The 57,190-nt window shown below is 50.9% G+C and carries 56 protein-coding genes and 1 other RNA gene (2 of these 57 cut by a window edge); 14 read left to right on the top strand and 43 right to left on the bottom strand.

Features of this window, described 5'->3' with window-relative positions:
* The 6 genes from ACFSDB_RS07150 to ACFSDB_RS07125 form a co-directional block, all read right to left on the bottom strand.
* On the bottom strand, positions 1-541 hold the 5' portion of the coding sequence (locus tag ACFSDB_RS07150; protein WP_204892266.1) for a lysophospholipid acyltransferase family protein. The gene continues 185 nt to the left of window position 1, outside the view; only the first 541 of its 726 coding nucleotides appear in the window; the start codon lies at positions 539-541; its stop codon lies off the left edge, out of view.
* Between the two features lie 4 nt (positions 542-545).
* Positions 546-1,031, bottom strand: a complete 486-nt coding sequence (locus ACFSDB_RS07145) for a dihydrofolate reductase (RefSeq protein WP_204892267.1) — start codon at positions 1,029-1,031, stop codon at positions 546-548.
* A gap of 12 nt (positions 1,032-1,043) precedes the next feature.
* On the bottom strand, positions 1,044-1,988 hold the full coding sequence (locus ACFSDB_RS07140) for a thymidylate synthase (protein ID WP_204892268.1): 945 nt from the start codon (positions 1,986-1,988) through the stop codon (positions 1,044-1,046).
* A gap of 71 nt (positions 1,989-2,059) precedes the next feature.
* Positions 2,060-2,653, bottom strand: a complete 594-nt coding sequence (locus tag ACFSDB_RS07135) for a YpjP family protein (protein WP_204892269.1) — start codon at positions 2,651-2,653, stop codon at positions 2,060-2,062.
* 283 nt (positions 2,654-2,936) lie between these two features.
* The gene (locus ACFSDB_RS07130) at positions 2,937-3,716 is read right to left on the bottom strand and encodes a class I SAM-dependent methyltransferase (RefSeq protein ID WP_204892270.1); all 780 of its coding nucleotides are present in this window, start codon (positions 3,714-3,716) and stop codon (positions 2,937-2,939) included.
* Positions 3,713-4,150, bottom strand: coding sequence for a BrxA/BrxB family bacilliredoxin (locus tag ACFSDB_RS07125; protein ID WP_204892271.1), 438 nt, complete (start codon positions 4,148-4,150; stop codon positions 3,713-3,715). Before ACFSDB_RS07125 ends, ACFSDB_RS07130 begins: the two co-directional genes overlap by 4 nt.
* A gap of 263 nt (positions 4,151-4,413) precedes the next feature.
* Between ACFSDB_RS07125 and ACFSDB_RS07120 the strand changes: the two genes are divergently transcribed.
* Complete coding sequence (locus ACFSDB_RS07120; protein WP_204892272.1) at positions 4,414-4,656, top strand: hypothetical protein; 243 nt, start codon at positions 4,414-4,416, stop codon at positions 4,654-4,656.
* A 69-nt stretch (positions 4,657-4,725) separates the two neighbouring features.
* Here the strand turns inward: ACFSDB_RS07120 and ACFSDB_RS07115 are convergent, their stop codons facing one another.
* From ACFSDB_RS07115 to ACFSDB_RS07100, 4 genes are all read right to left on the bottom strand, one after another.
* Positions 4,726-5,043: a hypothetical protein gene (locus tag ACFSDB_RS07115; RefSeq protein ID WP_377339530.1), complete on the bottom strand. Its 318-nt coding sequence runs from the start codon at positions 5,041-5,043 to the stop codon at positions 4,726-4,728.
* Between the two features lie 109 nt (positions 5,044-5,152).
* Positions 5,153-6,283, bottom strand: a complete 1,131-nt coding sequence (locus ACFSDB_RS07110) for a conserved virulence factor C family protein (protein WP_204892273.1) — start codon at positions 6,281-6,283, stop codon at positions 5,153-5,155.
* A 22-nt stretch (positions 6,284-6,305) separates the two neighbouring features.
* The gene (locus ACFSDB_RS07105) at positions 6,306-8,186 is read right to left on the bottom strand and encodes an ABC-F family ATP-binding cassette domain-containing protein (RefSeq protein ID WP_204892274.1); all 1,881 of its coding nucleotides are present in this window, start codon (positions 8,184-8,186) and stop codon (positions 6,306-6,308) included.
* Positions 8,183-8,818, bottom strand: coding sequence for an HD domain-containing protein (locus tag ACFSDB_RS07100; protein ID WP_204892275.1), 636 nt, complete (start codon positions 8,816-8,818; stop codon positions 8,183-8,185). The genes ACFSDB_RS07105 and ACFSDB_RS07100 overlap by 4 nt, the downstream gene beginning before the upstream one ends.
* A gap of 156 nt (positions 8,819-8,974) precedes the next feature.
* On the opposite strand from ACFSDB_RS07100, the gene ACFSDB_RS07095 reads away from it, so the two are divergent.
* Complete coding sequence (locus tag ACFSDB_RS07095) at positions 8,975-9,181, top strand: cold-shock protein (RefSeq protein WP_204892276.1); 207 nt, start codon at positions 8,975-8,977, stop codon at positions 9,179-9,181.
* A 56-nt stretch (positions 9,182-9,237) separates the two neighbouring features.
* On the opposite strand, the gene ACFSDB_RS07090 is transcribed toward ACFSDB_RS07095, so the two are convergent.
* Both ACFSDB_RS07090 and ACFSDB_RS07085 read right to left on the bottom strand, forming a co-directional pair.
* Positions 9,238-11,199: a hypothetical protein gene (locus tag ACFSDB_RS07090; protein ID WP_204892277.1), complete on the bottom strand. Its 1,962-nt coding sequence runs from the start codon at positions 11,197-11,199 to the stop codon at positions 9,238-9,240.
* 17 nt (positions 11,200-11,216) lie between these two features.
* Positions 11,217-12,416 carry an ATP-grasp domain-containing protein gene (locus ACFSDB_RS07085; protein WP_377339526.1) on the bottom strand — a complete coding sequence of 400 codons (1,200 nt, stop codon included), beginning with the start codon at positions 12,414-12,416 and terminating at the stop codon, positions 11,217-11,219.
* A 191-nt stretch (positions 12,417-12,607) separates the two neighbouring features.
* Here ACFSDB_RS07085 and ACFSDB_RS07080 point away from each other — a divergent pair, with 191 nt between their 5' ends.
* A complete protein-coding gene (locus tag ACFSDB_RS07080; protein WP_204892279.1) occupies positions 12,608-13,177 on the top strand; it encodes a GNAT family N-acetyltransferase in 570 nt (189 codons plus the stop codon).
* Positions 13,178-13,214: 37 nt separating this feature from the next.
* Here the strand turns inward: ACFSDB_RS07080 and ACFSDB_RS07075 are convergent, their stop codons facing one another.
* The gene (locus ACFSDB_RS07075) at positions 13,215-13,412 is read right to left on the bottom strand and encodes a zinc-finger domain-containing protein (RefSeq protein WP_204892280.1); all 198 of its coding nucleotides are present in this window, start codon (positions 13,410-13,412) and stop codon (positions 13,215-13,217) included.
* Between the two features lie 143 nt (positions 13,413-13,555).
* Here ACFSDB_RS07075 and ACFSDB_RS07070 point away from each other — a divergent pair, with 143 nt between their 5' ends.
* The 5 genes from ACFSDB_RS07070 to ACFSDB_RS07050 all read left to right on the top strand — a co-directional run bounded on the left by ACFSDB_RS07070 (position 13,556) and on the right by ACFSDB_RS07050 (position 16,536).
* Positions 13,556-14,248 carry a queuosine precursor transporter gene (locus tag ACFSDB_RS07070; RefSeq protein WP_204892281.1) on the top strand — a complete coding sequence of 231 codons (693 nt, stop codon included), beginning with the start codon at positions 13,556-13,558 and terminating at the stop codon, positions 14,246-14,248.
* Entirely contained in the window at positions 14,248-14,637 is a 390-nt protein-coding gene (locus tag ACFSDB_RS07065; protein WP_204892282.1) for a ribonuclease HI family protein, read from the top strand. The genes ACFSDB_RS07070 and ACFSDB_RS07065 overlap by 1 nt, the downstream gene beginning before the upstream one ends.
* Before the next feature lie 121 nt (positions 14,638-14,758).
* On the top strand, positions 14,759-14,968 hold the full coding sequence (locus ACFSDB_RS07060; protein WP_204892283.1) for a hypothetical protein: 210 nt from the start codon (positions 14,759-14,761) through the stop codon (positions 14,966-14,968).
* Between the two features lie 20 nt (positions 14,969-14,988).
* Positions 14,989-15,306 (top strand): hypothetical protein, encoded by a 318-nt coding sequence (locus ACFSDB_RS07055; RefSeq protein WP_204892284.1) that lies wholly within the window; start codon positions 14,989-14,991, stop codon positions 15,304-15,306.
* A 216-nt stretch (positions 15,307-15,522) separates the two neighbouring features.
* Positions 15,523-16,536: a PQQ-dependent sugar dehydrogenase gene (locus ACFSDB_RS07050; RefSeq protein ID WP_204892285.1), complete on the top strand. Its 1,014-nt coding sequence runs from the start codon at positions 15,523-15,525 to the stop codon at positions 16,534-16,536.
* A gap of 544 nt (positions 16,537-17,080) precedes the next feature.
* Here the strand turns inward: ACFSDB_RS07050 and ACFSDB_RS07045 are convergent.
* Together ACFSDB_RS07045 and ACFSDB_RS07040 are read right to left on the bottom strand one after the other, a co-directional pair.
* Positions 17,081-17,578 carry a GNAT family N-acetyltransferase gene (locus tag ACFSDB_RS07045; protein WP_204892286.1) on the bottom strand — a complete coding sequence of 166 codons (498 nt, stop codon included), beginning with the start codon at positions 17,576-17,578 and terminating at the stop codon, positions 17,081-17,083.
* Positions 17,579-17,594: 16 nt separating this feature from the next.
* Positions 17,595-18,605 (bottom strand): S66 family peptidase, encoded by a 1,011-nt coding sequence (locus ACFSDB_RS07040; RefSeq protein WP_204892287.1) that lies wholly within the window; start codon positions 18,603-18,605, stop codon positions 17,595-17,597.
* Between the two features lie 422 nt (positions 18,606-19,027).
* On the opposite strand from ACFSDB_RS07040, the gene ACFSDB_RS07035 reads away from it, so the two are divergent.
* Positions 19,028-19,672: an SDR family oxidoreductase gene (locus tag ACFSDB_RS07035; RefSeq protein WP_204892288.1), complete on the top strand. Its 645-nt coding sequence runs from the start codon at positions 19,028-19,030 to the stop codon at positions 19,670-19,672.
* Positions 19,673-19,770: 98 nt separating this feature from the next.
* On the opposite strand, the gene ACFSDB_RS07030 is transcribed toward ACFSDB_RS07035, so the two are convergent.
* From ACFSDB_RS07030 to ACFSDB_RS07020, 3 genes are all read right to left on the bottom strand, one after another.
* On the bottom strand, positions 19,771-20,028 hold the full coding sequence (locus tag ACFSDB_RS07030; RefSeq protein ID WP_204892289.1) for a hypothetical protein: 258 nt from the start codon (positions 20,026-20,028) through the stop codon (positions 19,771-19,773).
* A 71-nt stretch (positions 20,029-20,099) separates the two neighbouring features.
* Complete coding sequence (locus ACFSDB_RS07025; protein WP_204892290.1) at positions 20,100-20,591, bottom strand: cupin domain-containing protein; 492 nt, start codon at positions 20,589-20,591, stop codon at positions 20,100-20,102.
* Complete coding sequence (locus ACFSDB_RS07020; protein WP_377339518.1) at positions 20,591-21,310, bottom strand: nucleotidyltransferase domain-containing protein; 720 nt, start codon at positions 21,308-21,310, stop codon at positions 20,591-20,593. The genes ACFSDB_RS07025 and ACFSDB_RS07020 overlap by 1 nt, the downstream gene beginning before the upstream one ends.
* 111 nt (positions 21,311-21,421) lie before the next feature.
* Here ACFSDB_RS07020 and ACFSDB_RS07015 point away from each other — a divergent pair, with 111 nt between their 5' ends.
* The gene (locus ACFSDB_RS07015; RefSeq protein WP_204892292.1) at positions 21,422-22,219 is read left to right on the top strand and encodes a TIGR00266 family protein; all 798 of its coding nucleotides are present in this window, start codon (positions 21,422-21,424) and stop codon (positions 22,217-22,219) included.
* Between the two features lie 124 nt (positions 22,220-22,343).
* Positions 22,344-22,811: a DUF2975 domain-containing protein gene (locus ACFSDB_RS07010; RefSeq protein WP_204892293.1), complete on the top strand. Its 468-nt coding sequence runs from the start codon at positions 22,344-22,346 to the stop codon at positions 22,809-22,811.
* Positions 22,812-22,861: 50 nt separating this feature from the next.
* Here ACFSDB_RS07010 and ACFSDB_RS07005 read toward each other — a convergent pair whose 3' ends face one another.
* Together ACFSDB_RS07005 and ACFSDB_RS07000 are read right to left on the bottom strand one after the other, a co-directional pair.
* Positions 22,862-23,080 (bottom strand): hypothetical protein, encoded by a 219-nt coding sequence (locus tag ACFSDB_RS07005; protein WP_204892294.1) that lies wholly within the window; start codon positions 23,078-23,080, stop codon positions 22,862-22,864.
* Between the two features lie 14 nt (positions 23,081-23,094).
* Positions 23,095-24,678, bottom strand: coding sequence for an amidohydrolase (locus ACFSDB_RS07000; RefSeq protein WP_204892295.1), 1,584 nt, complete (start codon positions 24,676-24,678; stop codon positions 23,095-23,097).
* 181 nt (positions 24,679-24,859) lie between these two features.
* Here ACFSDB_RS07000 and ACFSDB_RS06995 point away from each other — a divergent pair, with 181 nt between their 5' ends.
* Positions 24,860-26,197, top strand: coding sequence for a hemolysin family protein (locus tag ACFSDB_RS06995; protein WP_204892296.1), 1,338 nt, complete (start codon positions 24,860-24,862; stop codon positions 26,195-26,197).
* Positions 26,198-26,233: 36 nt separating this feature from the next.
* Here ACFSDB_RS06995 and ACFSDB_RS06990 read toward each other — a convergent pair whose 3' ends face one another.
* The 11 genes from ACFSDB_RS06990 to ACFSDB_RS06940 all read right to left on the bottom strand — a co-directional run bounded on the left by ACFSDB_RS06990 (position 26,234) and on the right by ACFSDB_RS06940 (position 41,563).
* Entirely contained in the window at positions 26,234-27,163 is a 930-nt protein-coding gene (locus tag ACFSDB_RS06990) for a sulfurtransferase (RefSeq protein WP_204892297.1), read from the bottom strand.
* Between the two features lie 3 nt (positions 27,164-27,166).
* Positions 27,167-30,745, bottom strand: coding sequence for a dynamin family protein (locus ACFSDB_RS06985; RefSeq protein ID WP_204892298.1), 3,579 nt, complete (start codon positions 30,743-30,745; stop codon positions 27,167-27,169).
* A 97-nt stretch (positions 30,746-30,842) separates the two neighbouring features.
* The gene (locus ACFSDB_RS06980) at positions 30,843-31,601 is read right to left on the bottom strand and encodes an SDR family NAD(P)-dependent oxidoreductase (RefSeq protein WP_204892299.1); all 759 of its coding nucleotides are present in this window, start codon (positions 31,599-31,601) and stop codon (positions 30,843-30,845) included.
* A gap of 119 nt (positions 31,602-31,720) precedes the next feature.
* The gene (locus ACFSDB_RS06975; protein WP_204892300.1) at positions 31,721-33,223 is read right to left on the bottom strand and encodes a carboxypeptidase M32; all 1,503 of its coding nucleotides are present in this window, start codon (positions 33,221-33,223) and stop codon (positions 31,721-31,723) included.
* Positions 33,224-33,279: 56 nt separating this feature from the next.
* Positions 33,280-35,187 (bottom strand): ATP-dependent DNA helicase, encoded by a 1,908-nt coding sequence (locus ACFSDB_RS06970; RefSeq protein WP_204892301.1) that lies wholly within the window; start codon positions 35,185-35,187, stop codon positions 33,280-33,282.
* 51 nt (positions 35,188-35,238) lie between these two features.
* Entirely contained in the window at positions 35,239-36,375 is a 1,137-nt protein-coding gene (locus ACFSDB_RS06965) for a THUMP domain-containing class I SAM-dependent RNA methyltransferase (RefSeq protein ID WP_204892302.1), read from the bottom strand.
* Positions 36,376-36,853: 478 nt separating this feature from the next.
* Positions 36,854-37,235: RNase P RNA component class B (gene rnpB, locus ACFSDB_RS06960), an RNA gene on the bottom strand.
* Positions 37,236-37,284: 49 nt separating this feature from the next.
* On the bottom strand, positions 37,285-37,578 hold the full coding sequence (gene gpsB, locus ACFSDB_RS06955; protein ID WP_204892303.1) for a cell division regulator GpsB: 294 nt from the start codon (positions 37,576-37,578) through the stop codon (positions 37,285-37,287).
* A gap of 97 nt (positions 37,579-37,675) precedes the next feature.
* Positions 37,676-38,923, bottom strand: coding sequence for a ribonuclease H-like domain-containing protein (locus ACFSDB_RS06950; RefSeq protein WP_204892304.1), 1,248 nt, complete (start codon positions 38,921-38,923; stop codon positions 37,676-37,678).
* Positions 38,924-38,930: 7 nt separating this feature from the next.
* A complete protein-coding gene (locus tag ACFSDB_RS06945; protein ID WP_204892305.1) occupies positions 38,931-41,201 on the bottom strand; it encodes a DEAD/DEAH box helicase in 2,271 nt (756 codons plus the stop codon).
* Complete coding sequence (locus ACFSDB_RS06940; RefSeq protein WP_204892306.1) at positions 41,198-41,563, bottom strand: YppE family protein; 366 nt, start codon at positions 41,561-41,563, stop codon at positions 41,198-41,200. The genes ACFSDB_RS06945 and ACFSDB_RS06940 overlap by 4 nt, the downstream gene beginning before the upstream one ends.
* A 178-nt stretch (positions 41,564-41,741) precedes the next feature.
* On the opposite strand from ACFSDB_RS06940, the gene recU reads away from it, so the two are divergent.
* Entirely contained in the window at positions 41,742-42,353 is a 612-nt protein-coding gene (gene recU, locus ACFSDB_RS06935) for a Holliday junction resolvase RecU (RefSeq protein WP_204892307.1), read from the top strand.
* A gap of 16 nt (positions 42,354-42,369) precedes the next feature.
* Positions 42,370-45,105 carry a PBP1A family penicillin-binding protein gene (locus ACFSDB_RS06930; protein WP_204892308.1) on the top strand — a complete coding sequence of 912 codons (2,736 nt, stop codon included), beginning with the start codon at positions 42,370-42,372 and terminating at the stop codon, positions 45,103-45,105.
* Between the two features lie 359 nt (positions 45,106-45,464).
* On the opposite strand, the gene ACFSDB_RS06925 is transcribed toward ACFSDB_RS06930, so the two are convergent.
* From ACFSDB_RS06925 to ACFSDB_RS06870, 12 genes are all read right to left on the bottom strand, one after another.
* Positions 45,465-45,788, bottom strand: a complete 324-nt coding sequence (locus tag ACFSDB_RS06925) for a YpoC family protein (RefSeq protein ID WP_204892309.1) — start codon at positions 45,786-45,788, stop codon at positions 45,465-45,467.
* Entirely contained in the window at positions 45,763-46,443 is a 681-nt protein-coding gene (gene nth, locus ACFSDB_RS06920; protein WP_204892310.1) for an endonuclease III, read from the bottom strand. The genes ACFSDB_RS06925 and nth overlap by 26 nt, the downstream gene beginning before the upstream one ends.
* A 12-nt stretch (positions 46,444-46,455) precedes the next feature.
* Complete coding sequence (locus tag ACFSDB_RS06915) at positions 46,456-47,157, bottom strand: DnaD domain protein (protein WP_204892311.1); 702 nt, start codon at positions 47,155-47,157, stop codon at positions 46,456-46,458.
* A 55-nt stretch (positions 47,158-47,212) separates the two neighbouring features.
* On the bottom strand, positions 47,213-48,508 hold the full coding sequence (gene asnS, locus ACFSDB_RS06910; RefSeq protein WP_204892312.1) for an asparagine--tRNA ligase: 1,296 nt from the start codon (positions 48,506-48,508) through the stop codon (positions 47,213-47,215).
* Positions 48,509-48,534: 26 nt separating this feature from the next.
* Positions 48,535-49,722, bottom strand: coding sequence for a pyridoxal phosphate-dependent aminotransferase (locus ACFSDB_RS06905; RefSeq protein WP_204892313.1), 1,188 nt, complete (start codon positions 49,720-49,722; stop codon positions 48,535-48,537).
* Positions 49,723-49,739: 17 nt separating this feature from the next.
* Positions 49,740-50,216 carry a cell wall elongation regulator TseB-like domain-containing protein gene (locus ACFSDB_RS06900; protein ID WP_204892314.1) on the bottom strand — a complete coding sequence of 159 codons (477 nt, stop codon included), beginning with the start codon at positions 50,214-50,216 and terminating at the stop codon, positions 49,740-49,742.
* Positions 50,217-50,224: 8 nt separating this feature from the next.
* On the bottom strand, positions 50,225-50,395 hold the full coding sequence (locus ACFSDB_RS06895) for a YpmA family protein (protein ID WP_204892315.1): 171 nt from the start codon (positions 50,393-50,395) through the stop codon (positions 50,225-50,227).
* Positions 50,396-50,421: 26 nt separating this feature from the next.
* Positions 50,422-53,184, bottom strand: coding sequence for an ATP-dependent DNA helicase DinG (dinG, locus tag ACFSDB_RS06890; RefSeq protein ID WP_204892316.1), 2,763 nt, complete (start codon positions 53,182-53,184; stop codon positions 50,422-50,424).
* A 603-nt stretch (positions 53,185-53,787) separates the two neighbouring features.
* On the bottom strand, positions 53,788-54,171 hold the full coding sequence (gene panD / locus ACFSDB_RS06885) for an aspartate 1-decarboxylase (RefSeq protein ID WP_204892317.1): 384 nt from the start codon (positions 54,169-54,171) through the stop codon (positions 53,788-53,790).
* A 2-nt stretch (positions 54,172-54,173) separates the two neighbouring features.
* Positions 54,174-55,013 carry a pantoate--beta-alanine ligase gene (panC, locus tag ACFSDB_RS06880; protein WP_204892318.1) on the bottom strand — a complete coding sequence of 280 codons (840 nt, stop codon included), beginning with the start codon at positions 55,011-55,013 and terminating at the stop codon, positions 54,174-54,176.
* A gap of 230 nt (positions 55,014-55,243) precedes the next feature.
* Positions 55,244-56,227 (bottom strand): biotin--[acetyl-CoA-carboxylase] ligase, encoded by a 984-nt coding sequence (locus tag ACFSDB_RS06875; protein ID WP_204892319.1) that lies wholly within the window; start codon positions 56,225-56,227, stop codon positions 55,244-55,246.
* Positions 56,205-57,190 carry the 3' portion of a CCA tRNA nucleotidyltransferase gene (locus ACFSDB_RS06870; RefSeq protein WP_204892320.1) on the bottom strand. It continues 148 nt past the right edge of the window, so only the last 986 of its 1,134 coding nucleotides appear in the window; its start codon lies beyond the right edge, outside the window; it ends in the stop codon at positions 56,205-56,207. The genes ACFSDB_RS06875 and ACFSDB_RS06870 overlap by 23 nt, the downstream gene beginning before the upstream one ends.

Genomic DNA, 57,190 nt, shown 5'->3' with positions numbered 1-57,190 from the left:
GAACAATCGGAACCCCCGCATCGCGGGCAATCCGCATAAATCCGCTTTTGAATTCCTGAAGCCCTTCACCTTTGCTCCTCGTGCCTTCGGGAAAAATCAGGATCGAATGGCCATCCTTCAGCTTCGCCACCGTATCCTGAATGGATTTATAGGCACTTCGCCGATCGCTCCGGTCCAGGAAGACGCAATTCATCTCTTCCATATAGACAGGGATAACCGGGAATTTCTTTACTTCTTTTTTGGAAATGAATCCGAAGGGTTTCGGAATCGCTGACAGCAGCACCGGAATATCAAAATTCCCTTCGTGGTTGCTGACAAGCAGTGCCGGCCCTTCCGGAAGCCATTGGAGCCCGCTCACTTCGACATGGCTCCTGGTCCGTTTCATGATGCCTCCCGCCCACTTTTGGGGCTCACTATGAATCAGTTTGTCATACTCAGCTTTGTCCATCCCGTCTTTGCGGGCTTTGAACTTCTTCAGATTCATGGCGGCGATAGGCAGGTAGCCGAACAGGTATGAAAATGTCCGCATTGAAGTCAACATTTTCCTATTCGCTCCCTTTTCGCTCAAAGACCAGGTAGGAAAACGGAATGCCGTTGGAAACATGCTTCTCCGATTCGGAAACCAGCTCCCATTCAGCCCCGTATTCCGGGAAAAATGTATCGCCGTCGTACCGCTTGTCGATAAGGGTGATATACAAGCGGTCCGCCTGCGGCAAGATCGAACGGAAAATCTGTTCCCCTCCGATCACCATCACTTCTTCATGCACTTCTTCTGCCAGGCGGATGGCCTCTTCCAAGGTATGGACGACGTCTACCCCTTCTGCAACATAGGAATCGTTGCGCGTCACAACGATGTTCCGCCGTTTCGGCAACGGACGTCCGATGGATTCATACGTATTGCGCCCCATGACCATTCCTTTGCCGACGGTATGCTTTTTAAAATAAGCGAGATCCTCCGGGATATGCCAAGGCAGCTGATTGTTTTTGCCGATCACGCGGTCCGGGTCGTGCGCCACCATTAATGAGATCATTCCTTTTCCTCCTTATACAGCCACCGGCGCTTTGATGCGCGGGTGCGGGTCATAGCCTTCAATGGTGATATCGGACAGTTCCATATCAAAAATGGATGCGACATCTTCATTGATTTTCACAGTCGGCAGCTCCTTCGGCTCCCTTGTCAATTGTTCTTTCACTTGTTCGATATGGTTCGAATAAAGATGGGTGTCGCCGGTCGTATGGACAAAATCGCCCACTTGCAGCCCGCATTCCCGGGCGATGAGATGCGTAAGCAAGGCATACGAAGCGATGTTGAACGGCACGCCAAGGAATACGTCAGCACTCCGCTGGTACAATTGGCACGATAACTTTCCGTCAGCCACATAAAACTGGAACATGATATGGCAAGGCGGCAAGGCCATGTCCCCGATAAATTCCGGGTTCCAGGCAGTCACCAGATGGCGCCGGGAATCGGGATTCGTTTTAATCGATTCAATGACATCCTTTAACTGGTCAATGGTGCCGCCGTCCGTTTTCGCCCATGACCGCCATTGTTTGCCGTACACTGGGCCGAGATCGCCGTACTTTTCGGCAAATTCCGGTTCATTCAGGATTTTGTCCTGGAAAATGCCCAATTGCTCTTTGTATGCCGCTGCAAATTCTTCATCTTTTTGCGACCGGCGTCCAAAATCGGCCATGTCGGGGCCTTGGTATTCGTCGCTATTGACCCATTGTGCAAAGGCCCATTCATCCCAGATATGGTTATTTTCCGCAAGCAGCGCCTTGACGTTGGTGTCCCCTTTTATGAACCAGAGCAATTCCGATACAATCAGGCGGAATGCCGTCTTTTTCGTAGTCATCAACGGAAAGCCTTCGTTAAGGTCATAGCGCATCTGATAGCCGAATACGCTTAATGTCCCAGTTCCTGTACGGTCTTCTTTTTTTGTGCCGTTATGTAGAATATGCTCGCATAAATCCAAATATTGTTTCATCTGTGTTCGCCTCCATTGTTATATTAATCATAACAAAAACACACAAAAAAAACTCCCTAAAAGCTAGGGAGTCACGAAAGCCATTTCGGCGGTGTGTTTTTGGACCAGTAAATGTCGCCAAGCGCGATGTGCTGCTGAAAATCATCATCAGCGACGTGGTAATGGAAATTGAAGAAATAGCCTTCCTGCGGCTTTTTCTCGGTTCTCACGTGAAACCGGATGGCATCCTCGTTTGTTTCCATGTCGTAGATATGGAAAATCTTTTCGGAATGGTCGCCGGAAGGTTTTTCCGATATCGCCAACTTGGCGATTTTGCCGCTGTCGAGGCTTGCCAGGTACAAATCGATCGCGCGCTGCATATTAGGCAGCACGGCCGTCTGGAATTCATCGCGGATCACCGGGCCGATCCGGGAGCCGAATTTCAGGTAAGCTTGCTCTTCAGCCATTTTATGTACGGTATCCAAAATCGTGATAGATTCATAATAATATTCGCTCGGGTCTTGCCAATCATAGATAAACTGTTTATGCTGGTCGTCTTCCGCATGCGAATTGCTGGATGCTTTTTCATCTAGAAGCGATTCCCAAAGCATATGGCTCGGCGGAATGGCGCCTAATGTCAGAACAGCTACTGCGATAATTATGGATTTTTGCCACCAATTTTTCATCGTCATCACCTTCAATTTCGAACATTTTCGCAAATCTTTCTTTTCTGCGTTCTATTAATTATACGATTTTCATGGGTAAAGGTTTCATCTTCTTGAAATTCATTGTACAATAAAGCTAATCATTTAGCTCTGTTTTTTCGAAAAAGGAGGAACTTTTACATGGATGCATCGTTGCTTATCGGAATTGGCCTATTATTCTTGATCGGTTATTTGACTTCATTAAGTTTTACCGACTAATTATTTCAAAAAAACTTCCTGCTGCCGGCAGGAAGTTTTTTTGCGTTTATTCGATTGTGCAATCGATCACACCATAGTGGAATTTTGTATTCGGACGGACGCGGCGGGAAAATCCAAAGCGCTCGAAATCCTCGGACCGGAAATGGGCTTTCAAGACGACGCTTTTTTTGGCTACGCGCTTCGCCTCCTCGACCCACGTCCAATCCAGTTGGCCTGCGTCAGCTGCCGGCCGTAATGGAGAGAAATTCGTAGCTTCTTGAATCGTTTCTGTAAACATCGGATCCATATAGACGACGTCCGCCGATTTTCCGGGCATGTTGCGCAAGATATCCACGGCTTTTCCGGGAATCACTTCGATGCGCCGCATGGATTCCGTCAAATGGGGCATGGCGGAATATTCCTTCAGCCCTTCTGCCACCACATAAGCAAGCACTGCATGGCTTTCACAGCCGATTACACGGCCAGCCGCGCCGGTATGCATCGAAGCCACGATAGCATCCGACGCCATCCCGAGCGTGCAGTCGATAAACGTATCACCGGGCGCCAGACCCGAGACTTCGATCAGCGGGTCCTGGACAATCGGTCGCTTGGTACGGAAAGCGGAGGAGTTCGGATGAAAAAAGAATGGCTCGGTTTTGCCCTGAGGGTAAAACTCGAGCCGTTCTTTTGCTGCAACCAGGACATCCGCGCCTTCTTCAAGATGGATTTTGCCGATTGAACGCTTTCGCCTGCTGACGAAAGGCAACAATAGATCTGCAGCAGCTTTGGCAGCCAGCTCATCGGTCTTTCCATTGGGCCGGTATGCCGTAGTCACAATCGTTTTCATTTTGCGGCTACCTGGCCCAGCACATCTGCCAGATGATTCGTGATTTCTTCCACGTCATGGTCTTCGATTTGTTCGCGCGGAATGAAATATGCCAGCTCTCCGTCTTTCAAGAGTGCAATTGAAGGAGAAGAAGGCGGAACTTCTTCAAAAAAGCTGCGCATCTGGGCAGTCGCTTCCTTGTCCTGCCCGGCAAATACCGTCACCAGATGGTCCGGCTTGGCTGCAGATTCTTTTAACGCTTCAATAACGGCCGGCCGTGCAAGGCCTGCAGCACATCCGCAGACGCTGTTGATGACGACGAGGCTGGTGCCTTGCGCTTCTGCCATATGGCTGTTCACATCTTCTGCTGTCAGCAACTCCTTAAAGCCGTGCGAGGTCAACTCCTGGCGCATCGGCACCACGATGCCCTTCATGTATTCATCATATGCATTCATTTGTTCATCCCCCTTTTTAATATTTCTTCCTTTTCATTCTATCGCACTTGCTAAAGAGATTCACGCTCTTCCACTTTTTCAGGGGTAGATCAGCATTTGTAAAAATGAAATTAGAATATTCTAAAATTAGTGTTACATTTATATTATATTTTCGCAAAAGCGCAGTTTTTTTGATAATTATGTGGTATCTTGAAAGCAACAAGAAGTATGGATTCTTCAGACTTTTCTTAGTCACTTTCCATTTCCGGAAAGGAGAATGTCAAATGACGTTAGACAGCATTAAAGAAATGCTCAAGACCGTCCATTACTACAACACCGTCAACATCACCCAGACTTTCAGCAGAGAGGACGGGGCCAGCATCACCGCAAGATGCCTCAAAAACACTAAAATTCTGGAGGTCACATTTCCGGAAGAACAGAAAATTGAACAATACACTTGCATCGAAAAAGCTGCAGCTGCCATTTACCAAGCGCTTACAGCCAATTCGATGTCTACTAGCTCCTGAGGCTTCAGGGGCTTTTTTTTATTCTTCGTGACATAGATGTATCAATAAAAAACGCCTGAAATGGCGTTCTCAATGGTCGTAATGCTTGTTGATGAAGCCCAGCATGTCTTCGAACGAATCCTGGTCGTACCATTCATAAGGCACCTTTTGATCGGCGATTCCGCTTTTGATCTGTAGGCTCGTTGCTGATAGCTGAACGATGCGCAAATCGTCCACATCCTCTTCTTTTTCCCGGAGTTCATGGCCGGAAAAATGATCTTTGACTTTGCTGAAAAATGCATCGCGTTCTGCTTCATCTTTAAAATCCCATGATTCGTATTTACCCTGATGGAGCAATTCAATCGAATAAATATCTTCTTCCATGGATATATCCCTGTCTTTTGCCATCCCTGTCACCTCTCCTATTTAAATCAACTTACAGCAGTTTACCTTTTTCGCCCCTTGCGGAAACCTTTTTCCAAAAGAAAAACCGGCGGATCGTCCGCCGGTTGCCTGTTTATTCTTCTTTCATCGATTGGCGCGCTTCGGTCATCTGCTTCCAGACCGACCCTTGCGCTTCTTCGCCTTGTTCGATCCGGGCGATCGCCATCTTCACTTGCAGCTTCACTTCAAACTCCGGATCATTTTCTGCCCGTTTCAACGCCGGCAATGCCGCTTCGGTGCCGGTTTCAAACAAGAACATAGCTGCCCGCCAACGGACGAGCTTGTTTTTGTCTTCAAGAGCTTCCATCATGACAGGCTCAAATTCCTCGAATCCGAGATCGCTGATGGCGTCCCCTGCGGTTCTCCGCACAGCCCAGCTCTTATCTTTCATCGCTCGGGCGATGTATGGCACGACTGTCTTGTCTTTGATGTCGCCTAAATAAATGACAGCTTGGCGCCGAATCGACATTTTTTCATCTTCTATCGCTTGTGCAAGCAGCGGCAGGTCGTCCAGACTCCCTTCGCCCATCTGTTCGAGCAATTGGAAGCGGGTCTGCCAATCGGGCACATTGAATTCCTCGATGGCCACTTTTCGTCCGCGCACCACTGCTCCCTGTACCTGTTCCTCAGACGGGGACACAAGCTGCTGCAGCCGTTCATCCGGATATGCTGCATTCAATTCTTCGACGACATGCTGGCCAATTTCCTCTTTATCGCCGTAACGGACGCCATAATCCGCCCATTTGCGTTGAAGCAGGTAATTCTCTTCCGCCGGATCCAAGGCTTTGGCCATGGCAGCTGTGAAGCGCTCCGGCATGCCGAAGCGTTGTTCAGTGGAGCTGTCGAATACTTTTACTTGCAGCGGTATTCCTTTGAATTGCTGGACATGGACATAGACTTCACCAAAATGCTCATCCATCTCCATTTCTGCCCCGGCTGCTCCGTCGCCTTCGCCGAAGACGCGACGGACTTCTGCCAGAATCCCTTCCCAGTCCACTTTCGAAAGGCGTTCCACCGCCAAAAAATCAGCTACATGGTAAACGCCTTTCACGCCTTCGATGTCCATGATTTTCCGGATTTCCTGCGGAGCCCCTTCCAAGTTTGCTTTTGAGTAATTATGGCTCTTGCCGAAAGGCAATTCCTGGTCGATGATGACTTTCATTGTATTCGGGCTTGGTGTCGGTTCGATCGTTTTGATTTTCATGAATGTTCCCCCTGCTGAAATTTTATGATTCTGCAATTTCCTGGAGATACGTCCACCGCTCGATGAGACGGTCGTATTCTTCTGTCAATGCGTCGATTTCCTGAGTGAGTTGGTTCAGTTTTTCAAAATCCGCGCCTGCTCCTGACATATCGCTTTCTTTTTGTTCCATCTGTTGCTCTACTTCGGCAATGACATCAAGGATTGAATGGAACTCCTGCTGTTCCTTGAACGTCAATTTCTTTTTCGGCGCTTCCGGCTTCACGGTTACAGGGGCAGGTTCGAAAATTTCTGCCTCCACCATTTCAGGCACAGCCTTCTCTTTGATGAATTCGGAATACAAGCCTTGGTACTCGACAATTTTGCCCGTACCTGTGGTCCACAATTTCTGGGCGATCCGGTCCAGGAAAAACCGGTCATGGGAAATCGTAATGACGACGCCTGGGAAGTTTTCCAGAAAATCCTCCAAAACAGAAAGCGTCTGGATGTCCAAGTCGTTCGTCGGCTCGTCAAGCAAGAGAATATTGGGCTGCTCCATCAACAGTTTCAGCAAGTACAAACGTTTCCGCTCGCCGCCCGATAGTTTACCGATTTGTGTGCCGTGGCCGTTTGAGGGGAACAGAAAGCGCTCGAGCATTTGGGTTGCCGACAAACGGACGCCTTTGGCCGCCTCATAATCACTTGATATCTCCTGGATATACTCGATCATCCGCTGTGATTCATCCATTTCCGGCAAATGCTGAGTAAAATGGGCAATCTTCACGGTGCTCCCATATTCCAATCGCCCTTCAGTCGGCTGGTACTCGCCTGCCAATATTTTCATGAGCGTGGACTTCCCAGCTCCGTTCGGGCCGACGATGCCGATGCGGTCGCCGCCCTGCAAAAGAAAATCGAAGCCGCTGAAAATGACATTGCTGCCAAAAGCCATGCCGACGCCTTCACCTTCAATGATTTTCTTGCCCAAACGCTGGCTTTGCATGGAAAGCTCCAACGACGTATTGTCGTTTTCCTTTTGGACGTTCTCCTTGATTTCATCAAAGCGCTGGATCCGGGCTTTCTGCTTGGTCGACCGGGCTTTGGCACCCCGGCGGATCCATTTGAGCTCTGAACGGAAGCGGTTTTCCAGCTTTTGCTGGGAAGAAGCAGCCATTTCATCGCGAATCGCTTTGTTTTCCAGGTAGTCGCCGTAGTTTCCTTTATGTGTATACATTGTCTGATCGGCAATTTCAAAGATATGTGTGGAAACGGCATCCAGGAAATAGCGATCGTGCGTCACAAAAAGCATGGCGCTGTTCATGCGAAGCAGTGTTTCCTGAAGCCATTCCGTGGAGACAGCGTCCAGATGGTTTGTCGGTTCATCGAGGAGAATCAAATCCGCCGGCTCGATCAATGCTTTGGCCAGTGCCACCCGCTTTCGCTGACCGCCGGACAATTCGCTGATGTTCTGGTCGAACATGTCGATGCCGAGTTTTGTCAGTGCCGTTTTTGCAAGGGCATTGATGTCCCAGGCATTTTCTTTTTCCATTCCTTCCTGGATTTTCATCAATTCATCCTGCAATTGGGTTGAACTCGAATCGATCATCATGTTTTTCAAGGCTTGCTCATAGGACCGGTTGAGCGCCAGGATCGGCGAATCGCCTGAAAAAACCGTCTCAAGGACGGTGAGTGATTCGTCGAATTCCGGTTCTTGCTTTAAATACGTGATCTGGTATTTTTTCGGATGGTCCATCGTCAAGGAGTCCGCTTCAACTTCACCGGCCACAATGGACATTAAGGTCGACTTCCCCGTACCGTTAACGCCGATCAGACCTGCCCGTTCTCCCGGGTAAAGTGAAAATTCGACTCCTTTGAAAAGCGTTTTTGCTCCAACTGTCTTGGTTAAATTTGTAATATTTAAATGGCTCATTTATTCCCATCCGTTTCTTTTTGTAGTTGCTCTAAAAAGCATAGCATAAAAGCATGCCGCTCTTCAGCAATCCGCCTTCCGGCTTCTGTATTTATGCTGTCCTTCAGCTTCAGCAGCTTCTCATAAAAATGCGTCGTGCTGCTGGTCGGCTTGGACCGGTACTCCTCCTCGGTCATTTCCAAGCGGGGCTCTTCCTGCCAATCATACAATTTGCGGCCTTTTGCCCCGCCGTAGGCGAACGTCCGGGCAATGCCGACTGCCCCGATGGCGTCCAGCCGGTCCGCGTCCTGCACAATTTCAGCCTCGATGGATGCCGGCGCTTTTCCATTGCCTCCTTTGAACGAAACGGCTGCGATAATGTCAGAGATATGCTCCTTCTGTCCGTCATCCAGCCGGAGGCCCGCCAAAATTTCCGCTTCCGGGTCTTCTCCGTGCTTTTTATATTTCGGATCGGAAACGTCATGGAGCAATACGGCCATTTCCACTACAAAAGCATCCGCCTTGTGTGTTTTGAGGATTTCCCTGGCATTTTGCCGAACCCGTTCAATATGCTGCCAATCATGGCTCGCATCAAATGTATCGTATATCGCTTTTGCCGCTTTTTCACATTGCAGCAATTGTTCTTTCTCCATAAAAACAACCCCTTTCCTTCCATTATAACATCCTTCGAAAAACAGCTTCCCCTCCAGGCGTTATTGACGATTGGCGTCCAGTCGGGTATAGTATAGCCAGCCGTTAAACGGAGTTTAATGGCGCCACGACATTACTCAATAATAGGGGGAACGCGCATGCACCAAGGTACAGTGAAATGGTTTAACTCGGAAAAAGGGTACGGCTTTATTGAGCATAATAATGGTGATGACGTATTCGTCCATTTTACAGGCATCCAAGGCGAAGGCTTCAGGACGCTGCAGGAAGGCAAAACCGTGTCGTTTGAGATTATTGATGGAAACCGTGGTCCGCAGGCATCGAATGTTATTGAAACTAATACGTGAAAAAGCGCATATAAAAAAAAGGGAGCCTCGAAAAATTCGAGTCTCCCTTTTGCATTTCATGTCCACGTATAGTTTTTGCCCCAGCTTTCGCGCGACAGCCGTTCAATTTCTTCAACATCGGCGTCTTCCACCATATAGGTGTCGCCTTGTTCATAAGGGTTGTAATGGAACGCATACATCCGCGCTGTGAATTGATGGAACGGCAAGGAAGACTCGCCTTCCTGCTCGCCATGCCCTTGGACGCTCGTTTCGATGCCCTGGCCCCAATTCTGGCCGCTGTCGTTGTTCGGATTGTAGAAATAGACCCGGAATTCCCCCTGCTCATCCTGATCGATGCGCTGGATTGAGACTGCATGCAGACCCAGTAATTTGCCATGGACGTTGGTGATGTAGATGCCCACCGGGTTCGGATAGATCATCTCGTAGCCTTCATTGTATTCCGGGTGATGTGTCGCGTAGAACAGCCGCACAAACGCTTCATAGTCCGTGACAAAACCGGTATACTGATCGATAATGCTGGCAAAGCCACGGGATATCCATTCCCCGTAAAACTCGGGATTGACCCATTTGTGGCCGTCCTCTCCTCTTAATAGCGTCTTTTTCATCATTTCATTATAGATTTTGTCCAAGTGTGGAACAAGGACCACTGAGACCGGATCCAGTTCGCGATGAATTTCGTCTGCCACCCCGCCCTGGATCACATTCGAATGGATTTCTTCCCCTTCAAAGGTCATGTCGATATCATTTTCCCTCACGGCCCGAGCAATATATTCAAGAAGTTGGCCGACGCCATGCTGGGCCCATAAACTGATCGCCCTCGCGGACTGGCATGTAGGATTCAGCCCTTGCCCGATGCCGAGCGGTTGTCCTAGTACATTGACAACCCCGCCCACCAGGACGCCATTTGCCGTGATGCCGCCTTTTCGATGTTCCCGGCGGAGCAAATGCTTTTTGACATCCGGGTGCACATCGATTTCAAACAACCGGCGCAGCGCAGGCAGTAAGGGCTCCTGTGTCAGGACGCCGCGGTCAAGCATGCGGGACAAGCCATAGATCACTTTGCTCGTTTCCGGATGGACCGATATTTGTATGATGTCCCTGACCAATTCGGTATTGGCATTGAAGCTTGCTATGCCCATTTCAGACAGCGCCAATGCTTCCGGAATAATATCGGAATATTTCCGGTTCAGAAAACGGATGAAGATGGCATTTGCCGGTGCCACCAATCCCGTAGCGTTCATCGACTCCGCAAACGCCCGCGCTTCCTCATGAAGAGTTTCTTCGTCGGCTTCCGTCAGTTTTTTCCGGTATTCGCGCAAATTCGGATACTGTTCACTGAGAGGCGTCGGCGAGGTTATCGCTTTGTTGAATGATTTTAATTTGTCTTTCGTATGTTCATCGATTTCCTCGTCAAGCATCTGGTTGGCGGTCTCGATCATCGTCACGATCCGCTCCACCATGATGGGCCGCTGGACAGTCAGGCGCTCAATCTCTTCGACCAGCTTGCCCGCTACCGCTTTATAGGAAAGACGGGCGCCAAGAAAGCGGAAGAGCCGTTCCGCCCGCTCGATATGCTCGCCGCCCTCTACCCGTGCGGCTTCCGTTTCAGCCGGAAACAACAAGTCCATATTCAAAGCCAGCACTTCGTTCAGAAAAGAGGCCGCTTCTTCTTGCGGCACTTCCGGGTGTTCATATTGCCCTTCAGCAATTGACAGCATGCGCAATTCACTCAGCATTTCCACGAGCGAATTGACCCCCCTGATTTTCAAGGAGCCGCCGACAAACGGCGGTTCCAAGTTGGCGGCTTCCGCCCATGGCCCGCCATGGAACACACCGGCTGCATCAAAACGTCCGGCATAGCCGTAAAGGGCTTCCATGCCGTTATCGGTTGCTGCCAGCTCACCGGCCAATTGAAAGACAGCCGTCTGGTACATGCTTTTTGCGAATGGCTTGGCTTCTTCAAGCACCGCAAGGGCTTGTTCAAATTTGTTTTTGGTCAGTGTTGTTTCAGTAGTCATGGCCATTCCCCCAGGTGTTAGATATAAAAATCGAATTTTTCATATTGCTGCAGCAGTTCCTTCATCCGCTCGCTGTCTTTGCCAAAGAAAAACAGCGTGCCGTAATGGTTCCCGAAGCCGACGCGCTCCGCTACTTTCGAAGTGACCGGTATGAACATATCGTGTTTTTCAAAGTAAGGGTCGTTCTTCAATTTATCAGGCACATTCAGCTTTTCGATCAGCCTCACGCGCGGATAAACCATCAGACTTCCGGCATAGCCTTTCGCATCGTCCACTTCTTTCGGGAAAAAAGCCTCCAGTTCTTCTGCCGTCGTGTCCGGATCGCTGCAGAGGATCTGAGCCTGGAACGCACTGAAGCCGTATGCGCGCTCGATCAATTCGAAAATATGTCCGCCGGGCACCCGCGCCGCCACTTCCCCGAAGTTCAAAGTGCCGTCATGGGAAATGAAATATTCCGGATGGATGACGCCGTATTTAATTTCAAAAGCATCCACCAGTTTCTGGATTTCCTTTAATATCGTCGGACGGTAAGATTCAAGTGTCGGTGAAGCAGGCACGAAATTCGAGTGGCCCAGTTTGACGTATTCTGTGATGTTCAGGAACTTCACTTCCCCGTTATGGATAAAAGCTTCACAAGAGAATTCCTGCCCGTCGAGATGGCTTTCCATCAAATAAGGGAATTCCTGTTCTTCCATCTTTTCGATATCTGTCGCGTCCCGAATGACCATGTGCCCAACCGTGCCTGCTTTGTTCAGAGGCTTGATATGTATCGGATCATTCAGGTCGCCCTCGATTTTGATCAACGCATCATTTACCCGCTTTAAAAAGCGGTGGATGTCCTCTTTTGAATGCGCTTCTTCGAAAACTCCCACTTTAATACCTGCCATCTGTGCTTTCCGCTTCATTAGCCCTTTATCCCGCATTAACAGCGAACGGTTGAAGACGCGGGGATCATCGAAGAAGCGGGCATTCAAGGCGCCTGCCCACTCTACAGTTTCTTCATAAATCGGCACCGCTACTTTAGTGTCCATCGCCTGAAGCTTCTCATACAATTCATCCGAGCCTTCATTGAGCCGTTCAAAATCCCATGCAACAAAGTTGATGCCATTCTCTTTTGCGAATCCTTCAAAATCAGGCGGGCCCACTACAACGAACGGCCTGTCCAATTTGTCGATTGCCTCGATCGCCGGCAAACTCCACCCTAAAATTGCTGTCAATCTTCCTTCTCCTGCATTTCCCATCCAGACACTCCCTTTATAAATAATGTAAGCCAGTAAATACCTCTATTATTGCCTATTTTCAGACGATTCAAACCTTAGCTTGCTAATCGGGTTTAAACAATTCGGCAAACGGAAATAATCTTATTAATAAACCGAAGATGCAAAAAGCCAAAACAGGAGGAAATTTTATGGACTCATGGTTTTTGAAGCTGAGGGAATATTTCCCGGCTAAAGAGATGAAATCCCATGCGCATATGAAAGGGTTGTTCACGGACAAAAGCGAAGTTTACAAATTAGACGAAGGCCCGGAATACACATTGGTCTATTTTGAGAAGGAGGATTTCCTGTTCGTCGATTATATCCTCGTCTCCAGTTCGTCACGCGGCAGCGGCCTGGGCTCCAAAGTAATGGAGCGCGTGAAAAAGAAAGGCAAAGCGATCATCCTTGAAGTCGATCCCGTAACACCGGAAGATCCGGAATCAGGCAAGCGCGTGCGTTTTTATGAAAAGCAGAAATTCAAGAAAGCTCCGTCCATCACTTATGTGCGTAACCACCCTGTCACCGGCGAAAAAAGTGAAATGGATATATTCTATTGGTCGCCGGATGCCGTCACTGAAGAATGGATATTCGATAAGATGAAAAAGGCGTATGAAGAAGTGCACGCATTCGGCAATGAAATCTTCTACAACAAAGCTCCGCAGCCTCCGGAAGAAGTGCTGCAGCTCGAAACAGCCCATCCACAACAGCGGGCAAAATAAAAAAACGGCAGCGGATTCCGCTGCCGTTTTCCTCTATTCATTTATGTCCAGCGCCTACTTTGTTCAATTCATTCCCCAAAAACTGCAGCTGTGAGCCGACGGAGCAATTGCTGATGCAGAAACGGTGCGCAGCGGTTTTCCCTTGCTCTTTCCGAAGTTGTTTCCGGATAAAACAGCCTTCGCAGTATGTCTCTATCATTTCGTCGATTTCATTGATGATTGAAAGTTTGTTCAACCTGTCACCCCTTTGAATTGCCATTCGCTAATTTTACTACTGATTTGTGATTTTTTGCAACAATAGTTATACTAGCAAAGGACATTTTGTCTTTGCGGCGGTTCGCAAACTCCCGCCTCACCAAAACTAAGGAGGATTTTTTAATGTTCAATGAATTTTTTGGGCTTGGCTTCGCCTTGGCCAATTTCGTCCTGCTCCTGCTGATGTATAAATTCTTCGGCAAGACCGGTTTGTTCGCCTGGGTCGCCATTGCAACCGTGTTGGCAAACATCCAAGTGACGAAGACCATCGAAATTATCGGCCTGACTGCAACGCTCGGGAACAGCTTGTATGCTTCCACTTTCCTGGCGACCGATATACTTAATGAAAAATATGGGAAACAAGATGCACGTAAAGCGGTCTGGCTTGGTTTCGCCTCGCTTTTGATCATGGTCCTTGTCATGCAGGCCGGGCTTCAGTTCATACCTGCAGAGAGCGACATCGCCAACTCATCGCTTGAGACCATCTTTGGGCTCATTCCGCAGATTGCGATCGCAAGCATGATCGCCTATCTGGCGAGCCAGCATTTGGATGTCATCATCTTCACTGCCATCCGCAAGGTTTTCCCGAAAGACAGCCAGTTCTGGATCCGCAACAACGGCTCCACACTGATCAGCCAACTGCTGGATACCTTGATTTTTACGAGCATCGCCTTTTACGGCGTTTTTCCGCTCGACGTCTGGCTGGAAATCTTCGTCTCAACATACATTTTGAAATTTATCGTTTCCGTGCTGGCCACGCCTTTCGGCTATATGGCCAAAGCTACTACTCCGTTCGATGAAAAGCAGGTGAATTGATGCTGGAAGTGTTCATCGATGCTGCAACAGCCGGCTCTCCGCAGGTAAGTGCATGCGGCGTCTTTATCCGGGGGGAAGGCCACTTGATCAAGTGGAGTGAGTATCTCGGCGAAATGGACAACCATACAGCCGAACTGACGGCTTTGGTGAAAGGGCTGCAATTGGCACAGGGCCTGACCGCCGGCATGGTGTCGGTCAAATCCGACTCGCAGGTGACCGTAGATGCTTTTGAACGGGAATATACCAAAAATCCCCGCTTCAAACCGATCCTCGAAGAAGCGCTTGCCCTCAGCAAGTCATTCGAATATTGTTTCATCAAATGGATTCCCGATTCGCAGAACCGGGCAGCTGACGACTTGGCAAGAAAAGAATTGCGGGCACATAAATAAGAATACAAAGAAAACGAGCAGCGGCTATGGAGGCGCTGCCCGTTTTCTTCCGAGATGGTGAGAGACGGCTTCCGGAAAGTCTGGTAAACTGGAAACAGCTGAACTTAATGGAGGCAAAATTATGAGATCGAAAATCGGCATCATTCTCGATATTTTTATCCTGCTGATCGGCCCTTGGATCCTGTACACGCGCATTGTCGAAATCATGGAGAACGGCGCATCCGTTTATCCAATCATTTCGATTATCATCATTACACTTGCGGTCCTTTTCTCCATCTACAACCTGTACTTGGTCCTGGCGTCAAAACAGCAGCAAACTCCGAAAAAATAGTGTGCGAAAGGTGATTCATCTTGAAATCCGTCCTGTTTTATCATGTGCCATTGGCTGTCTTTGCACTGGTCAATAACTTGGTTGACCGCCTTTACTGGCCCTGGTTTGTCACACTATTGCTGGCATTCCTCATGTTCCAGCTGGCACGCCTCCGCTATCCGAAAGACGGCGTGCCGCCGATTGCCAAGGCCTCCCAGGCCTTCTTCTACATATTGACCGTCGCTTTCATCTTCCGCGACCAATACCTGGATCCGTTTATCATCAACTTGCTGCTCGGCGTAACACTTGGAATCGTCATCGTGGAGCTCATGAAGCATAGAAAAAAGCCGTCAGCTTGACGGCTTTTTTCTATGCTGAGAAATTTCACACGACATACCAAATCAGAAAAAGTGCAATCGCGATGGCAATCCACGTGATGATCCGGATCAGATTCCGTTTTTTGCGGATTTCTTCTTCTTCTTTTACATCTTTTAGAAACGGCATAACCTCTCCCCCTCTCCTGCGTTGCCTTTTGCCGGGACCTTCCATTATGATTGAACAAAGGAGGTTTTCCGGTGAAAAAATTCATGATCCCGCTGCTCTTCCTTAGTATAGTCGCCGGGTGCAACGATGCACCAGCGAAACCTGAAGAAGCAACAGCTCCGACCGAGGCGATCGCCACCGGCCTGGATGCCCCGTGGTCCATCAATAAAAATGGAGAAGAATTTTATATCTCTGAACGTTCAGGGACCGTGGCGCACATCGACAAAACCGGCAAGGTGACCCATCAAACGGTGGAATTCTCCGACCCCTTATCAAATGCAGCAGTAGCAGGTTTTCTAGGATTCGTGCTGGCCGCCGATTTTTCTGATACGGCTCAAGCCTTTGGATATTATGTGTACGACCGGGACGGCAGCCCTTACAATAAAATTGCCAGGTTCCAATTGGAGAACGGTATCTGGAAAGAAAGCAGCGTGCTGTTGGAAGGAATTCCGACCGGCAATGTCCATCACGGAGGACGGCTGGAGATAGGTAAAGACGGGGCGCTTTATGCTACGATCGGCGACGCTTCAGAGCCTGATCTTGCCCAGGATATGGGATCTGTCAACGGCAAGATCCTGCGGTTGAATGAAAACAATGAATTCCTCATCTTTTCCAGCGGGCACCGCAATCCGCAAGGCATGGCCTGGGACAACGGCACCATGTACGCCTCCGAACACGGCCAATCCGCCAATGATGAAATCAATATCATCGAGGAAGGCAATAATTACGGGTGGCCCATCATCGAAGGGACCGCTGAACAGGACGGCCTTGAATCGCCATTTTACACAACCGGTTCTGGAGATACATGGGCGCCCAGCGGAATAGATGTGCAGGACGGCATGCTCTATGTCGCGGCACTCCGAGGTACTGCCCTGAAAGTGATCGATCTGGAAACGGGTGAAGTCGCCGATTCCATCGAAGGCTTCGGGCGCGTCCGCGATGTCTATGCAGACGGAGAAGAAATTTACTTCATCACGAACAATACGGACGGCCGGGGCACGCCTTCTGAAGGCGATGATAAATTATACCGCCTCAGCCGTGAATAAAAAAAGCGCTGGACCGCCAGCGCTTCAGACTGTAAACAAGGTCTACTTATGATGAAAATAGATTTACTAGCCCGACCGAGCTGGCCACTTCGCTTTCCGAGTGCTCGGCTTCAGTCTCCTCGTCACTACGTTCCTGCGGGGCCTTCAGCTCGAGCTGGTCCCTCAGGAGTCTCGTGGCCAACTCGGTCGGGAGCGTCACCTTTATCAAATAGATAAGTTAAGAACTCTGAACTGCTTTAATCTGATTGGCACGATCCGCAACGGAAGGCGGCGAGCAAGTTGGCCGAAGGCAGTTCGGCCGACTTGTTTGCGACGAAGCACCGAAGCGATGCAGGAGCACCGGTTTTACCTGCGGGACAGCGAAGTGCCGAAATCCACTCGGACGTTAGTCCGAGTTAGTTCGGCGCGAGCCCGCGGAACGCGTCCGCCTGAAGTGGAGGATTCGGTATTTCTTTCATTCCATGCATATTTATAAAATTGAAAAATTTTTTATTCTTTTATCTACAAGTTCAAGCGCTGGATCGCCAGCGCTTTTTTCTATGCTTCAAAGAAATTTGACCATCAAGTCCTCGTCGATATAACGGCCCTCCGCTTTCATTGCGCGGAGGTCGACGCCATATTTCAAGAAACCCAGATGCCCGTATAGTTTCACTGCCGGGACATTGGCCGAGTTGACCATCAAATACAATTGCTCGATTTCTTCTTGCTGCTGAGCAAAACTGATCAAGGTTTCCATCAATCTCCGGGCAATTCCTTTGCCGCGGGCAGAAGGCGTCACATAAACGGCATAGACCGAAGCGCGGTGGCCTGTTTTGGATCCCGTCTCCATAGCTAACGTGACATTGCCGACAAGTTTCCCCTCGTCAAAAGCGCCGAACGTCACAGCGGCGTTGTCCGAAAGGCGGCTCTCCGTTTTCTGAAGCGGTGCCTTTATTGCATCTTCCAGGGATGCGCTGAAGGCATCCGGGTCATTTATTAAAGCTTCGATCCGCAACGTCCTGTATCCGGCAGCATCTTCCGGCCCCAATTGTCTAATTTCCATCTTTCCGACTTCCTTTTCACCTAAATTCCTGTTTCACTGTCCCTTTGCCATTTTCCACATCGATCGTGGCATAGGCGCCGTTGATGAATGTGATTTGCGGCGGCATATGGCCGAGGTCGATATCATAAGCGATTGGAACGCCTAGTTCATCCGACAGATCGGCGTACATTTTTTCTGCGGTGTACCCTCCGACTTCCTGGTTCGCCGGGCTTCTGCCGAAAACGATTCCGGATATATGGCTGAACCAGCCGGCGTATTTCATTTGGGTAAGCGAACGCTTGAGATCGGCAACATTCATCTCGCAGTTCTCCAGATACCATACCACTGGCTCCTCGGGAATATGCTCCTCGCGGAACTTGGCAACGTCTCCATAAGGCGTCCCGATTACATGGCGGATCACGTCGATGCACCCGCCGAGCAGGCGGCCTTCAAACCGCTCCCCTTCGCCCGACACCGTCTTCCACTCCGTCGGTTCCGTCAAATGGAAAACGACCGGCGATGGCGATTCATGGCTCCATTCCAACTGATACTTTTCCGAAGATTCCTGCTCAACAGACCCTCCCGGATTTGTCCGCAATACATCTAGCCAGCGGCCAGTGGTGGAATCGGATGCCTCCCCCCTCAAATCGATCAGGTTCGTGCCGTGGGCAGTGGCAATTCCGGTTTTCAATGTAATCGCAAGCAGCAGCAAGCTCAGATCTGAATACCCGAGCACCCATTTAGGCTCCAAATCGTCAAAGTCGATAAATTCTAGTGTTTCTACCAGCAATTCCCCGCCCCATGGAGGGAGGATCAGGTCGATTTCGGGGTCCATCAGCATGCGCATCAGTTCCGCAGCCCGCTGCTCTGCCGGCGCTGACTTCGCCTCCATTTGTATCCAGGCTGTCTCGCCGACCTGAACGGTAAACCCCTGTTTTTCAAGCCGTTCTTTTGCCTGTTGCAATAAATGATGGTGTTCCTGCGGGACGCCAGAGGATGGCGCAGTCACTCCAATGCTCCGCAAAACGCTTTCCGGATATCTGATCATCGACTTGCCCCTTTCGGTGTTGCGGTTATGTAAAGGTTACTAAAGCATAAAGCAGTCCGCAAAGGATCGCTCCGCCTAACAAAAAAAGAAATGCCTGGGTAATAAAGTCCCAAAACATGTTCGGTTTCCGGTCCAGGCTTTTTTCCTTCGACTGCGACAATCCGTATGACAAGCCTGTGGGCGCAGTTTCATTTATCATTTCCCCAGTCTTCCTGATGCGTCGGGTTTCCATGGTGTTCCTCCTTTGGCCAAATCAATAAGAATGTTGTGTTTAGTAATATTATACTAAAGAGTTCAAAGATGGAAAGGTGAAATTTCAAAATTATTGAAAAAGCTCCTTTTCTCTCCCCTGTGGTTATCCCTACATTTGATGGGTATAAAAGGTATAAGAAGATTACGTATTCGGAAGGGAGACTGCGAAGATGAAAGTATTGGTAGTAGGAGCCAACGGGCAAATCGGCCGGCAGTTCGTCCAGATGCTTGACAAAAGCGGGACGCATACGCCCAAGGCGATGGTGCGAAGACAAGATCAAGTCAGCTTTTTTAATGCTTTAGGCGTGGAGACGGCATTGGCCAGCCTCGAAGGCAGCATCGATGAAATCGCCGAAGCCATGGCTGGCTGCGATGCAGTTGTTTTCACTGCTGGCAGCGGAGGCGAAACGGGCGCGGATAAAACGCTGCTCGTCGATCTTGACGGTGCCGCCAAAACCATTGAAGCGGCACAGCGGACCGGTGTGAGCCGGTTTTTGATGGTCAGTGCCATCTATGCCGACCGCCGGGAAAACTGGGTCGATGAAATGGCCCCTTATTACGTTGCGAAACACCATGCTGACAACATTCTGCGGGCAAGCGGCCTGACGTACACCATCATCCGCCCGGGCCTTCTGACTAACAGCCGCGGAACCGGCCGGATCACCGCTTCTGAACAATTGGACGGCGGACCGATTCCGCGTGAAGATGTGGCTGCCGTCCTTCTCCATTCCCTTTCAAATGAACATGTCTACAACAAAGCGTTTGAAGTCATTTCTGGGGATGACCCCATTGAAGAAGCGTTGAACCGACTCTGATTGTGCCAGGCACTATTCGGATTTAGCATTGGCGCTGAACGACATTATTCGCGCATCAAAAAAGATGGCCCTCAGCAATGAGGTGCCATCTTTTTTCATCAAGCTTGAACGCTTTCTTTTCCTTTGAGGCTTTTCACACCAAGCACCAATTGGAAAACGGATGCAATCGAGCAAAGGACGATTGCCGCATAGCCGAGGCCGTTGATCGGCTGCAGCATAAATGTCCGAAATACGATCAATAGCAGCATAGCCGCCAGTGCAAAATTGACAATATACGGTTTGTCATAAAATTTCTTCAGTGAGATTCCTGCGAATATTGCTGAAGCTACAATCAGTAACGTTAAAACCATTTCCATCCCAGTCCCTCATCCCCTAAGCTTTTGTCCCAATTTTAGCACAGTTCCTTGCGCAAAGGTAAGACCCTTTATTACTTGAGCTCCTTATAGGCAAGGCGCTTGATCACTCGCTCATGCTGCGGATACGCTTCTGCCAGTTCGGCCTGCGTAAACAGTTCGAAATCCTCGAATTCAAAACCTGGCGCGACCATGCAGCCGACCAGCGCGAACGTATCCGGCCGGTCGACAGAAGAACCGAAGATGCTGCCTTTTTCCACACGTACCTGCGGCTTTTCTCCTGCCTGAACGTCCAATCCCAATTTTTCCTCGCGGTGTGCCCCGTCGGCCCCGATGATGTGGACCGTGAGCGGGCTGCCGGCATGGTAATACCATAACTCATCTGACTTCAGCCGGTGCAAGTGCGATACTTCCCCGGACTCCAGCAGAAAATAAATGCTTGTGTACAGAGCCTTTTCCCCCGAATGAAAAGCTGCCGTCTCTTCCGATCGGAAAGATGGTTTATAGAAGCCGCCTTCCGGATGCGCCTCCATTTCCAAAAGCCGGATCCAATCCTGCGCGTCCATCAAATCCGCTCCTTTCTCTTGCCAGCAGAAAACCCATCAAACAACTTGCCGCCAAAAGGAGATAAAGCCTCTTCTGCCAGCCGGATCACGGGGTCTTTGTCGCCGGTCCGGTAAAAATGTCCGAACGCTTCTGATAACGCCTCTGCAAAGCCCGGATCAAATTTTTGCAGCGACCGGTAAACCCACTTGGATTGTCCTGTCCATTGCCGGTTGGTGCGCAGCACGAATTCCGCTAGGAGCTCCGCTAAATGCCCCGCGATGAATAAAAGTTCCGCTTTTGACTCGCTGCCGGTAAAATCGTCCAGTGCATCTGTAATAAAGTATCTCTTGGCGCCGATTTCATCAGGGGTCCATTTTTTCGGGCCCGCTGCCAGCAAAAGATCTGCTTCCGCTTTAATCCCAACAAGGACTCCCAGGTCCTTGAGGACCATGCCTTCCGAAACCATCGCCGGCAATGAAGGGCGTGCACGGGCACAATCGCTTTCAAAAAACGGCTGGTAGGATGAAAGGTTATGGACAAACACCTCTATGGGCCAATCTTGAAAGAGAATGGACTCTCTGTAGGACGCTTGAACGCCTTCATCGAAAACCACAATGTCCAAATCTGAAGTCGTTGTTGCTTCCCCTCTTACTACGCTCCCGGCGAGGACTGCCGCTTCGCAGTCTGGGTGGAATTTATCTATGTACATGGCCGCCGCCACGATCGGTTCAATCCGCATGTTCATCTTCCTTTCGCAAAAGTTTTCATTCGGGCAGGTTTCCCTGAAACCTTGTCCTGTGCAATACCGTATTAATTATATAGCAGAAATACAATCCTAGGAGGAAAAAACATGAACAATCACGAAATCGACTTTAAACTGCACGGCGATGACATGCAATTTGTCGAAGTGGAACTTGATTCAAATGAAACTGTCATTGCTGAAGCAGGAGCTTTAATGATGATGGAAGACGGCATTGCCATGGAGACCATTTTCGGCGACGGATCGAAAAACAGCGGATCGGGATTGATGGGAAAATTGATGGGAGCCGGAAAACGTCTGGTAACGGGGGAAAGCTTGTTCATGACCGCTTTCACCAACCAAGGGACCGGCAAACGGCACGTATCTTTCGCCGCTCCTTATCCCGGCAAGATCATCCCGCTGGATTTAAGCACGCTGGGCGGAAAAGTCATCTGCCAGAAAGATTCGTTCTTGGCCGCTGCAAAAGGCGTATCCATCGGGATTGAACTGCAGCAAAAACTCGGAACCGGCTTTTTCGGAGGCGAAGGCTTTATCATGCAGAAACTGGAAGGCGACGGGCTGGCTTTCGTCCATGCAGGCGGCACGCTGTACCGCAAAAATCTCCAAAAAGGTGAAGTGCTCCGAGTCGACACCGGCTGCCTGGTCGCGATGACAGCAGACGTCGATTACAATATCGAAATGGTATCAGGCGTCAAAACCGCCTTGTTCGGCGGCGAAGGCTTGTTTTTTGCCACTCTCCGCGGTCCCGGTAGCGTATGGATCCAGTCCATGCCGTTCAGCCGTCTCGCCAGCCGTGTCTTCGCAGCTGCTCCGCAGAACCCTGCCGGCAGTTCCCAAGGCGAAGGCAGCATTGCCGGCGGCTTGTTCAATATGCTCGGCGGAAAGTGATGCAGCTGGCCGGCAGATTCGAAAGGTGCTCAGATTCCCTCTTTCCAAGTTGTAATACGCTTTTACGGTCCTGAATTAAGGGACTGAAAATATCGGCGCAATCCAGAAGGAAGAGGTGCAGCTCATGAAAGTGCTCGCTAACTTTTTGAAGCTTGTGGTTTTGCTTATCGCCCTCCCCGTTCTCGCTGCCTGCCTGTATGGTTTGACGAGGTTCGACCCGGACTCCCCATACTGGGCATTGCCGGAGCTGGCTGAATTGCAGTACCCCGTATTGATCGGCATGTACGCAGCGATGATCCCTTTTTTCTATGCCCTGTATCAGATTTCCAAGTTGTTGGGCGCTCTTGGCAAAGGGAGAATTTTCACCCCTTCATCCCTTACGGCCGTGCGCAACATCAAATATGCCGCACTCGCTATATGCTTTTTGTATATACTGGAGCTGCCTTTCTTGCACCGGCTTGCCCAAGTGGACGATGCTCCGGCGACGTTGATCGGCCTGTTCGTCATAACCGTTTCCGGCGTAATTGCCGTAATAACCGGTTGGCTGCAAAAGCGCATACGGAAAAACATACCGGAGCGGGCAGCATATTAATCATTGAACAAAAAGAACGCTCAGATTCTGAGCGTTCTTTTTTTGGTCCATTATAGCTCTTTCTGCTTTGCTTGGCGCATTTCGTCAACGGCTGCATGGTATTTCTCGAAATCGAACTCCACGCTTTTCGGTTTGTAGAAATACAGGATCGACTCTTTTTCACCTTGGGACAGCATAAAATCGACCACCGCTTTCGGGCTCTTCATATCTGCCCCCGCTTTTTCCGCAGCCGCCAATTTTTCGAGAATGGCCTCTGGTGTTGCTGGCATCCAATCATCCTTCCTTATTGGTTCACGCTGATTTTGCTGCTGTACATGACATCTCCCGCAACGATCGTCAGGGCGACGTTCGCTTCAAGGAATTGCTCGGGCTGCCCTTCGAACAGATCCCGGTCCAGCACCGTAAAATCGGCGTCATAGCCGTCCCGGATCTGACCGCGTTCATGTTCTTTGCAAATTGCTGCTGCGCTGCCGCTCGTGTACAATTGGATCGCTTCGAAACGGCTCAACTTTTCATGCGGCATATAGCCTTCATGGGTTTCATATGGCTTTCTTCTTGTTACCGCCGCATACATGCCCAAGAGCGGATCTACGTCTTCAATCGGCGCATCGGAACCACCTGCCGCAATGAGACCTTTGTCGATTAGGCTCTTCCATGCATAAGCCCAATTGATGCGGTCTTCGCCGAGGCGTTCGATGACCCACGGGAAATCGGAAGAAACAAAGCTTGGCTGCAGATCAAGCGCCACATCCAGCTTTACGAGCCGTTCCACGAGATCTTCCCTGACAACCATTGCGTGGATCAGCCTGTCGCGCTTCCCTTTCGGCACCGGATGCGCTTCGATTGCATCCAGCGCTTTTTCCATGCCAAGGTCGCCAATCACATGGATGGCCACAGCTTCTCCGTGTTTCCGTGCCATGGCGACCAAGTTCTTCAATTCCTCATCGGAATGGATGGCCACGCCGTTCGTAGTCGGATCGTCGTTGTATGGCCGGCTTAGCAGGGCGGTTTTCCCGCCGATCGAACCATCCGCAAAAATTTTCATTGCGCCAGGATCGATGAAAGGTTCGTTGTATTCAGCCGTTTCAACCATCTTTTCAAAAACGCTGTGCGCCCGGAGCAAGTTCGCCCGGAACTTCAATTTTTCACCAATGACATTCTTGAACGCTTGCAGCGGGCGCGAATAATCGCCATAATACCCCATGTCTTCGGTGTGGGCACCCGTCAATCCGAGCGAAAGCAGATCCTCTACCGACGTCTTCAAAGCCTTTGTCAAATAGCCGATGCTCACTTCAGGCACTTGTTTGGCCACCAGGTCTTGCGCGGCGTCCAGCAAGTAGCCTGTCGGTTCGCCGTCATAATCGCGCACAATCACACCGCCGTCCGGATCCGGCGTATCTTTGGTGATCCCGGCAAGACGCAAAGCACTCGAATTCGCCAAAATCGCATGCCTGCAAACGCGCTTTAACAGCATAGGGGATTGGGTGATTTGGTCGAGTTCACTGCGGTGGAATATTTTCCGATCAGGGAAATTGTTTTCATTCCACCCTTCTCCGATAAACCATTCGTCTTGCGCCAGATTCGAGGTAGAACGGATGAGCTGGTTTTTCATGTCTTCCGCTGATTCGATTTTGGACAAATCAACCCGCAGGAGCTTTTCGCCATGGCCAATCATGTGCATATGGCTGTCCACAAAACCCGGATACATGACTTTCCCGCGCAAATCTTCTTCGCGGCCAGCTTCGGCTTTCAATTCTTCGTAGCTGCCGATTCTTTCTATTTTGCCGCCGGAGACGAGCACCGCCTCCACCGTTTCTCCTTCTGTTGCCATTGTATAGATCTTCCCGCCATGCCATAGGGTTTTCATGGTGTCACTCCTTTTCTAAAGATAATCATAAATCCATTTCCTGCTGCGTTCAACCACATTCACTCCGAAAAGCCTAATTTTTTGCGCAATTTGCGCTTGGAACATAAAACCGCTAAAATATGCTATAATTAAACCCATATTTTAGAAAGCTGAGGTGAACCCTCCAAGCCGGAGGGAACAATTGGACAGTATACTCATTTTGAATTTAGTTTTGGTGGCTTTATTAATTGCATTGACCGCTTTGTTTGTCGGTTCCGAATTCTCGATCATCCGGGTGCGCCAATCCCGCATCGATCAGCTGATTTCAGAAGGTGACAAACGGGCCGTGCTGACGAAGAAAATCTCGGACAACCTGGATTATTACCTCTCGGCCTGCCAACTGGGCATCACAATCACCGCCCTCGGCCTTGGTTGGCTCGGCGAACCGACAGTCGAGCGGATTTTGCATCCTGTGTTCGAGAACTTCGGCATCCATGACCCGACCGCTTCCATCTTGTCGTTTGCAATCGCGTTCGCCAGCATCACGTTTCTCCATGTCGTTCTCGGGGAACTGGCTCCAAAGACGCTGGCCATCCAATATTCTGAAAGGATGGCTTTGTTCTTCTCGCGGCCGCTGATCATTTTCGGCAAGATCATGAACCCGGCTATCTGGCTGATGAACGGTTCAGCCCGTCTGCTCCTTCGGGCATTCGGCATTGAACCTGCAGGACATGAGCAGGCCCATTCCGAAGAGGAATTGAAGATCATCATGGCCCAGAGCTATCAGAGCGGCGAAATCAACCAGACGGAATTATCGTATATGCAGAACATCTTTTCTTTTGACGAGCGTTTGGCAAAAGATGTCCTCATCCCGCGCACCCAGATGGAAACGGTCTCGCTTGAAATGGATCATGAAGATTTGATGGAAATCGTCGCGGAACACCAGTACACGCGGTATCCTGTAACGGAAAACGGCGACAAGGACAATATCATCGGGTTTGTCAATGTCAAAGAAATGCTGACGAATTTTACGGTCACCCGGAACTTGAAAAACAGCTTGGTAGTCCACGATATCCCGTTCGTCGTAGAGCGCGCTCCGATACAGGATGTGCTTGTCACGATGCAGCGCGAACAGGTCCATATGGCAATTGTCATCGATGAGTACGGCGGTACTTCCGGCGTCATCACGATGGAAGACATTTTGGAAGAGATCGTCGGGGAGATCCGCGATGAGTTCGATGACGACGAACCGGATGAAATCAAAGCGCTCGATGAAAACAATTACCTGCTGAACGGCCGGGTCCTTCTTTCAGATCTGGAAGAGCGTTTCGGGCTGACGTTCGCAGAAAGCGAAGATGTGGATACGATTGGCGGCTGGGTACAGATGATAAACACGGAGATTACTGAAGGCGAATCCGTCTCCCTGCCCCACCACATCGTCACTGTCATCGAGATGGAAAACCATCAGATTATCACTGTCCAATTAACCCGTATCGAACCCCTTGAATCCGAAGAAACGGATGAAGGAAAGCAAGAATAGCAAAACCCCCGTTCAAATTGAACGGGGGTTTTTGTTTTATTTATCAGCAAGCAGCGATTTTTCATATTCGAATTTTTTCATGAGCATTTCCCCCGAGTAGCCTTCTTCGATCAGGCGTGCAAGGATCGCTTTTGCGTCTTCTGTTTCCGCCTCCGGCTGGGCCAATGAATCGATTTCGACCACATTGGAGCTGTCGGAAATCCAGTCTGAGAAGCTGCCGACATACAGCCGAAGCGATTCATGGCCGGCTTCCGCCAATGCGGCAAACAATGCAGCAGCGGACACGCCGCTGCCGCAGTAAACGACTGCAGGCTCCTGTTTTTGCAGGACGTCGGAAAAATCGGTGTTCTCTTTGAATTGGTGATTGCTGACCAGCTTTTCCCAATCGAAATTCCGCGCACCGGGAATGCGCCCCGCAACGGGATCAATCGGTTCTTCAATCCCCGCATAGCGTTTGGCCGAGCGGGCATCCACCAGCACGCCAAGCTCATCGCCTTCGATAATGTCCTTCACGTAGCTTTGGTCAGCATAGAGCGAATCATCGAAGCTTAGTGCATAGTCAGTGCGCGGAAATTCCGGAACGTCCGCAGCCACTTCAATGCCATCCGCTTTTAAAGCTTCAAAGCCGCGCTTTGAAATAAACACATTCTTAAAGCCCGCATATTTCAAGAGCCACCAAGCGCGTGCCGCAAATGGCGCACCGCCCTGGTCGTAGACAACCACAGAATCTTCGGGATCCAGGCCGCTCGCATGGATCAGTTCAGCCAGCTTCTCCTTTGAAAGCATCGGATGGCGTCCACCTTCGGCTCCCATATCGGATAAATGCTTTTCCAGATCCCAGAAAACCGCACCTTTCACATGGGATTCTGCGTATTGGCGTTCGCCCGCACTTGGATCCTTCAAGTCGAACCTTGCATCAATCCAACGGTATTGCTGCGTATCATTCGTGTCGATAAATACTTTCATCTCCTACACCCTCTCAGCTACCAAATTATCATACATTTTTTTCCATTCTTTTAAAATCTCTTCCTGCTGCAATAGCGTGCGTTCGGAATCGATCTGGTCCATCGCCTGACGGAGGATATGCTGGCGCAGCCCTTCCGCTTCCTGGTCAACAAAATGTTCTGCCCAACCCGCGAGTTTGGCTTTCTCCTGCCCAAGGTAAAGCGCGGCATCCCGCTCCATCAGCGCTTGAAGTGCATCGCGCAGCTTCTCTTTTTCATTCTTCTCAAAGAAGGTTTTATTGTTTCGGTAAAGCGATTTGACGGAATTGTAGTTCGCTTGGCCGAATGGTTTCCCGGCTTCGACAGTCCCCGCCTCTTCCACTTCGTATGGCGTGAAGGCGAACTCCGGGTTCATCTCCTTGAGCTTGGCCGTATCGTCTTTGAACCGGCCGGCGATCCGTTTTTCGATAAACTGCGACAAGCGGAAATTGGTGACCCGGATTTCCTGTTCAAAATCGAATGCCGTCATTTCGACGATATCCGCTAATGCTGTATCCAGCGCTCCTTGAGCCGGTTTTGAAGAAAAGAGCGACGGGTTGAATGCTTCCTTGAAAAAGTCGTTAAAGCGGTAGAATACCCGCTGGTTGACGTAATAAAGCAATTCATCAAGTTCTTGCAGCGCTTCTTTGGTCAGGAGCTGGGAGGCAGAAGCCCCAAAAAGAATGCGGAGCTGCTGTTCAAGGCGTTTGAGCTCATTTAGCCGTTCGTCTTTCCGGACGAGGTTCTTCTCGGTCTGCGTGATCAGCGCTTCAAAACGGTTCACCGCTTTCTGCTCTTCCTCCGACAGCGATTGGACGGCCAGCCCCTTCAATTCGTCTTTCAAAAAATGCTGGAAGTCCGACTCGAATGCCGGAAGCCCCGACACGCTCCGGTCCTGGAGCGCCAGCAGGCTTGAAACTCCATACAGGCGCGGGAACCGGATGCCGAACCGCTGCAGCTCATCCCGGACATAGGTGATGACTGCTTCTTTTTCAGCTTCATCGCTCGCCAAGTCGATGGCGTTGACGATAAAGAACATCTTGTCCATTTCGAACGCATCCTTGACACGTCCGAGCTGGATGAGGAATTCCCGGTCTGCGCGGGCGAAAGCATGGTTATAGTACGTTATGAACAAAATCGCATCAGCGTTCCGGATGTATTCGAACGCGACATTGGTATGGCGCGCGTTGATTGAATCCGCGCCGGGCGTATCGACCAGCGTGACGCCGCTGCGCGTCAATTCGCAATCGTAATAGAAATCGATTTCATCGACAAAGCAGCTGCGCTCTTCTTTGGCTACGTATAAGCCGAACTCTTCCCGGTTCGTCCGGAGCGTAGCGCCGAGCTTCTCCTTGAATTCGGGATAGCCTTTGCGGAAAGCGGCGATGAAGGATTTATGGACTTGCTGCTCCGTCGCATCATTTGCCGGCAGCTCCCCCGATTTGCTGTACGCTTCTTCGAGCGACCGCGCTTCGATACCCAATGCCTGGAAGGAATTGCGGACGTCCTCAAGGAGCTGGGCGGCTGTCTTGAGCCGGACATCCGCCGTTTCGTGCGGATGCTTCTCGGTCACGGGACGGATCCGGTTGATGGTTGCTGTTGTCGGGTTCGGCGATACCGGAAGGACCGTTTCGCCTAACAGGGCGTTCGAGAAAGAAGATTTGCCTGCGCTGAACGCACCGAACAAAGCGATCGTGAACTCCTGGTTTTCGAGCCGGGCAGCTTTGCGCTTCAAATACTGCGCCGTTTCTGCAAAACCTTTGATCGGCTCAAGCACTTGGGATGTCCGCGTGGCACGGCCGATGACAGCCGCTTCATCCATCGCTTCGGCAATCCGCTGCACTTCCTGTTCAGTCGCGCTGCTTTCGGTCTTCTCCGTCTTCAACATAGAAGGGTCGAACTGGATCATTTCTTCAATGGTAATATGGAATTCACTTTCCCAAAGAGCAACCTGTTTTTCTGCTGCTTCCTGCTGTTTCGGCAGCATTGCGGAAAATGCCCGCTTCACTTTGACAATCCGCTCATCCATTTGTTCAAGTGTCTGGATAGCGAGCATCTTTTGGTTCAGCTGTTCCGCTTTCATGCCGATCTGCACGCTCGCATCGTCGGAGAGCTCCTGGAATTTGGGTTCCTGCCTGTCTTTCCAGCTTTCCGTTTCTTTGATGAACCAGCGCTGGATTGACGTTTGGATGGCTTTTGCCACATTCAGGACCGTATCGCCCGTAATCTGGATTCCTTGGGGAATGCCTTCATCAACAAGTGAAAACGGTACATCGAACGGCATTTCGTCGATCGCAAGCGATTCACTGTCTGTCAGGAGCCCAGCTTGTTTCAGCGACGTCTTCATTAATTTTTTCAAGTGCCCGGTGATTTGGGAAGCCGCAACCGTGGAAAGGCGGTTTTCCACTTCCCGTTTCCGGTTCTCGCGCTCTTCCTGCGTCTTTTTCGCACTGAACAAGAGGCCGACCTTGAAGCTGGGCTGCACTGATTCAAGATAATTGGTCAGCGCATTGCGCAGTTCATACGGCATCAGGTTGGCATTTTCGACAAGCTCTTTGCGGTTTTTCTCAAAGGCTTTGCGCCAGTCTTCGAATTCCAGAACCGACTGCCGCTGCTCCACTGAAGCGCTTTCCGCTTTCAGGTCATCCCGCATGGCCCATTCTTCTTCAGTCAAAACGGAGGAGAATGCCTGCAACCGCTCGATCTTTTCATCTTCCAAGAAAACCAGATGCTCATCTTTCAGCTGCTCGAGGGCCGACCCGGCCGCTTCTCCCACATGGCCTTCCCAGCCATGCATGGACTCGGACACCAGTTTTTTGACCTCGGCAAAGTCATTGCCGGGAAAATCGAAATCCTTCAGGGAAGTGTAGAAGATCCCTTTCGGCTCTACGCCCCAAGCGGCGAACGAATCCTTGACGGATGCTTTGAATTCGCTGAACGGAAGCTCTGCTGCCTGGTGTTTGTCGATCTGGTTGACAATCAAATACAAATCGGTGTATTTCTGCAATTCTTTGGTGAAGTTGAAATTCAATTCGGATTGAACGTGGTTGTAATCCATAACGTAGAAAACCATATCGGCCACATGGAGCGCCGATTCGGTAGACATCCGGTGCGCATCATCCGTGGAATCGACACCGGGCGTGTCCATGACGGTGACCCCATCAGGAAGGACCGAATCTTTGTGCCCGATTTCAATTTGGGTGACATCGCCGTTCTTGCAATAGGCTTTGACTGCCTCAAAATCATAATTCGCCGGGAAATAAACCGGCTTGGTTTGTTTCATGTTGACGATTGCGTAATCGCCGTCCGCCTTGTGGACATTGACGATGTTGGCACTCGTCGGGATCGGGCTTGAAGGCAGCAAGGTTTCGCCTGTCAGAGCATTGATCATCGATGATTTCCCGGAAGAGAAATGGCCGGCGAATCCGATGATGAATTTGTTTTTCAGAATCTTTTTGGCAAACAGTTCGGCTTTCGCCGCCCGCTCACTGTCTTCATTTTCTTCAAAGATGTGGTAGAGCCTGGCCGTTTCTACTAATTCCTGTTTGTGTTCGAGTGCTGTCATGTTGTATGTCCCCTTCTTCCAATTCTGTTAACATCATAACATTTTTTTCAGGGGAACGAAAAAAATCCTTTCCCCGAAAGGAAAGGACGCGTTGCGCTCAGGAAAAACCGTGGATCGACATACCGCCGTCGACAAACAAGGTCTGCCCGGTAATATAGCTTGCGGCATCGGACGCCAGGAATACAACCGGCGTCGACACTTCCGGCAGTTCCCCGACGCGCTTCATCGGCGTGACTGCCAGTATCGAAGCAAGATAGTCTTCGTCCGCCAGGATCTTTTCAGTGAGCGGCGTACTGAAATACCACGGGCCGACGGCATTGACGCGAATGTTCTTTGGCCCCCATTCCATCGCCATGACACGCGTCATCTGGATGATGGCCGCTTTGGAAGCCGCGTAGACGACCCCTGTTTTCAGCGCGCGTTCGCCGCCGACTGAACTGATGTTGACGATCGAACTTCCCGCATTCATCTGCTTGGCGGCTTCCTGGGAAAACATGAATACACTGTGCGTGTTGGTATCCATGATTTTATGCCATTCTTCATCACTTGCTTCTTCCAGCTTCGACCGGATGTTCATGCCGGCATTGTTGACCAGTATGTCGAGGCCGCCAAATGTCTCGACGGTTTTATCGACCGCGTTTCGGATTTCTTCCCGCATTGTGATATCGGCTGCCACGAATGACGTTCGGCCATTGCCGATCTCTGCTTGCACCTGTTCGAGATCCGCTGCCGTCCGGGCGACCAGCATGACATTGGCTCCGGCTTCAGCCATGGCAATCGCAATTGCCCGGCCGATCCCTTTACCTGCACCGGTCACGATAGCAGTTTTTCCTTCAAGGCTCATTGATTTCAACATTATATCCCCTCCTTTAATCATTATAAGCAATATTCGGGGAATTGTTTTATAAAAAGAAAAAGCGGAACCGTGAGTTAATAAAAAAAACGGAAAAGGATTCCCCTTTTCCGTTCCGCCACTCAGTTTAATTGATAGATCTTAGTGTATTTCTGCTCCAGATAGCTCGCCAGGTGCTCAGCATTCAGCCCTTCGCCGGTCGCATCCCGGAGGATCTCCAAAGGCTTTTTCATGGCTCCGTGGCGATGGACATGTTCTGTCAGCCATTCACGGATCGGCCCGATATTCCCTTGTTCCAGCAGATCTTCAAAATTCGGAAGATCCTGGAGCATGGCATTCTTGAACTGGGCTGCATAGATATAGCCCAATGCGTAGGACGGGAAATATCCGAAGCTTCCGCCAGCCCAGTGGACATCCTGAAGGACCCCTTCTGCATCGTTGGCCGGCCGGATGCCCAGATATTCCTCGTATTTGTCATTCCAGAGCTGCGGCAGATCCTTGACTTCCAGATCGCCGTTAAAAAGCCCTTTCTCGAGCTCATAGCGCACCATGATGTGGAGCGCGTACGTCAGTTCATCTGCTTCAATGCGGATGAGCGACGGTTTTGCTTCATTGATCGCCCGCAGGTAGTCCTTTTGAGCCACATCAGCGAAAAGGTCCGGCGCCGTTTCTTGAAGCAGGCGGTAATTCCTCTTCCAGAACGCGTCGCTTCGGCCGATGAAGTTTTCGAAAAACAGCGACTGTGATTCATGGATGCCCATGGATGCGCCGGTCTCGACCGGCATGCCGGCAAGTTCTGCCCCCAAATTCTGCTCATACAGCGCATGGCCTGCTTCATGGATGGTGCCGAAAACGGCTGAACGAAAATCTTGTTCATCGTACTTCGTCGTCACTCGGATATCCTGGCGGTTGATTTTCGTCATGAACGGATGGACGGTTTCATCCAGGCGCCCTCCCTCAAAATCATAGCCGAGCTGCCCAAGGATCCGGTAGCTGAAATCGCGCTGTGCCTCTTTTGGAAAATGGCCGAAAAGAAAGGCGGTTTCCGGCTTGTCCGCTGATTCGGAAATCTTCCGGACAAGTTCCACGATGCGGCTGCGTAAAGCTCCGAACACTTCATCCAGCACTTCTGTCGTCATTCCGGGCTCGTATTGGTCGAGCAGCGTATTATAGGGGCTGCCGTTCTTTTCGCCCCAATAGCCGATCATTTCCTTCGTCATGGCGACCAGCTTTTCCAGATAAGGCTGAAACAGCGAAAAGTCGGCGGCTTCTTTCGCCTCTTCCCAGACGGATTCCGCTTTGGCCTGGAGCACGACGAACTCCTTGAATTTCTCAGGAGGGATTTTCTTGCTCAAGTCATATTCTTTTCTGGACTCTTCCACGGAGCGGCGCAGCACAGGATCCAGTGCTTCATTCTTCGCTTCCAGTTCAGCCAGCATATCGCCGAAGCTGTCGGACGTTGCCAAAGCAAATTCCTCTGCTGACAAAGTGCCGATTGTCTCGGACCGGAGATCCACCCCTTTTTTTGGTGCTCCGGTGCGCAAATCCCAATACAATAAAGAAAGCGCCTCCCGGTAAGCACGCAATTTATTGACATGCGCGCTGTAAAGTTGTTCAATCGCCACAAATATCCCTCCACATCCAATTTAGACTAATAGTGTAGCATATAACCTTGCGGCTATTAGAAATTTTCCGCGGGAACAGGCAATATTTTATCCCACAGATGCTGTACCGCCAATTCTTCTTCATTCAGCAGCAGATGGATTTCTCCATGATCGCTTGAGGTACGGATCAAGCGGCCGATGCCCTGCTGGATGCGCAGCTGCATAAACGGCAAGTCGATTTCCTCAAGTGGGTTGTTGCTGAAACGCCGCTTCGCTTCGAATACAGGGTCCTGCGGCGGAAATGGCAGATCGACGATGATGACTTTCGTCAAAGCTTCTCCTGGCAGATCGAGTCCTTCCCATAAATGGTAGGAGCACAAGATTTGGAACTTCCCTTCCTGGAAATCCTTCACCACGGTCGATAATTCGCGGTCCCCTTCAAACTCGATCGCGTAATGGTGATCAAGCGGCAGGGAGCGCTTGAAATTGTCCATATCCATTTTGGATTTGAACAGCACCAGGGTCTGGTCGCCGGTCGAGAACAAATCGTAGACGCGGCTGAATTTATCCTTTTGCTCAAGTGGATGCTTGAAGATTTTCATCGTATCTTCGTAATCGAATGGCGATGGAACAGAAAACGACTGGAAATCGTCGATCCCTAAGCTATCTGCGATATAGGTGAAATCCTTTTGGATCGACAGCGTGGCAGAAGAGAAAATGATCGGCATCTTGCCGTCGAAGAAGTTTTCTTCCAGAATATCCGTGACCAGGCGCGGCATGATGACCAATGTTTCGATTTCGTCCTTCACTTCCAGCCAGTTGATGGCATCGCCTTCTTCAACGAATAAATTCATGGCGAACGTATACACTTCGAAGTATTCTTCCGCAAGTTTCAGGTCGTATTCCGGAATGGTGTACAACTCGCCTTCAAAAACGAATTCTTCCATCAATGCATCTATTTTCCGGATCAGCTCGCGGCCGAGCGCCAACAATCCAGCCGGCTTGTGGATGCCTTTGCGGTCTTCATCGGAAGCGATGGTGTTCTTCTTCAATTCCCGGAAAAATTCATTGTGCAGATCAATGATTTCCTCGATCAACGACAAGGTCTTCTCCCGCACCCCGTCGACCATGACGCGGTCGGTTACATTCAAAAGCGTCATTTCCTGCACTTCGTATGTCAATGCACGCTGTGCAGCAAATTCCAGCAAATGTCCTTCATCGAGGACGATTTGTGACACTTCCGGCAAAAGCGGCGTCTGGCCTTCGCGGATCCGGGTCTCTTTTGTCCAGATATGTTCCATCAGGAAATCATGCGAGCAGATGACCAGGTCGGTCGCCTGGCGGTAATGGTTGCGGTGGATCGTCTGGCCGCATTTATTGCGCAGTTCGCACGCCGTGCAGTTTTGGATCGGGTGGTAATTGACCTGTTGCCATTCTTCATCCGTCACATCTGGAAAACTCGAACGTTCGCCGTATGGATAGGTATTCTGCATCGAGTACGTCTTGTTGACGAATTCCGGCAGACTGAACTCGATGTCATCCAGGAAATCCGCATCGCTCCGCTTCTGTGCGCCCTCGAGGCGCTGCAGGCACAGGTACTGGTCGCGGGATTTTGCCAATCGCACGTCCAGCTTTAAATCAAACAGGCTGTTGAGACGGTCGATGTCCCCGCCCTTTTTCACCAATTGTTCGATAAGCGTTTCATCGGCACACGAAATCAATGCCGGTTTGCCGGTGTACCGCGCATACGCGATAGCCGGCAGCAGATATGCCAAGGTTTTCCCGGTGCCCACGCCCGCTTCTGCAAACAGCACCGATTTGTCTTTCAACGCCTGTTCGATCTGGAACGCCATGAAAATCTGTTCATCGCGCAGATCGAAGCCTTTTTCCGGCAATTCATCGTAGAATACATCCCCGATCCAGTCGTTCAGCGATTCGAAAAAGGTTTTTTCCTTGGATAACGGAAAAGGTAGTGGCTGTCTCATAACATTCTCCTCACAGAGAAACGGAAGGGCTCTGGCCCTTCCGTTCCCGCGTCATTTATTTTTTGGGCGTTCTCCCCAGAATTGGAATAGGTCTGTGCGGATAAAGCCGTTGAAGAGCTTCCGCTTTTTTGTAGCCGGCTGTCCGTAAAGTGTTTCAAAACGGGCCATGGATGACAGCATATACACCGACCACGTCGGATGTTGTGCAAATATGCGTCCCATGTCCTGGATCATCTCTTCGATCACTTCGATTTCACCGATCCGTTCGCCATAAGGCGGGTTTCCGACGACAACGCCGTTTTCCCCGGTTGCGACAAAATCCTTCACTTGGCGCTGCTGGAATTTGATGATATCCGCAAAGCCGGCTTCGCGTGCATTTTCTTCCGCCAACTTGACCATCTTGTGGTCGATATCCGTCCCCAGGATGTTCAGCGGCTGGTCATAATCCGCCAGCTCTTCCGCTTCCTCGCGGACTTCATCCCAGATTCCCTGTTTCATCCACGGCCAATTTTCACTGTCGAAATCGCGGTTATAGCCGGGGGCGATATTTTGGCCGATCATGGCCGCTTCGATGACAATAGTGCCGGATCCGCAGAACGGGTCGACAAACGGCCGGTCGGGCGTCCAGCGGGACAGCTTCACGAGGGCCGCAGCAAGTGTTTCTTTCAATGGCGCTTCCCCTTGGTCGAGGCGGTAGCCGCGTTTGTGCAGGCCTGCGCCGCTTGTGTCAATCGACAATTGGACTTTGTCCTTCAGGATCGACACTTCGATTTTAAAGCGGGCTCCCGACTCATCAAGGAAGGAATTGCGGTGGTATGCTTTTTTCAAGCGCTCGACGATCGCTTTTTTGACCAAAGCCTGGCAATCGGGCACACTGTATAATTTGGATTTGACCGACTTTCCTTGAACCGGGAAGCTGGCATCGACCGGAAGGAACTTCTCCCATTCAATCGCCTTGGTCCCTTCAAACAATTCGTCGAACGTATAGGCGCTGAATTCGCCTGCGATGATTTTCACGCGGTCTGCCGTGCGCAGCCAAAGGTTCGTTTTGGCGATATCGCGCTCATCGCCTTCAAAAAACACCTTTCCGTTCTCTGTCTGGGTTTCATAGCCCATTTGCTTCAGTTCATCCGCCACGATCGACTCCAGGCCCATTGCCGCGGTTGCGAGTAATTTAAATTTAGCCATATTGACTCCTTTTCCTCTTGCATGGTGTTCTATACTATATAAGTTGAACTTATGATTCTACTTATCGATATTCCGCAAACCAGCTGCGCTTGCCGCGGGCTCGCGTCCAAGCCTCCTCAGTCGCTCTGCTCCTTGCGGGGTCTCGGCTGTCTCGCTTTTCCGCAGGCAAGCCATTGGCCGAATGTAGTTCGGACAATGGCTTTGCGACGAAGTGCGCAGCACTGCAGGAGCAGTACGGTTTTCGCAGCTGGTTTGCTCCATATCTGAGATACATCTTAGATGAAAGAGCGTGAAACTTTCGCCTGCCTCTGCATCGCTTCGCTAGCTTTGAGACATGAAAAAGCGCTGGAGCGACTTCGTCAAGCTACAATAATTTAGTTCAATTTATTATATAGAAGGCTTCTAAGCCCGTCCTCTTATAAGTAGAAAAGCTCCCCGGAAGGAGAGCCTTGAAAAAGCATGTTAAAGCCAAACGAAATTCTATAAGCCATGTTTTGTTTCCACGTACTCAATCGGCTTGCACCTCGTACTAGTGGACGGCAATCATCTATCTGCTAGGCTTGCGCCTGCCTCTTCCTCGGTTCAATTCCTTTGGAAAAGTGCCCCTACCATAATTTGGGTTTCTCACTCGCGGGGTTTACCTCGTTCCACCTGCATAGTTTCCTATACAGCTCCGTCACTGTGGCACCTTCAGGGTATTTCGGCCATATCCAAAGACTTAGGCGTTCTACCCGCCGTCAACTGCAAAGCAGCTGCCTTAGCTTATTGTTTCGCTAAGCGCGATCACTACGGCCATCGCAGGTCCGTGTGAGCATGGACTTTCCTCTCCAGGCCAAAACCTGGAGCGATTGCCAGAATTTCAGATGGCTTAACAAGTATACGCCATTCGCGCAGGAAATTCAAATCTCATTAATTATTGTTCAGCTTGCTGCCGAAAACGTGGTTTTCCAGATGCGACAAGCGGCGCAGGATATCGAAATTGGTGGTTCCCGGTGCCGGGGCTGCCTGTTTTTTCGGCATGTCTTCCAGTTCCGCACGAAGCCGTTTGTTCTCATTCTGCAATTGTTCGATCTTTTTATTGAAAATTTCATAGTCCTGGATGATTTCGTCTAAAAAATGGTCCACTTCGTCTTGGTTATAGCCGCGCATTCCAGTTTTAAAGTCTTTTTCCAAAATGTCTTTCGCTGTAAATTTATTGTCCATTTTCATCGTCCTTCCGTAACGTCCCTTGTCGACCGACGTTAATGCAAAATAAAAACTTGCTTTACGCTAAGTATAGCATAAGGCAAGTTTTCCGTGTCTAGTTCTTCTCAACTTCCGGGCGATTTTTTCGGATTTTATCTTCCAGGCGCACCAGGCGTTTCTGGATATCACGGATGGTGGACTGGCGCACTTTGGTGTGTTCGCTTGCTTCTCTCGCGAAACCGGCCATGACCAGCGCTTGGCTGAGGTCTTTCAGCTGGTGTTCATAGAGCTTGGACGCGTGGATCCAAGCCTCTACCTCCACTGCGCCGCGCAGATGGGGAGCAGCTTCTTTGAAGAGCTGTACGGCTTCCAGGTGGAGGCCGCCCCTTTTTTTCTGGATGGCCAGCAAGTAGCGCGCCATGGCCCCGGCACTTCCCCGCTCCTGAGTGACGTGCTCAAGGTAAGCGGCGCTTTGGTCGAATTGTTTCAGGTCCGCGTACCATTTGCCGATATTCGTATAGGCGCCGCTCGTCTCAGACAGGAGATCCTGCATCAAGAGATCCGAAGACAATACGTATAGCGACACCAGCGACAGGATGTCCAGTTCGTTATGGTACAGCACTTTTGAAAGGCCGTCGGAATAGCCGCTCTTCACCGCATCCAGGTAGATCGGCGGAATCAGGAAGCCGGGCACATCTCCGACACGCTCGAAGCCGAGCTTCTCCTCTTCGATCGTGCTGAGCTTCATGCGTTCGAGTTCATTTTTCCAGATGCGCTTTGTGCCGTGGAACAGGTCGACTTGGCGGGGTTCAGGCAGTTTCGGAAGGATGTTCCGGTGCATCGTCCACCGGGAAGTCAGCTGCGGCCAGTCAAAACTTTTGCCATTGTAGGAAAAAACGATCGGCTGCTCTTCTTTCCATAAGCCGGTCTCATAAAGAAAGGCGGCTTCGTGGGAAGGGTCCGGCATGATGTACTGGGTCATCTCGAAGGAATCCTCTTTCCGGACGAGCAGGCCGACCAGGAAAATATAAGCCCCTGTGCCGCTGAGCCCTGTCGTTTCCGTATCGAAAAAAAGGATCGGGTCTTCTTTTTTCAGTTTGAACGGATGCTCGAACGGCGTTTGTTCCCACGCCTCCAGCACCCGGTCCAACTCGGAAAGGCGCACTTTCCCGTGGCGCGTATCAAGCGGATAGGTGATTTTCTTTTCAAAGACGAAACCGAAACGGTTCTCTTTCAGCTCGAGGCCGATTGCACGCCATGCATCGGCATGCTGCGGCCGTTGGATCGCTTCCGGCGGCCGTTTTTTTGCCGGCTGCTTTTTCAGCATCCCTTTCATCTGAAGCAGTTTGTTTTCAAATGACATCGCCCGTTCACCTCTCTTTGCGGAGCTCGCTGAGCAGATCGATTACATTGTGTTTCATGCTGACGGCTGCATCCTGAGCACCGATGCACGACGGACAGCCATCCAGGCACGGGCATTCCTCGACATGCTGCTGGGCTTTATCGAGCAGCGGCTGCCAAAGATCGTAGATGCGCTCGCTGATGCCGATGCCGCCCGGATAGGAATCATGGATGAAAAACGACGGCAAATCGTTGTGCGGAGATTTCACCTGCGGCACCACATGGACGTCGCGGCGGTCGCATTGCACGAAAATCGGAATGAACGATTCGATGGCATAGGCGGCACCGGTCATCGTATCGGACAATTCGGAAGCAGAGAATTCTTCAGGTTTCGTAAAGCTCAGCCAAGTGGACGAAGTATGCAGTTCCTCGGCCGGCAGTGAAATGGGGCCCGAGCCGATATTGTCATGGCTGTCGAAGCGGATTTTCTTGAAAATGGTCGGCATCGCCAATACCGCAATATCGCCGTATTGGACGTCCGCTCCGTTGAATTTCCGCGTCTTGTCTTCGCTCATGACTTTCAGCTCCACCGCCAGATTGGCATCCGTGAAATAATCGACATCGACTTCCGTGACATACGCTTTCTTTTCTTCCCAATCGAGAATCTCGACTTGGTACTGCGTACCTTGGTGCAGGTAAATCGCTTCCTCGTGCAGCAGCGTCATCGCACTGAAGCGGTCCATCTCGCCAATGACACGCGTATTTGCCGGGACCGACTGGTCGATGATGACCACATTCTCCTGCGAAGCGGAACGCAGAGAGATGTCGTGCGCAGGGAAACGGTCGCTCATCCAATGCCAGCGCTCCGATGTCCGGACAAGCACCCCTTGCTCCTGCAGGTATTCCAGCAATTCCTGGACGTCGAACTCCCCGTACTGGTCGTCGGTGGAAAACGGCAATTCGAACGATGCACATTTCAAATGGTCCATCAGGATGATGATGTTCTCCGGGTGGATGCGGGCTTCTTCCGGCGACTGGTCCAGCAAGTATTCCGGATGGTTGATGATGTATTGGTCCAGCGCAGTGGATTGGGCCACATAGATGACAAGCGACTCATCCTGCCTGCGCCCAGCGCGTCCTGCCTGCTGCCAGGCGCTGGCGATATTGCCCGGATATCCGGTCATGATGCACGCCTGCAGCTGGCCGATATCGACGCCGAGTTCCAATGCATTGGTCGAAACCACGCATTGGATGGTGCCGTCGCGCAAGCCTTTTTCGATGGCGCGCCGCTCCGTCGGCAGGTAGCCGCCGCGGTATCCTTTGATCGATTCATCCTGCAGCTTCGTCTTGGTGATGGCCTGCAGATACGTCACGAGCATTTCGACGCGCACCCGGCTTTTCGCAAAGACGATGGTCTGGATTCCCTGCTTGACCAAGTGGGTTGCCAAATCCCGCACTTCCAGGATGGCGCTCCTTCTGACACCGAACGTCGGATGGATGATCGGCGGGTTGTAGAAGAGGATGTGCTTCTTGCCCGAAGGCGCCCCGTTCCGGTCGATCAAGGCATGTTCTTCATTGGTCAGGTTCTCCGCCAGCTCTTTCGGGTTTGCAATTGTCGCCGATGTGCAGATGAATACCGGGCTGCTTCCGTAGAATTCGCAGATGCGCTTCAAACGGCGGATAACATGTGCCACATGCGTACCGAAAACACCTTTATACGTATGAAGCTCGTCAATGACAATATAATGAAGGTTTTCAAATAGGGAAACCCACTTCGTGTGGTGCGGCAAAATCGCCGAATGCAGCATGTCCGGGTTGGTCATGACGATCTGGCCGGCTTTTCGCACCTTGGTGCGGATGGCCGGTGACGTGTCGCCATCATAGGTATATGACAGGATTTCCTTTTCGGTTTTCTCGATCAGGTCGTGCAGGTCGCTTTTCTGGTCCTGTGCCAGCGCTTTCGTCGGAAACAGATACAAAGCGCGTGCGTTCGGATCGTTCAAGATCCGGTGGAGGACCGGCAAATGATAGCAATACGATTTGCCGGATGCTGTCGGGGTCACCGCCGTAAAAGACGTTCCCGCCAACGCCAAATCGAACGCTTCCCGCTGGTGGGTATAAACCTTTTCAATCCCTTTTTTCCGCAGCGCCTCTTTTAGGCTGTCGTGCATCTCAGGCGGAAAATCGGCATAAGCAGCCGGCTTTTCCGGTTTTGTGTGCCAGTGGACAATGCGTTCCATCATGTCCGGCTCGGTTTTCCATTCCTCCAGAAGCTCCGGAAGTTTTTTTCGTCTGATCATATGTCCTCGCCCTTTTCGTCAATCGCCAGCATGAACGTCTGCAGCGTATACTGCGCTGCCTGGATCGTCTGGACAAATCGCTTTTTGCTCGTCTCTTTGTAAAAACTCTGCACAAAGACTTGCGCCATGCCTTCTGCTGCTGTGTCGATGGTTGGTTTGTGTACGTATTTCGGCCGTTCCGTTTGTATATAAAGCAGCGATTCCTGCTGCCATTGCTCTATTTTCGCATGCCATAGGTCGGCATAAGGCTTAACATCGGCATAAAAGTCAGGGACCGCATCTTTTTCGCGCATTTCATAGAAACGGTCCAGGCAATTGCCGCATTCCTCGAACAATTCCGCCGAGAGTCTTCTTACAGTCATATCGCGTCCCTCCATTGCCAATAGTTTATCATATGGCGCCTATATAATCGAACAGACATTCTTTTCATTTGGAATCCCTTTCCGAATCGGCTATTATTATGCTAGCCCTTTTGGAACTTTTACACCCCGAAGTCGTCTTAGTCGGTGTGATATGATAAAATGAGCGAGGTGTATCACAATGGCAATAAATTATCCGAACGGCAAAAAATTTATCCCGCAAAAAGAACTTCCGAAAAAGAATAAGAAAAAGGATTTTTCTTTCAGCAATAGGGGTAAAACGTTAGAGGATGAATTGAACGAAACCAATGAGTATTACCTGCAAATGGGCCTTGCAGTAATCCATAAAAAACCGGTTCCGGTTCAGATCGTCAAAGTCGAATACCCTTCCAGGAGCGCCGCTGTCATCAGGGAAGCTTACTTCCGCACCCCGTCGACAACGGATTACAACGGTGTCTGGAACGGCCGATACATCGACTTTGAAGCAAAAGAAACGGAAAATAAAACTTCTTTTCCACTGAAGAACATCCACGACCATCAAATCCACCACATGTCCCAAGTTGTCAAACAGCAAGGGATGGCATTTATGATCATCCGTTTTTCTTCTTTGCAGCGTTATTTTATCATGCACTTTGAAGAGCTGGAAGTTTTTTGGGACCGCATGGTTGCAGGCGGAAGAAAATCGATCCCGCTTCAGGAAATCGAAGAGACCGCAATTGAAGTTGTCCCCGGCGCTTTCCCGCGCCTCGACTTCCTGCCTGCCCTGCAGCAATTGCAAATGAAGCATACATGAAAGCGAGGAACCGATTGTGAGTGAAAAACCCCTTTCGCGCGAACAGCGCAGAAAAGCAATCGAACAACAACGAAAAAACAGCAACAAGAAAACCAAGAAACCTAAACGAGGCGGATTATTCAAGCGCATTATCCTGGCCCTGCTCTTAATAGGTGTAATTGGCCTCGTATTCGGAATCGGCTTGTTCGCATTTTATGCGAGCAGCGCGCCGGAAATCGACGAAGACCTTTTGCGCGATCCGATCAGCCCGACCATTCTGGCAGCTGACGGGAAAACAGAAATCCCTTACATGACCGCTGAAAATCGGGAATACATTGAATATGAAGATATCCCGAAAGTGATGGAAGATGCCATTTTGGCAACGGAAGACAATCGCTTTTACGAGCATTCCGGAATTGATGTAATCCGCCTTGGCGGCGCTGTCCTGGCGAACATCACGGACGGTTTCGGGTCGCAGGGCGCCAGCACCATCACCCAGCAGGTCATCAAGAATTCCTTCTTGTCCCACGACAAGACATTGAAACGGAAGGCCCAGGAAGCGTATCTCGCTTACAAGCTTGAACAGAAATATGAAAAAGAAGAAATCTTTGAAATGTATTTCAATAAAATCCTGATGTCCGGCAATACGTATGGATTCGGGACCGCTTCTGAACATTTCTACGGCAAACCGGCAAGCGAATTGGAATTGCATGAAGCGGCGCTCCTCGCCGGCATGCCGCAAAGCCCGAACGGCTACAATCCGTTCAATAATCCCGACCGTGCGGAAACACGCCGCAATGTCGTCCTGAAATTGATGGAGCAGCACGGCAAAATCACGACAGAGCAGAAAGAACAAGCCCAGGCAGCATCTGTAACCGATTCGCTGGTACCTGAGGACAAGCGCAAAACGAACACGGTAACAGGCGAGTATACCGCCTTCATGGAAATGATGGAAAAAGAACTGGAGTCGCTTGACGGCGACTACGCAATGGACGAAGGTTTGACGATCTACACGACGCTTCGGCCTTCTGTCCAGAAAGCTGTCAATGCCGCAATGGAATCCGATTTGTTCTTCGATGAGGAAGTTGAGTCTGCGATGACGGTCGTCGATACGAAAACCGGCGGCATCAGTGCTGTCGGAGCCGGACGCGATTATAGCGGCGATGTCCGCATCAATCGCGCTACAGCGAGGGACCGTGTCATCGGTTCAACAATAAAACCGCTTGTGGTCTATGGACCGGCAATCGAATACCTCGAGTGGTCGACAGGCGAAACCGTTGTCGATGAACCGTACTCCTACAAGAGCGGACAGCAGATCCGCAACGTGGACGGCGAATTCATGGGTGCGATGACGCTCCGCGAAGCGCTGTACCGTTCGCGCAACATTCCGGCTGTTAAAGTACTGGAAGAAGTCGGCAATGAAAATGCTGCTGAATTCACCCGCAACATCGGATTGGATTTCGGCGGAATCTATGAATCCGCAGCGCTTGGATCGCCGGAGAAAAACATTTCCACGGTTGATATGGCCGGTGCTTTTGCGGCATTCGGAAACGGCGGCGTCTATACAGAACCGCACACAATTACGAAGATTGTCTTCCGCGACGGGACGACAGAACAGGTTGTAAAGCCTGAATCGGTTCCGGCGATGAAAGACAGCACAGCTTACATGGTCACGGATATGCTCCGCGATGTCGTCGATACAGACATCCCAGGAGCTACCGGCAAGGAAGCTGCAATCAACTGGCTCGATTTTGCCGGCAAGACCGGAACGTCCAACTATACGGAACAAGAACTCAATGACTACAACCTGGATTCTTCTTCTGCACCGGATGTCTGGTTTGCAGGCTATTCGACGCAATACTCGATTTCGGTCTGGAGCGGCTATCCAACCCGCCAAGTGGGAATCGATACCGCTTCTGACGAGCGTTTGCTGGCTCAGCGCCTGTTCAATAACGTCATGACCGAAATATCCAGCGAAGATACCGAACGGTTCCAAAAACCGGATTCCGTCGTTGAACTGGAAGTCGAAGAAGGAACCAGCCCGCTTCAATTGGCAAGTGCGTTTACACCGTATCGCCTAAGAAGCACGGAATTGTTCGTACGAGGCTCTGAACCGAACCAAGTATCCGAACGCTATATCCAGGAAGATCTCGATGCACCTTCCCGCTTGCGGGCGCAGGTCGACGGCAGCGATGTGAATCTGTCGTGGAATCACAGCGATGACGATGCCGCATTCGAAGTGTCTGTCCGGACCGGCGGCGCAAGCACCGTACTGACGACCACCGGCGAACAGGGCTATACGTTCAGCGGCCTTGAAGAAGGCACGACCTATACATTCAGTGTCGTAGCGGTAACGGACACCCAGCGCAGCGATCCTGCTTCAGTATCGGTGGAAGTGGCCGCTGCACCGGAAGAAGAACCGGCTGAGGAACCGGAAACACCTGAAGAACCTCCTGCCGAGGAACCGGAAGAGCCTGAAGAAGAGCCTGCCGAAGAACCGGAAGAACCGGCTGAAAAGCCGCAAGAGCCGGAAGAAAATCCTGAAGAAGGAAACGGCAACGGCGAAGGCAATGGCAACGATGAAGGCAATGGCAATGGTGAAGGTGAAGGAAATACGAACAGCAATGGTGACACGAACGGCAATGGAGAAGGCGAAGGAAATGGCGGAAACGAAGGCGGCGGTGAAGATGGGCAAGCCAATTCCAGCTCCACTCCGGCAACGGAAGAAACTCCGCCTGAAGATGCCCCTTCTGCTGAAGACGATAACCAATAAAACGAAAGAACCCCGCACCTGCAATAGCAGGTGCGGGGTTCTTTTTTCTTCTGAGATAATAAGGGGCTGTCTAAAAAGCCCAAAACGAAAAAGTCAGAGGAGAAAAAAGCAATGCTTTTCTCCTCTGGCCTTTTCCTTATTCTATAACGGATGTTGGGAATGGAAGCGGCGAGCAAGTTGGCCGACGGCAGTTCGGCCAACTTGTTTGCGACGAAGCAGCGAAGCGATGCAGGAGCATCGGTTTTTCCAGCGGGACAGCGAAGTGCCGAAATCCACTCGGACGCCAGTCCGAGTTAGTTCGGCGCGAGCCCGCGGAAAGCGTCCGCCGCAATGGACAGCAGCCTTTTTGGACAGCCCCTTTATTCGCCGGAGCGTTTGGACTGGATCCGCTTTGAAGAGATCGCTTTTTTCATTTCCGTGAACAATTCATCCAGCTGCCGGAATGCAGCGAATTTCGAAGGCTGCTGCTCGATCCAGGCAAGCCGTTCGCCTACGTTCAACGGAGCCGCCAACCCTTCGCAGTGTCCTAATAGCTGCTGGAAAAGCCAGATGCCTTCGCGCATCGGAGCTTCAGACCGGCCATCTCGAGAATGATGGGAATCTCGTATGCGCCCTTGCAGAATCGACCATGCGGTAAAATACGGCTCGATCAATTCATCAGTTAACTTCTGTGACGATATCATGCTTGACCAATCCTTTTTTGTCGCGCTTCTTCCCTTCCCTGCAGCGATCGAACAATGGGCAGATGTGGCAGCCCGGGTTCTGGGCTTTGCAGTGGTAGCGGCCGAAGAAAATGATCTGATGATGGGTCTTTGACCAGTCTTCAGCAGGCGTCTTTTTCATGATCGTCTCTTCCACTTGAAGCGGCGAGTCTTTCCACCGGTTCAGCCCCAGCCGCTTCGCTACCCGCTCTACGTGGGTGTCAACCGCCAAGGCTGGAATGCCGAATGCGACGGAAACGACGACATTGGCCGTTTTCCTTCCCACACCAGGCAGCGTCATTAACAAGTCGCGGTCGGCAGGTACCGTACTATTATAATCATTGATCAATATCCAGCTGAGCGCCTGGATATTTTTCGCTTTATTGCGGAACAAGCCGATCGACCGGATATCTTCCTGCAATTCTTCCAAAGGGACGGACACATAGTCTTCGGGAGTCGCATATTTCTGGAACAACGAGGCCGTGACTTTATTGACCAGTTTGTCTGTGCACTGCGCAGATAGCAAAGTCGCAATCAGAAGGTCAAATGGATTCCGGTGGATGAGTTCGCAGTGTGCGTCCGGAAACATCTCATTCATTTCTTCCAGGCACAGCTGCCACTCTTTTTTCGTCATCATGGCGATTCCCTCCTAATTCCTGTCCTCCAGCCAATTATAAAATTGCACTTTTTTGGTCGTGGCTGCAGCCGGCTGCAGCTGGACATTCTTTTCACGGAACGAGGTTGCATGCCGCGAAACTTCATTTGTCGTCTTGATGTTCTTTTTCTTCCACTCGAACAGGATGCGGTCGACATAGCGCAAGCTGATTTTTTGTGAAATGACGGCTTCTTTCAATGCCATGCGGATGATGGACGGCGTATGGCCGTCCTGGTCCATCCACATGGAAATTGTCTCAATTTCCATCGGCGATAGGAAGCGGCCGAATTCCTGTTCAAACAACTGGAAGATTTCCCCTTCCATCGCTTTTTGAGAATGTTCTTTTTCTGCATGCTGCTCTTTGTAGACACAATCCAACAAGCGGTCCCAAAGCGGCTGAAGGGAAATCTTTTCGTTCAGCACTTCTCCTTCCGTTTCCTGTTCGATGGCCAGATAGCCTTGCTGCATCAATTTTTGCAGCATTGTGGTTACGGACGTCTGGGATGTTGCCATGCGGGAGCCGATCTCGTCGGGCGTCGGGAATGTATTCCCGGCCTGCTGGAACGACTGGATGTGCATGAGGAGCATCGCTTCTTCATCAGTTATTTTCAACTCTTTATAGAATCGAAAAAAGAGCTGGGAAATGCTAACATTTCCCTGCTCGATCCATGTGTGCAATCGATTCGGCTGTTTCATATCCCAACCACCTTTCTTCTTTATTTTATTGCCGCTCTGCGGCGGCTGTACACTGTTACGGGTAGAGGCGGTTCAACAAGCGAGGGAACGGTATAGACTCGCGGACGTGTTCCGCTCCGCTGATCCATGCCACAGTGCGTTCAAGGCCCAATCCAAAGCCTGAATGCGGCACTGCTCCATATTTGCTGAGGTCCAAGTACCAAGCATAGGCTTTTTCATCTAAACCATGCTCAGCAATGCGCTGCTTCATCAGTTCGTAATCGTAGATCCGTTCAGAACCGCCGATGATTTCCCCGTAGCCTTCCGGTGCGATCAAGTCGGCGCAAAGCACAACATCGTCGCGTTCCGGATGCGGCTGCATGTAGAACGGTTTGATGCCGATCGGGTAATTCGTGATGAATACCGGCATATCGTAGTTTTCGGCAATTGCCGTCTCATGGGGTGCACCAAAATCTTCTCCCCATTTGATATCGTCAAAACCGTTGTCGTTCAGCCATTGGATGGCTTCGTCATAGGAAATGCGAGGGAAAGGCGCTTTAATTTTTTCAAGTTTCGATGTATCTCGCTCCAGGCGCTCAAGTTCCAACTTGCAGTTTTTCAGGACGGACTGGACGATATGGGAAACGAATTGTTCCTGGACTTCCAGGCTTTCTGCATGTTCGACGAACGCCATTTCCGGTTCGATCATCCAGAACTCGATCAAGTGGCGGCGTGTCTTCGATTTTTCCGCACGGAACGTAGGTCCGAATGAGAAAACTTTGCCAAGCGCCATTGCGGCAGCTTCCATGTACAATTGGCCGGATTGCGATAAGTATGCATCTTCGTCAAAGTACTTTGTCGCAAAAAGTTCCGATGTCCCTTCCGGTGATGATCCTGTCAGAATCGGCGGATCCACTTTGACAAATCCGTTGTCATTGAAAAATTCATAGGTCGCACGGATGATTTCGTTGCGGATTTTCATGATGGCATGCTGTTTCCGTGAACGAAGCCATAGGTGGCGGTTGTCCATCAGGAACTCAGTGCCGTGTTCTTTCGGCGTGATCGGGAAATCTTTTGCTTCGTTGATCACTTCAATGCCTGTTACAGCCAGTTCGTAGCCGAATGAAGAACGGGTATCTTCTTTCACTTCGCCTGTAACATAAACAGACGTTTCCTGCGTCAAAGCTTTCGCCGTAGCGAAAAGATCATCGCCCACTTCCGCTTTTACGACAACACCCTGCACAAAGCCTGAACCGTCGCGGAGCTGAAGAAAAGCGATTTTCCCGCTTGAGCGCTTGTTCGAAATCCAAGCGCCGAGTTTGATTGTTTGTCCGTTGTAATCTGCCATTTCAGCAATAGTAATTTTTTTCATCATAGCCTCCAGAAATTATAATACACTCAGTCTTGCCATTTAGATGTTACGAATTTATGAATCCGCTCCACAGCTTCCGTCAATGCATCCAAAGAAGTCGCATATGACAAGCGAATCGTTGAAGCCGCCCCGAATCCGGAACCCGGAATGACCGCGACATTCGCTTCGGTCAAAAGTGCAGTGGCAAAATCGTCCACCGAATCGAACCCGGTTTTGCGAGCAGCTTCGGACACATCCGGCAGCAAATAGAAAGCGCCTTGCGGGCGGATGACCGAGAAGCCGGGAATGGCTTCGACTTTCGGGAAAATCGCTTCCAAGCGGCTTTCGAATGCCTGGCGCATTTCTTCGACCGTCTCCTGCGTCCCGTTATAAGCTTCGATTGCCGCATATTGTGAAGTCGTCGTCGGATTCGAAGTGGAATGGCTCGCTAGGTCGGTCATGGCCTTGATCAAGCCGGCATCGCCTGCCGCATAGCCGATTCGCCAGCCGGTCATGGAATGCGATTTTGAAACGCCATTGATAATGATGGTCCGGTTTTTGGCATCTTCCGACAATTCGGCGATCGAGGTATGGGTGACGTCGCCGTAAATCAATTTCTCATAGATTTCATCCGAAACGATCAGTATTCCGGCTTCGCGGCATACTTCCGCCAATTCTTCCAATTCCTGCTTCGAATAAATCATGCCTGTCGGATTGCTCGGCGAGTTGATGATAACTGCCTTTGTCCGGTCCGTGATCGCTTCTTTCAGCTGCACGGCCGAAATCTTATACTGCTGGCTGGCTGTCGCTTCTATGTATACAGGAACCCCTTGCGCCAATTTAACTTGTTCGGGATAGCTGACCCAGTAGGGAATCGGGATGATCACTTCATCCCCTTCATTCAACAGCACCTGGAACAAGGTATAGAGGACATGCTTGGCACCGATGCCGACCATGATTTCATTCGGCTTGTAGCTGAGGTGCTGGTCGCGCTCAAGTTTATTGATGATCGCTTCCTTCAATGCAGGCAGCCCGCCCGCCGGCGTATATTTGGTCTTGCCTTCTTTCATCGACTGGTAAGCGGCTTCGAGGATGTTTTCCGGTGTATTGTAATCCGGCTCGCCTGCGCCGAGGCCGATGATGTCGACGCCTTGGGCTTTCAGTTCATTGGCTTTTGCCGTTATGGCCAAGGTAGTGGATGGCGTTAAAGTCTGTACACGTTTCGCTAAGTTCATGAATGCTCACAACCCTTTCACATGTTCAAAATCTGTTTCCATTTTTTTCCGTCTTTTGCGGAGATATAGATGTAATTCAAGTTCTCGTCGCTGTCAACGAATGCCACTTCCCAGACCGGACCGTCTTTCTCCAAACCGAGTTTCGTGTGGAGGATGTCTTTGACGTCCGTATCCCCAAGGGCAAGTTCGCGCGCCTGTTTAGCAGTCACCGCGCCGTCGAGCATGGCATGCTTCATATCGCCCTTCCCGGTCGGAACGAACACGGCTTTCAGTTTCCCTTCAGCGTCTTCTCCGATGACGGTGACGGCTGCCTGCTTGTTCGTGTATAGATAAGCTTGCTTCACTTCTGTCAGCAAATTTCCGCTTTTGACCTGGTCAATCGCCTTTTGTTCCGCTTCGGTAAAAGGCTTATTGCCTGCCACAATGACAACAATCATGAGCGTCACTGCCAGAAAGGAAAGAAAGCCCCCAATAAAGATCATCCATTGTTTCATTTGCTCACCTAAGTCTTATAGATTGTGAAGACCGCTTTTTCGGGATCTTCCTTGTCGAGCGCCAATCCGAACATCAAATTATCGTGCTTCAGCGTCCGGTTCAAGGCATCGACCACTTTATATAGATCGGCTTGATACGTAACGGTTACAGTTGAAAGTATTTCAATTTTCGACTCCATGGCAGCGACCTTCCTTTCGGTTCATATCATTGCTTATTATACCAATGTTCAATATCCGTGACCATCTTTTCCAAAGACACTTTCAAGACTTTCACCTTGGGCAGGGCATTGAGGAATTCAATGCCGTAGGATTTTGTTTCGATGCGCCGGTCCAGCACGATGAACAGCCCCTGATCATTTTTGGACCGGATCAACCGGCCGAAGCCTTGGCGAAGGCGAAGCACCGCTTCCGGCAGCGCATACTGCAGGAACGGGTTGATCCCTTCTTTTGCGATAACTTCGGAACGTGCCTTGAACACCGGTTCGTCTGGAGAGGTGAACGGCAACCGGACCACAATGACTGCCCGCAGCGCATCTCCCGGCACGTCGACACCTTCCCAGAAACTGTTCGTACCGAAGAGCACCGATTTCTGAAAACGCTGGAACGATTTCAATAGCTTCATCCGGCTGCCCGACGTCATTCCTTGGGCAAACAGCATATAATCATCAAGCAATCCAGTGTCCTGGATCAAATCGACGGTCTTCCTGAGCATGTCCTGCGAGGTGAAAAGCACAAAGCAGCGCCCTTCCGTCACCAGGACCGTCTGGATGACGGCATCCGCCACCGATTCGATATAGTCGCCTTGCGAGACTTGCTGGATATCCGGCATGTCATCGACGATGAACACGCGGGCACCCTGGTAAAATTCAGGCGGCGGTGTGAATTTCGAAATCGGCACGCTGTTCGGGATGCCAAGCTGATTGACGATAAACCGCTCGTTCGAAGGCACGCTCATCGTGCCGGACAGCCAGATGAGCGCTTTCTTCCCCCGGTGCGGTTCAACAAACCGCTGGACGATCGAGGTTACTTCAAACGGCTGCTTGTACAGGGAGAGGCTGGTCGGCAAACTCCGCAGGTCCCCTTCGATCCAGCTCACTTCGTCCTCGAGCGGGAATACGAAAATCTCACTGAACTCGACCGCCTTGACCATCATTTCCTCTGTCCAGAAACGCCAATCGGAAATCGTCAATTTGTCATCCATACTCGTTTCCGTCAGCCGTTCCGCCTTTTGCAGGACCAGCTGCGACAAATCGATCCATTCGTTCAAGAAGCGCAGCAGCTCCATGAACCGCGGCTTTTCATAAGGAAGTTCACTCAGGAGCGAAGCGCATTTTTTATGGCGGCTTCCCTGGAATTTATTGGAAAATTCCGCACCCAAAAGTGTAGCCGCTTCGTCGAACAAGGCGGTGAATTTATTGAACAGCGCTTCAAGCTTCAGCATTTCCGGCACTGTCGAAAACCCGGTACGTTCAGCCACCCGGTACATTTTGGCGAACAATTGCTGGTCGTCGAAAGTGCCGATCTGGCCGAAAACATACTTCCACTGGGTGTAAACGAAGGTTTTTTCGTGCTGGGCTACAGCCGCCCGGACCACTTGATGTGCTTCGTCCCAGATAAATGCATCCACACCGGACAGGATTTTTGCCAGCGGTGATCGCTGGTTCAATAAAAACGAATGGTTCGTTACAATAATGTGGGCATTTTTAGCCCCTATAAGGGCGTATTCATAAAAATCATAGCGCTTCTCACTCTGGGTCAGTTTCCGAAGATGGGAACGGCGGATTTTATCAAGCACAAATTGCCCGCCGCTCGACACATTGAGTTCACTCAAGTCTCCTGTTTCGGTGAGATTGAGCCAGATGAGCACTTGCATGATCGTGAAGGTTTCGTCATAGGATTCATCTTCGCCGTGCAGCAGTTCGGCAAACCGCTGGAGATCGATATAATGGCTTAGCCCTTTGATCAACGAAATGCGCACCGGTGCGCCGACAAGTTCACTGACAATGCGCCCCTCCTTTTGGACAATCTGATCTTGCAGGTGCGTCGTATAGGTGCTGATCAGCACCTGCCTGCCGGTTTCAACCGCATGGTTCACTGCCGGCAGCAGATAGCCGATCGTCTTGCCCATTCCGGTAGACGCTTCAATCACGCGTTCCCCGCGGTCTGCCATAGCCCCTTCAATGGAAGCCATCATGTCGAATTGGCTCTGCCGGCGTTCAAACTGTGGAAACGCACGTTCAAGCGCCGTTTCCCATTCGCGGACCGGTGTATAGTGGGCCGCTTCTTTCTCAGCAGGTACATGGCGCTTTTTCAGCGGGATGCCTTGATACCGTTCACAAGGTTCCTCCTTGGCAGAACGTTTGGACTGGGTCAGTTCAAAGAACAGACGGGAGAGGTCCGATTTTAACTGAAACGAACGCTTATGCAATAGGGACAGTGTTTCATAAGGCAGCCGGCCGAACTGCTCTTTGGCTTTCAGGAACAGGTGCGCTGTCGCCAAAGCGTCATCATCGGCCCGGTGGGCACTCTCAAGCGGAATGCCCAGAACCGATGCGATATCCTGCAGCTTATAGCTGAAAGCTGTCGGGTACATGAGGCGCGCCATTTCCACGGTATCCATCGTCAGTCCCTGCCATTTCGGCAGGCCGCTGCGCGTCAATTCGGCCTGCAGGAACGGCAAGTCGAAATTGGTATTATGCGCAACGAAAATCGCGTTTTCCATTCGCTCGAAAATATCCGCAGCATGCGATTCGAACGGCAATGCGTCCCGTACATCTGCGTCCGATATGCCTGTAAGATCTTCGATAAAAGCCGGAATTTTGCGTTTCGGATTGATGAATTCGCTATATGTATCAATAATGAGGTCGTTTTCAATCGTTACCATCGCTATTTGAATGATCCGGTCACCTTTAGCAGGGGAATGGCCCGTTGTTTCAATATCGACAACGACATATTTCTGGGTGTTCATTGCAAACCCTCTTTCTCAGGTGATTCTCTCCGTAAAATTGTAACATATCCCGCCTTTCTCCGCCTTCCGTCAGAATAGAAAATCACTTCGTTCCTGCGCAAATAAAAAAGCCCCCTTTATGGGGGCGTGAGTTTGTAGAAAAAAGAATAATTTTTCAATTAGATGAATAAAACCAATGGAAGCTATATTGGATCCTCCACTTCAGGCGGACGCTTTCCGCGGGCTCGCGCCGAACTAACTCGGACTAGCGTCCGAGTGGATTTCAGCACTTCGCTGTCCCGCTGGAGTCGCCGCCTTCCGTTCCGGACTTCAAGCCAGTAGCTTGTACTCAGCAGGTCTAAGCAGAACCATTATCCTAACCTCATCTATTAGATACAGGCGACGCTCCCGATCGGGTTGGCCACGGAGACTCCTGTGGGAGCAGTGAAGGAGCGAAGCGACTGAGCGACTCGTGCTGAAGACCCTGGACTGAGCGTAGCGAGGGAAGCGGCTGAAGCCGAGCCCACGGAAAGCGAAGTGGCCAGCCCGGTCGGGCTTATGCATTTTCATTCATACAAATTAGACTTTGTCTACAGTCTGCATATCGTTTTCAAGGGCGTTCTCTTACATAATGGTCGCTTCAGGCTCGTAGCTGATGATTTCACGGATTTTATTGTTTTCGTCCATGATGGCAACTGTCGGCTTGTGGTCGCGTGCATTTTCATCCATCACATATCCGTATGTCAGGATGATGACGATATCGCCTCTTTGCACTAGGCGGGCGGCTGCGCCGTTGACGCAGATGACGCCGCTTCCCCGTTCGCCGGCAATGATATACGTTTCAAAGCGGGCTCCATTATTGTTGTTGACGACATGCACTTTTTCATTTGCCAGCATACCGACCTCGTCCAAAATGTCCTGGTCGATCGTTATGCTGCCGACGTAGTTCAAATCGGCTTCAGTGACAGTTGCACGGTGGATTTTGGAATTCAGCATCATTCTAAGCATGATTAGTTCTTCCCCTTCATATTAAAGATAAGATTGTCGATCAGGCGTGCTTTTTCAAATTGGACGGCGAGGGCCAGAATGGCTTCCTCTTCGATTTGTTCTGTCAAAGATGGGTAGCTTAGCAGGTCGATATAATCGATTTTCCCAGAAACCCGCTCTTCCAAATAGGCTTTCATCGGCGCTATCGGATCTTCTCCGGCAAGAGCGGCCACTTTCCCCAGCTGAAGCGCTTTTTGCAGGTGGGGTGCTTCCACCCGTTCAGCTTCGCTCAAATAGACATTGCGGGAACTTTTGGCAAGGCCATCCGCTTCCCGAACCGTTTCGCCTCTGCGAATGGTTAGCGGAAAATTGAAGTCTTCCACAAGCGACTCGATGATGGCGAGCTGCTGGGCATCCTTCTGTCCGAAATAAGCGCGTGCCGGCTGGATAATATGGAACAGCTTTGTAACCACTTTCAGGACCCCGTCAAAATGGCCGGGCCGCTTCGCACCGCAAAGGACATCGGCAAGCGGGCCTGCCGACATGGAAATCGCCGACTGGCGCGGATACATCTCTTCGACAGAAGGCGCAAAGATCACTTCGGTGCCGGCTGCTTCTGCGAGTTCGCTATCCCGTTCCAAATCCCTTGGATAGCGGTCAAAATCTTCATTGGGGCCGAATTGCGCCGGGTTAACGAAAATGCTCATAACGACGTGGTCGTTTTCAGCCTTCGCCCGTTCGACAAGCGATATGTGCCCTTCATGCAAAAAGCCCATAGTCGGCACTAAGCCGATGGACCGGCCGCCCTTTTTGGCCTCCTGGACCCATTCGCCCATTTCGCGGATGGTGGTTATCGTTTTCAATTATTGTTCTCTCCTCTCGGGAAGAAGACCATATAAAAAGCCCTCCTGCCAAAAATGGACAGAAGGACAGAAAATGTAAGTTCGGTTTCTTCCGTCCCTGTCATGTAGTAGATCAAGGCAGATCATTTCGTTATGGAATTTTTAGGTATTTATGGTGTTGCCGGTGCAGTTCACTGGGGATACTGCCCGTTAAAAACACTATAGCAGAAAAGGCGGAAAAGCGAAATATTTCAATTCGCCATTTCAATATCCGCCGAATAAATGCTGTGCAGCTTGCCGTCCGGCGTCCTCAGCTGCAGGACGCCGTCTTCTGTGATGCTTTCCGCGATGCCGGTGAGCGTCTCTTTTGCCATTCGCGCGCGAACCTGGTTGCCGATCGTCGAAGAATAGCCTTCCCAGATCGTTTTCAGCAAACCGAACCCTTGGCTGATGTAGAGATCCGTATATACTTCCAGATGATAAAGGATCGCCCGGACCAATTCCTGCCGGCTGACGCCGCTTCCGCTTTCCATTTTCAAGGAAGTCGCGATCCCTGCCAGTTCCGCCGGAAAATCGGCGGCATCCTGGTTGGCGTTCAGCCCGATGCCGATAATCAGCGCCTGGATGCCGTCAGCATCGGATTGCAGTTCCGTCAAGATGCCGGTGCATTTCCTTCCGGCTATCAAGATGTCATTTGGCCATTTGATTTCGGGCTTCAGTCCGGTGACTTCTTCGATTGCCCGGACGACAGCGACTGCCGCAACCAATGTGAATTGCGGCGCCTTTTGCGGAACGACAGCCGGGCGCAGGATAACGCTCATCCAGATGCCCTTGCCTGCCGCGGAATCCCATTTCCGGGCAAGACGGCCTCTTCCGGCTGTCTGTTCCTCCGCAAGGACCACCGTGCCAGCCGGCTTTCCTTCCTGTGCCAATTGATGGGCGATGATCTGGGTGGAGGCGCACGTCGGCACATATTCGATTTCCCTGCCGAGGCTTCGCGTCTTCAAAAGCGCTTGGACCGCTGCCGGTTGGAGCGAATCGGGGGAACCCGAGAGGCTATAGCCCTTTTTCTTTACAGAATGGATAGTATAGCCCATCTCTTCCAGTTCTTTGATATGCTTCCAGACAGCTGTCCTGGAAATGCCGAATTCATCCGCCAATTGTTGGCCGGAAAGCGCTTCGCCCTCTGCCTCGATCAATCGCTTGGCTAATTTATGCGTGACGGTGATATTCATCTAAAAACCAGTCCTTTATCTTTTCGTGGTCATTCGGCAGCTGGCCGAAAACAATCTTGCGCTCCATGCTTTCAATCCATTGCCGGATCCATTGTCCTTGGCGCTTGCCCGTCCATTGCATCAAATCGATGCCATTGACGGCAAGATCCCGTTTCGACTGGATCGGCAGCGCTTCTTTTTCCTGCTGCGGCGTGACGTTCCGCCCGCTGAGATAGGCGGCAATCTCCAGTTCCTTGCACTCAAAGCAATAGAACGTCCAAGCGTCCCAACGCTCGAGCCGGGCCGCTTTCAGCGCATTTTCAATCAGCCGCCTTTCGCCATTGGAGAACTTAAAGCCTTTGACTGCCGGAAATTCCGCCCCTTGCCGGTAGAGCATGTAAGCCCAGCCATAGGCGGCCTGTGCTTGCGGTTCATAGCCGCTCCAATCCATTTCCAGCAATACGCCCGCCGGCAGATGCCGGGTAAGGCCTGAATCTTTCAAGTAGCACATGCTCCGTTCCGTCCGGGGGTTGATCAATATCTTGTCCAGTTCGTTTTTCAGCCGCTCCACCGCTACCGCACTGATCAGCGATGCATGCTGCTGGATGGCGGCAAGCGTGCCCGGGTCGACTGAAAAGTCAAGCTGGCCGGAAAAACGGACTGCCCGGAGCATACGGAGCGCATCTTCCTGAAACCGTTCGCCCGGATTGCCGACTGCCCGGATAACCCGCTGCTCCAGATCTTCCCGTCCTCCGAAAGGGTCGATGACACGGAGCTCCTCGTCCATGGCCATGGCGTTGATGGTGAAATCGCGGCGTTTCAAATCCTCTTCGAGCGACTGGACAAATTCGACTTTATCCGGCCGGCGCATGTCGCTATAGGCGCCTTCTGTCCGGAACGTCGTGACTTCGATCCCTTCCCCTTCAAGCAGCACCAGCACTGTGCCATGCTCGATGCCGGTGTCGACTGTACGGGAAAAGAGTT

It is taken from the genome of Planococcus chinensis (assembly GCF_042681545.1).
Classification (GTDB): Bacteria; Bacillota; Bacilli; order Bacillales_A; family Planococcaceae; genus Planococcus; species Planococcus chinensis.
The sequence above is the reverse complement of the archived record's forward strand: the minus strand, read 5'-3'. Positions and strand labels throughout refer to the sequence as shown.

Coding starts and splice junctions, on each gene's coding strand:
- ACFSDB_RS06945 (WP_204892305.1), bottom strand. CDS start 41,201: ATGATCAGACGAAAAAAACTTCCGGAGCTTCTGGAGGAATGGAAAACC.
- ACFSDB_RS06950 (WP_204892304.1), bottom strand. CDS start 38,923: ATGTCATTTGAAAACAAACTGCTTCAGATGAAAGGGATGCTGAAAAAG.
- ACFSDB_RS07120 (WP_204892272.1), top strand. CDS start 4,414: ATGACGTTAGACAGCATTAAAGAAATGCTCAAGACCGTCCATTACTAC.
- ACFSDB_RS07020 (WP_377339518.1), bottom strand. CDS start 21,310: ATGCGGATTGAACCGATCGTGGCGGCGGCCATGTACATAGATAAATTC.
- dinG (WP_204892316.1), bottom strand. CDS start 53,184: ATGAACACCCAGAAATATGTCGTTGTCGATATTGAAACAACGGGCCAT.
- ACFSDB_RS07040 (WP_204892287.1), bottom strand. CDS start 18,605: ATGATCAGATATCCGGAAAGCGTTTTGCGGAGCATTGGAGTGACTGCG.
- ACFSDB_RS07135 (WP_204892269.1), bottom strand. CDS start 2,653: ATGAAAAATTGGTGGCAAAAATCCATAATTATCGCAGTAGCTGTTCTG.
- ACFSDB_RS07065 (WP_204892282.1), top strand. CDS start 14,248: ATGCTGGAAGTGTTCATCGATGCTGCAACAGCCGGCTCTCCGCAGGTA.
- ACFSDB_RS07025 (WP_204892290.1), bottom strand. CDS start 20,591: ATGGACGCGCAGGATTGGATCCGGCTTTTGGAAATGGAGGCGCATCCG.
- ACFSDB_RS06925 (WP_204892309.1), bottom strand. CDS start 45,788: ATGATATCGTCACAGAAGTTAACTGATGAATTGATCGAGCCGTATTTT.
- ACFSDB_RS07035 (WP_204892288.1), top strand. CDS start 19,028: ATGAAAGTATTGGTAGTAGGAGCCAACGGGCAAATCGGCCGGCAGTTC.
- ACFSDB_RS07110 (WP_204892273.1), bottom strand. CDS start 6,283: ATGAAAATCAAAACGATCGAACCGACACCAAGCCCGAATACAATGAAA.
- ACFSDB_RS07045 (WP_204892286.1), bottom strand. CDS start 17,578: ATGGAAATTAGACAATTGGGGCCGGAAGATGCTGCCGGATACAGGACG.
- nth (WP_204892310.1), bottom strand. CDS start 46,443: ATGATGACGAAAAAAGAGTGGCAGCTGTGCCTGGAAGAAATGAATGAG.
- ACFSDB_RS07000 (WP_204892295.1), bottom strand. CDS start 24,678: ATGAAAACCCTATGGCATGGCGGGAAGATCTATACAATGGCAACAGAA.
- ACFSDB_RS06985 (WP_204892298.1), bottom strand. CDS start 30,745: ATGACAGCACTCGAACACAAACAGGAATTAGTAGAAACGGCCAGGCTC.
- ACFSDB_RS06970 (WP_204892301.1), bottom strand. CDS start 35,187: ATGAGACAGCCACTACCTTTTCCGTTATCCAAGGAAAAAACCTTTTTC.
- ACFSDB_RS07060 (WP_204892283.1), top strand. CDS start 14,759: ATGAGATCGAAAATCGGCATCATTCTCGATATTTTTATCCTGCTGATC.
- ACFSDB_RS06980 (WP_204892299.1), bottom strand. CDS start 31,601: ATGTTGAAATCAATGAGCCTTGAAGGAAAAACTGCTATCGTGACCGGT.
- ACFSDB_RS06905 (WP_204892313.1), bottom strand. CDS start 49,722: ATGAACTTAGCGAAACGTGTACAGACTTTAACGCCATCCACTACCTTG.
- ACFSDB_RS07015 (WP_204892292.1), top strand. CDS start 21,422: ATGAACAATCACGAAATCGACTTTAAACTGCACGGCGATGACATGCAA.
- ACFSDB_RS07115 (WP_377339530.1), bottom strand. CDS start 5,043: ATGGCAAAAGACAGGGATATATCCATGGAAGAAGATATTTATTCGATT.
- ACFSDB_RS06900 (WP_204892314.1), bottom strand. CDS start 50,216: ATGAAACAATGGATGATCTTTATTGGGGGCTTTCTTTCCTTTCTGGCA.
- ACFSDB_RS07145 (WP_204892267.1), bottom strand. CDS start 1,031: ATGATCTCATTAATGGTGGCGCACGACCCGGACCGCGTGATCGGCAAA.
- ACFSDB_RS07130 (WP_204892270.1), bottom strand. CDS start 3,716: ATGAAAACGATTGTGACTACGGCATACCGGCCCAATGGAAAGACCGAT.
- ACFSDB_RS06990 (WP_204892297.1), bottom strand. CDS start 27,163: ATGAAAGTATTTATCGACACGAATGATACGCAGCAATACCGTTGGATT.
- ACFSDB_RS07140 (WP_204892268.1), bottom strand. CDS start 1,988: ATGAAACAATATTTGGATTTATGCGAGCATATTCTACATAACGGCACA.
- ACFSDB_RS07070 (WP_204892281.1), top strand. CDS start 13,556: ATGTTCAATGAATTTTTTGGGCTTGGCTTCGCCTTGGCCAATTTCGTC.
- ACFSDB_RS07100 (WP_204892275.1), bottom strand. CDS start 8,818: ATGGAGAAAGAACAATTGCTGCAATGTGAAAAAGCGGCAAAAGCGATA.
- ACFSDB_RS06875 (WP_204892319.1), bottom strand. CDS start 56,227: ATGAATATCACCGTCACGCATAAATTAGCCAAGCGATTGATCGAGGCA.
- recU (WP_204892307.1), top strand. CDS start 41,742: ATGGCAATAAATTATCCGAACGGCAAAAAATTTATCCCGCAAAAAGAA.
- gpsB (WP_204892303.1), bottom strand. CDS start 37,578: ATGGACAATAAATTTACAGCGAAAGACATTTTGGAAAAAGACTTTAAA.
- ACFSDB_RS06895 (WP_204892315.1), bottom strand. CDS start 50,395: ATGGAGTCGAAAATTGAAATACTTTCAACTGTAACCGTTACGTATCAA.
- ACFSDB_RS07090 (WP_204892277.1), bottom strand. CDS start 11,199: ATGACTACTGAAACAACACTGACCAAAAACAAATTTGAACAAGCCCTT.
- ACFSDB_RS06965 (WP_204892302.1), bottom strand. CDS start 36,375: ATGGCTAAATTTAAATTACTCGCAACCGCGGCAATGGGCCTGGAGTCG.
- asnS (WP_204892312.1), bottom strand. CDS start 48,508: ATGAAAAAAATTACTATTGCTGAAATGGCAGATTACAACGGACAAACA.
- ACFSDB_RS07125 (WP_204892271.1), bottom strand. CDS start 4,150: ATGAATGCATATGATGAATACATGAAGGGCATCGTGGTGCCGATGCGC.
- ACFSDB_RS07080 (WP_204892279.1), top strand. CDS start 12,608: ATGGACTCATGGTTTTTGAAGCTGAGGGAATATTTCCCGGCTAAAGAG.
- ACFSDB_RS07005 (WP_204892294.1), bottom strand. CDS start 23,080: ATGCCAGCAACACCAGAGGCCATTCTCGAAAAATTGGCGGCTGCGGAA.
- panD (WP_204892317.1), bottom strand. CDS start 54,171: ATGCTTAGAATGATGCTGAATTCCAAAATCCACCGTGCAACTGTCACT.
- ACFSDB_RS07105 (WP_204892274.1), bottom strand. CDS start 8,186: ATGAGCCATTTAAATATTACAAATTTAACCAAGACAGTTGGAGCAAAA.
- ACFSDB_RS07095 (WP_204892276.1), top strand. CDS start 8,975: ATGCACCAAGGTACAGTGAAATGGTTTAACTCGGAAAAAGGGTACGGC.
- ACFSDB_RS07030 (WP_204892289.1), bottom strand. CDS start 20,028: ATGGAAATGGTTTTAACGTTACTGATTGTAGCTTCAGCAATATTCGCA.
- ACFSDB_RS06940 (WP_204892306.1), bottom strand. CDS start 41,563: ATGACTGTAAGAAGACTCTCGGCGGAATTGTTCGAGGAATGCGGCAAT.
- ACFSDB_RS06915 (WP_204892311.1), bottom strand. CDS start 47,157: ATGAAACAGCCGAATCGATTGCACACATGGATCGAGCAGGGAAATGTT.
- ACFSDB_RS07010 (WP_204892293.1), top strand. CDS start 22,344: ATGAAAGTGCTCGCTAACTTTTTGAAGCTTGTGGTTTTGCTTATCGCC.